We start from the raw sequence: 56747 nt of genomic DNA on the forward strand, positions 1-56747 counted from the left end.
CGACCACCAGAGCAGCAAGCTCGTCATACGACGGACGCCCATCCCCGGTCACACGATGATCATCGCACCACGACAACCACCACACGACCGGGGACCTGACTAGTTACAAACCGTGTTCTAACCCTGTGCCGCAGCTCAGGACATCGCCGACAGTTGATGTCTCAGGACATCGCGGACACTGATCGGCCTGTCGGCGAGGTGACCAGGGCTTTCGTGGTGATCATGCGGCGATGGGCAGAACAGGGTTTTCGATGGATCCTGAGTTCGTCGCCGCGGTCGCCCGGGCCGCTCACGGCGAGAAGATCAACGTGGCGCGGTTCTGCCACGAGCACGGCGTGTCCCGGGACACCTTCTACAAGTACGTAACCCGGTTCCGCGCGGAAGGAGCCAGCGGGTTCACCCGCCGCAGCACCGCCCCAGCACCACCGCCCCAGCACCCTCGGCGCGGCGGTGGCCGAGGCGGTGCTGCGGGCCCGCAAGGAACTGGCCGACGAGGGCCTCGACAACGGCCCGATCTCCATCCGCTGGCGGCTCGAGGACACCGGGGTCACCCCGGTCCCGTCGCGGGCCTCGATCCACCGGATCCTGCGCGCCCACGGCCAGATCGTCCCGCAGCCGCGCAAGAAACCCCGGACCCGCCGCCGGTTCACCTACGCCGACCCCAACGGCTGCTGGCAGATCGACGGTATGGAGCACCGCCTCGCCGACGGCACCACGGTCTGCATCCTCCAGATCCACGGGTGGCCACTCCCGCCTCGACGTCGGCTCCTACGCCGCGGCCGGCGAAACCACCGCCGACACCTGGGCCGCGCTGCAACAGGCCTTCGCCGGCTACGGCGTCCCGGTGAAACTGCTCTCGGACAACGGGCTGGCCTTCACCGGCCGCCACCGCGGCTGGATGGTCCAGCTGGAACGCCACCTCGCCGAACTCGGGGTCACCAGCATCGCCTCCACCCCGCACCACCCACAGACCTGCGGCAAAAACGAACGCCTCCACCAGACCCTGCAGAAATGGCTCGCCGCCCGACCACCCGCCGAGAACCTTGCTGCCCTGCAACAGCTTCTCGACGAATACCGACAGGACTACAACAACCGCCGCCACCAAAGCCTCGACGGCCAGACACCCCAGCAACGCTACGACGCCCGCCCGAAAGCCACCCCCGCGACCGGGCCCCGCCGACCCAGCGGCGTCACCACCCGCCCCGTCTCGGCCACCGGGGTGATCGCCTTCTCCGGCTGCTCCATCGTCCTGGGACGCGCCTGGGCCCACCGCACCGCCACCATCTACTGGCAAGGCGACCGCGTCACCGCCATGATCGACGACACGGTCGCCCGCCAGCTCACGCTAGACCGCTCGGTACGCTACCAACGCCTCACCAACCAGAAACTGTCCGGGAAGTCCTGAGACATATCTGTCCGATATGTCCTGAGACAGCGCACAGGGTTCTAACCCTGTTTCCCACTCACGACCTCGCCGAGGATGAACTTCGCGGCCTGCTCCCCCACCAGCACCGCCGGGGCGTTCGTGTTGCCCGTCGTCACGCGCGGGAGGACCGAGGCGTCCGCGACGACCAGCCCGTCGAAACCGTGCACCGCCAGCTCCGGGTCCACCACCGACGAGGCGTCCGTGCCCATCCGGCACGTGCCGACCTGATGGTGGTAGGTGATCGCCGTCCGGCGCACGTACTCCCGGACGTCGTCCTCGGGCGCCGGGTACAGCTGACGCGCGCCCCACTCCGCGGCCAGCGCCGGGGCCAGGCCGACCGCGTGGCACTGCTCCACCGACGCCACCAGGCTCTCGAAGTCCGCCGGCGAAGACAACGCGCCCAAGTCGATCAACGGAGAGCCGTCCGGGGCCAGCCGGAGGCTTCCCCGGCTCTCCGGCGTCACCATGCCCGCCATCAGCGAGAACCCCGTCGGCGGGCCGGACATCCACGGCTCGTACATCGGGACGCTGAAACAGATCGGCTGCGTGTCCGGCACCGCCAGCCCCGGCCGGCTGCGCCAGAACCAGTGGACCTGCGTCACCGACCGGCCCGGCCAGGGCGTCACCTCCCGATCCGTCGCGAAGATCACCGGCGACAGGAGGTGGTCGTGGAGGTTGCGCCCCACCCCGGGCAGGTCCGCGACGACGTCGATGCCCGACGCGGCCAGTTCGTCCGCCGGGCCGACACCGCTGCGCAGCAGGATCGCCGGCGATCCCAGCGCACCCGCCGCGAGCACCACCAGGTCCGCCGACAGTTCCCGCACCGAGCCCTCGATGGACGCCACGACGCCGGTCACGCGCGAACCGGAGAACCGCAACCGGTGCACCGAAGCTCCCGTGTGGACAGTCATCCGCGAAGCCACCGGAGACCCGTAAGCGTGCCAGGTATTGAAACGCCGGCCGTTCCGCAAGGTGATCTGCTGGACCGACACCCCGTCCAGCGCACCACTGTTGTAGTCCGGGTTCACCGGCAAGCCCACGGAAACGCAAGCATCCATGATGGACTGCTGAACCGGGTGCAGCGGCGCGTTCGGGACGACCTCGAGGAGGTCCTTCTCGATCCGCTCGAACACCGGCACGACGTCGGCCCACGTCCAGCCGGGCAGGCCCCAGCCGTCGTAGTCGGCGGGAGCGCCGCGGACCCAGATCATCGCGTTGAGCGCGTGCGACCCGCCGAGCACCTTGCCCCGCGGCAGGTGCAGCCGCCGGCCCGCCGCGTGCGGCTGCGGGACCGTGTGGAAGTCCCAGTCCTCCGGCCCGTGCCAGAGCTCCCCCGCCCGGGCCGGGTCGTGGATGGCGGGGTTCCCGTCCGGGCCGCCCGCTTCCAGGAGCGTCACCGCCGCGCCCGCGTCCACCAGCCGTCGCGCCACCACCGAGCCGGCCGAGCCGGCGCCCACCACGATCACGTCCATGCGCTTCAGCCTGACGTGCGTCCCGGCCGGCGGAGCGCGTTCCTTCGCCGTCGGTCAACGGGCATGCGTGAGCGGACAAGACCCGCGGCGCCCCGGCGCCCGATACTCGGCTCACCCAAGGCCGAGGAGGAACCCGGGATGGCGACACGCCTGTGCATCGACGGACAGTGGACCGAGGCCGGTGGCGGGACGATCCCGACGCTCGACCCGGCCACCGGCCGCGTGCTCGAAGAGGTCGGCACGGCGTCGAAGGCCGATGTCGACGCCGCCGTCGCGGCCGCCCGGCAGGCCCTGAGCACGCCTGAGTGGGCCGGGCTCCTGCCCGTCCGCCGCGCCGCGCTGCTGTTCCGCCTGGCCGACCTCGTCGAGCAGCACCACGAAGAGCTGGCCCGGCTGGAAACGCTCGACCAGGGGCAGCCGATCGGCGTGTCCCGGCAGGTGAGCGTCACCGGCGCGGCCGAGCACTTCCGCTACTTCGCGGGCTGGGTGACGAAGCTGCAGGGCACGACGAACCCGGTGTCGTTCCCGGACACCCTGCACTACACCCGCCGCGAGCCGGTCGGGGTGAACGCGCTGATCACGCCGTGGAACTTCCCGCTGATGATCCTCGCCTGGAAGCTCGCGCCGGCACTCGCCACCGGCAACACCGTGGTGATCAAGCCCAGCGAGGTCACGCCGCTGACCAGCATCCGGCTGGTCGAGCTGGTCCACGAAGCCGGGATCCCGGCGGGCGTGGTCAACCTCGTCACCGGCGACGGCGCGGTCGGCGCCCTGCTGACCGGGCACGCGGACGTCGACCACGTCTCCTACACCGGCTCGACGGCCGTCGGGAAGCTGATCACCGCGGCGAGTGCGGCGTCCAACCTCAAGCGGCTCACCCTCGAACTCGGCGGGAAGGCCCCGAGCATCATCGCCGCCGACGCCGACCTCGACGCCGCCGTGGCCGGCAACCTCGCCGGAGCGACGCTCAACACCGGCCAGGTCTGCGCCGCCTACACGCGGTTCTACGTCGATCGCAAGCGCGAGCAGGAGTTCGTCGAGAAGCTGGCCCGCGGTCTCGATGGCCTGCGGATCGGTCCCGGCACCGACGAGACCACGCAGCTCGGCCCGCTGGTGTCCGAGAAGCACCGCGAACACGTCGACTTCCTCGTCGGCACCGGCCGCGAGCAGGGCGCCGAACTGGTCACCGGCGGGAACCCGGTCGAGCGCGACGGCTACTTCTACGCCCCGACGCTCTTCGCGGGCGTCCGCGACGACATGGCGATCATGCGCGAAGAGATCTTCGGCCCGGTCCTGGCCGTGACCGCCTACGACGACGGCGACGAGCTCCTCGCCCGCGCCAACGACACCGAGTACGGCCTCGCCGCGACGGTGTGGACGCGCGACCTGCGCACCGCCCAGCGCTACGCCGACGGCATCCGGGCCGGCGCGGTGTTCGTCAACATGCCGCCGGTCCCGGACATGGCCGCGCCGTGGGGCGGCTACAAGGCGTCCGGCTGGGGCCGCGAGATGGGCCCGTGGGCCCTCGACGCCTACACCGAGACGAAGTCCGTGTGGCTGCACTACGGCGGGTGAAAGGGGGTTTCCCCGGGCCATCGATCGTATATTATTTGAAATATCTTCCCGCACCGGCAGGCAGGAACCACGGATGACCAGCATCGCGCGGCCCGGCAAGATCATCGCGCTGCACCTCAACTACCGCTCCCGCGCCGCCCAGCGCGGCCGCGTCCCGGAGCAGCCGTCGTACTTCCTCAAGCCGCCGACGTCCGTGGCGGCGAGCGGCACGGCGCTCGAACGCCCGGCCGGCACCGAGCTGCTGGGCTTCGAAGGCGAGATCGCGCTGGTCATCGGCCGCACCGCCCGCCGCGTCACCCCCGAAGACGGCTGGTCGTACGTCGGCGGCGTCACCGCGGCCAACGACTTCGGCGTGTACGACCTGCGCTACGCCGACAAGGGCAGCAACCTGCGGTCGAAGGGCGGCGACGGCTTCACCCCGCTCGGCCCGGCGGTCCTGCCCGCCGAAGACGTCGATCCGGCCGCACTGCGGCTGCGCACCTGGCTCAACGGCGAGCTGGTCCAGGAGGACACCACCGGCGACCTGCTGTTCGGCTTCGGCCGCCTGGTCGCCGACCTCTCCCAGCTGATCACCCTCGACCCCGGCGACGTCGTCCTGACCAGCACCCCCGCGGGCGCCTCGGTCGCCATCCCCGGCGACGTCGTCGAGGTCGAGGTCGACACGGCCGGGCACACCACCGGCCGGCTGGTCACGCCGATCACCGAGGGCACCATCCCGTTCGCGCCGTACGGCGCCATCCCCCGCGCCGACGACCGGCAACGAGCGGACGCTTACGGCACCGCCGAGCCCGGCTTCGAGCTGACGCCGGAACTGCGCGATAAGCTCGAGTCCGTAGGCACCGCAACCCTTTCCGCGCAACTGCGCAAGCGCGGCTACGACGCGGTGTCGATCGACGGGCTCACCTCCACGCGGCCGGGCACCCGGCTGACCGGCCGCGCCCGCACCCTGCGCTACCTGCCCTACCGCGAAGACCTGTTCAAGAAGCACGGCGGCGGCTACAACGCGCAGAAACGCGCGATCGACGGCCTCGGCCCCGGCGACGTCCTCGTCATGGAGGCCCGCGGGGAACGCGGCACCGGGACCGTCGGCGACATCCTCGCGCTGCGGGCCCAGGTGCGCGGCGCCGCCGGGATCGTCACCGACGGCGGGGTCCGCGACCTCGCCGCGGTGTCCGCTTTGGACATTCCCACCTACCACGCCGGGCCGCACCCGGCGGTGCTCGGCCGCCGGCACGTGCCGTGGGACGTCGACGTCGCGATCGCGTGCGGCGGCGCGGCCGTCTGTCCCGGCGACGTGATCGCGGGCGACGCCGACGGGGTCCTCGTCATCCCGCCGGACCTCGTCGAGGAGATCGTCGACGCGGCGATCGAACAGGAGCTGCAGGAGACGTTCATCGCCGAGCAGGTCGCCGCGGGCGAGCGCGTCGAAGGCCTCTACCCGATGGACGAGTACTGGCGCGGGAGGTATGCCGCATGGCTCGCGAAGCGGTGAACGGCGCCGCGCTGAGCAAGTCGCGGATCGCCTACGAGTGGATCAAGGCCCGGATCGCCGACGGCACCTTCTCCCCCGGCTACCGCCTCGTCCTCGGCCAGCTCGCCCAGGAACAGGGGGTCAGCGTGGTCCCCATCCGCGAGGCGATCCGGCTCCTGGAGGCCGAGGGGCTGGTGACGTTCGAACGCCACGTCGGCGCGCAGGTCGCGATGGTCGACGAAAGCGAGTACCAGCACACGATGCAGACCCTCGCGCTGGTCGAGGGCTACGCCGCGGCACTCGCCGCGCCCCATCTGCCGCCGGGTTCGCTCGAGCAGGCGCGGGCTCTCAACGCCGACCTGGCGGACTGCCTCGGGCACTTCGAGCCGGCCCGGTTCACCGCGCTGAACCGGGACTTCCACGCCGTGCTGTTCGGCGCCTGCCCCAACCCGCAGGTCCTGGACCTGGTCCGACGCGGGTGGGACCGGCTCAGCGGGCTGCGCACCTCGACGTTCAGCTTCGTGCCCGGCCGGGCACGGCAGTCCGTGGCCGAGCACGAGCAGATCCTCGGCCTGCTCGGCGACGGCGCTCCCGCGGCCGATGTCGAACAGGCCGTCCGCGCCCACCGGCTGGCGACGCTCGACGCATTCCTCGCCCACCGCCATCCCTGACGCAGAAAGGCACCCCATGCGATTCCGCTCCGACCCCCAGGCCATCCGCGGGTCGATCGCGCCGCTGATGACGCCGTTCACGGCCGACGGCGCGGTGGACCACGACGGCCTGCGCAACCTCGTGCGCTGGCAGCTCGCTTGGGGCACGCACGGCATCTCGATCGGCGGCTCGACCGGCGAGCCGGGCTCGCAGACCGTCGCCGAACGCGCCGAGGCGATCCGCACGGTCGCCGCCGAAGTCGGTGACCAGGTGCCGTTCGTCCCGGGGACCGGCTCGGCGAAGCTCGACGAGACCCTCGAGCTGACCGCCGCCGCGCGCGACGCCGGGATCGACGCGGCACTCGTCATCACGCCGTACTACGCCCGGCCCACCCAGGACGCGCTGTTCGTCTGGTACCGCACGGTCTGCCGGGAGTTCCCCGACCTGCCGATCGTCGCCTACAACGTGCCGAGCCGGACCGCCGTCGACCTCGCGCCGGAGACGGTCGCGAAGCTCTACCGCTCCTGCGGCAACTTCGTCGGGATCAAGGAGACGACGAAGGACTTCGAGCACTTCTCCCGCGTGCTGCACCTGTGCGGACGCGAGCTGCTCGTGTGGTCCGGGATCGAGCTGCTTTGCCTGCCGCTGCTGGCCCTCGGCGGCGCGGGATTCGTGAGCGCGACGGCCAACATCGCCCCCGCCGCCTGCGCCGAGATGTACACCGCGTGGCAGTCCGGCGACCACGAACGGGCGCGCGAGATCCACTACGGCCTGCACCCGCTGGTGGACCTGCTGTTCGTCGAGACCAACCCGGCGCCCGGGAAGTGGGTCCTCGAACAGCGCGGGCTGATCGCGTCCGGGCACGTGCGGCTGCCGCTGATCACGCCGACCGAACGCGGCGTCGCCCGGATCAAGGAGCTCATGGCGGAAGGCTCCCGATACCTCAGCTCGGCCGAAGGCTTCACCGTGGAGGGAAAGGCATGACCCACTATGTCCCGGAAGGACTGCCGGGCGAGCTGAAGCACTACATCGGTGGTGAGCTCGTCAACAGCGTGTCCGGCAAGACGTTCGACGTGCTCGACCCGGTGTCGAACACCCCGTACGTGACCGCCGCCGCCGGCCAGGCCGAGGACGTCGACCGGGCCGTCGCCGCGGCGCGCCGGGCCTTCACCGACGGGCCGTGGCCGCGGATGCTGCCGCGGGCCCGCGCGCGGGTGCTGAACAAGATCGCCGACGCCGTCGAAGCGCAGGACGCCCGGCTGGCCGAGCTGGAGACGTTCGACACCGGCCTGCCGATCACCCAGGCGCTCGGGCAGGCCCAGCGGGCCGCCGAGAACTTCCGGTTCTTCGCCGACCTCGTCGTCGCGCAGGCCGACGACACCTACCAGGTGCCCGGGCGGCAGGTGAACTACGTGCACCGCAAGCCGGTCGGCGTCGCCGGGCTGATCACGCCGTGGAACACGCCGTTCATGCTGGAGAGCTGGAAGCTCGCGCCCGCGCTGGCCTCGGGGTGCACGGTCGTGCTGAAGCCGGCCGAGTTCACGCCGCTGTCGGCGAGCCTGTGGGCGGGGATCTTCGCCGGCGCCGGGCTGCCCGACGGCGTGTTCAACCTGGTCAACGGCTTCGGCGAGGAAGCGGGTGACGCGCTGGTCAAGCACCCGGACGTCCCGCTGATCTCGTTCACCGGCGAGTCCACGACCGGCCAGACGATCTTCCGCAACTGCGCGACCGGCCTCAAGGGCATGTCGATGGAGCTGGGCGGCAAGTCCCCGGCGATCGTGTTCGCCGACGCCGACCTCGACGCCGCGCTCGACTCGACGCTGTTCGGCGTGTTCTCCCTCAACGGCGAACGCTGCACGGCCGGCAGCCGGATCCTCGTCGAGCGCCCGATCTACGACGAGTTCTGCGCGCGGTACGCGGCGCGCGCTCGCGACATCGTGGTCGGTGACCCGCACGACCCGGCCACCGAGGTCGGCGCGCTGGTGCACCCGGAGCACTACGAGAAGGTGATGAGCTACGTCGAGCTCGGCAAGTCCGAAGGCCGGCTGCTCGCGGGCGGTGGCCGTCCGTCCGGTTCGGACAGTGGCAACTACGTGGCGCCGACGGTGTTCGCCGACGTGCCTTCGTCCGCAAGGATCTTCCAGGAGGAGATCTTCGGGCCGGTCGTCGCGCTGACGCCGTTCGACACCGAGGCCGAAGCTTTGGCACTGGCCAACGACGTCAAGTACGGGCTCGCCGCCTACCTCTGGACGTCGAACCTCGAGCGCGCACACACCTTCGCGCAGTCGGTCGAGGCCGGGATGGTCTGGCTGAACTCGCACAACGTCCGTGACCTGCGGACGCCGTTCGGTGGGGTCAAGGCGTCCGGCCTCGGCCACGAAGGCGGCTACCGCTCGCTCGACTTCTACACCCACCAGCAAGCGATCCACGTCTCGCTCGGGCCGGTGCACACCACCCGGTTCGGCAGCGTCCGGAAGGGACAGTCATGACCGCCACCCCGCCGGACGTCCTCCGCTGCGCGTACGCCGAGCTCGTCGTCACCGACCTGGCGGCGTCACGGGCGTTCTACGTCGACGTGCTCGGGCTCGTCGTGACCCACGAGGATTCCGAAGCGCTGTACCTGCGGGCGTTCGAGGAATACCTGCACCATTCGCTGGTTCTGCGGAAGGGAGCCACGCCGGCGCTCGGCGTGCTGGCGTACCGCGTTCGAAGCGCTGCCGACCTCGACCTGGCCGAGGCGTACTACCGCGAGCTCGGCTGCCGGGTCGAGCGGCGGGCGGCCGGCGCGACCCGCGGCATCGGCGAGGCGGTGCGGGTCGTCGACCCGCTCGGGTTCCCGGTGGAGTTCTTCCACGCGGCCGAGCACGTCGAGCGGTTCACGCAGCGCTACGACGTCCACGGCGCCGGCGCACTGTCGCGATTGGACCACTTCAACCTGGACACCCCGGACGTCCCGGCGGCCCGGAAGTACTACGAGGGCCTGGGTTTCCGCGTGTCCGAAGACATCCAGGACGAGGACGGCACGGTGTACGCGGCGTGGATGTTCCGCAAGCCGACGGTGCACGACGTCGCCCTGACCGGCGGCGACGGCCCGCGGCTGCACCACATCGCGTTCGCGTCGCACGAACGGCACCAGATCCTGCACATCTGCGACCACCTGGGCGCGCTGCGCAAACCGGGGATGATCGAACGCGGGCCGGGCCGGCACGGCGTGTCGAACGCGTTCTACCTCTACGTCCGCGACCCCGACGGGCACCGCATCGAGATCTACACGCACGACTACTACACCGGCGACCCGGACAACCCGGTGATCACCTGGGACGTGCACGACAACCAGCGCCGTGACTGGTGGGGCAACCCGGTGGTGCCGAGCTGGTACACCGACGCGTCGGTGGTGCTGGACCTGTCCGGTGAGGTTCAGCCGGTCGTCGCCCGGGCCGAGCCGCGCGAAGCCGACGTCACCATCGGCGCGGACGGGTTCTCCTTCAGCACCGGGGAGGCGGAGTTCAAGCTAGGCGAGCAGGTGTGAGAACCACGCGCGCGAGCGGTTCAGGACGTCGACCTGGTGGCCGCGTTCGCGGATCGAATGGTTCTCGCGGGGATAGACGACGAACTCGTGGTGCTTCTCGCCGAGGGCGCAGTGGAGGAGTTCGGCCTGAGAGAGCGGCACGTTGGTGTCGTCCTCGCCGTGCAGGATGAGGACGGGCGTGCGGATCTTCCCGGCGTGGGTGATCGGGCTGTTCTCCGCACCGCCGAGCGCCGCTTCGAACCGGCTGTGCTCGCCGGTGGCGGCCAGCAGCGGCCAGTCGATGACCCCCGCGCCCACGACGGCCGCGGCGAAGCGGTCGGTCTGGGTGACGGCCCAGGCGGCGAAGAACCCGCCGTGGCTCCAGCCGCCGATCCCGAGCCGGGTTTCGTCGGCGACGCCGTCGTGCACGAGGAGGTCGATGCCGGCGAGGACGTCGGTGTACTCCGCGCCGCCGACGTCCCCGGCGACGCTGACGGCGAAGGCGTGGCCGTGGCCGAGGCCGCCGCGCGCGTTCGGGAGGAAGACCGCGAAACCGGCGGCGGCGAGCCACTGGCCCGAGGGGTACCAGCCGAGGTTGAAGCGGTCGGCGTACCGGTCGTGGGGCCCGCCGTGGACCAGGGTGACCAGCGGGAAGGGGCCGTCGGCTTTCGTCTTTCCCGGCGGGAGGATCAGGAGGCCGTCGAGGTCGAGGCCGTCCGGGGCCCGGTAGTGCAGCCGGTGCTGGGTACCCCAGGTTCCGTCCGGGACGGTTCGGCTGAGGCGAGTGAGGTCGTGCGGCGGGCCGGCGTGGATCTCGTCGGGTTCGGCTCCGGTGCTCGCGACCAGGGCGATCACCCGGCCGTCGCGGCTCGCGGTCAGGGAGGCGCCGTGAACCTGGGCGACCTTCGTGAAGCCGGCGTCGACGCGGCGGACGGTCGTGTCCAGTCCTTCGGCGAACAGGGCGAGCGGCGGGCCTTCGCCGACCTGGACGAGTTCGGTCGGGCAGATCTCGAGGCCTTCGGTGAGGTTCTCGGTGACGTTGAAGATCGCGGTGCCGCCGATCAGGCCGGGCGGGGTCAGGCCGAGGTAGGCGAGGTGCCATTCGGTGCCGTCGTGCCACCAGGCCGGGTCGGTTGCTTCGAGGGCCGGGGTGCCGAGGTCACGGGTCTCGCCGGTGGCGGGGTCGACGAGGTGGAGCCCGGGTTCGAAGACGCCGGGAGCGTGGTCGGCGCAGGACCACGTGAAGACGGCGAGCGCCGTCCCGTCCGGGCGGGCGGCGACCTCGCGGACGTGCCGGTCACCGAGAGTGCCGAGGGGACGGATCGTGGCGGTGGCGAGGTCGAGCAGCCAGAGCCGGTCGGGGCGGTCCAGGGTGTCCCAGGCGCCGGACGGGCTGGAGTGGTCCCGCCGAGTGCCGGTCGGCCCGGGCGGCTGGTCCTCGCTTGGCCGGTCGGAGCGGTCCCGGCTGCCCCAGACCCGAGACGCGCTGGGGTCGTCCCGGTGGGTTCCGGCCTGCCCGGCCGGCTGGTCCTCGCTTGGCCGGACGCTCCGGACCCGTGGGTCACCCGCGCGGTCCGCCGCATCCGGCCCGATCACCACGACCGACTTTGAGCCCGGCAGCGGCACATGACCGCTCACTCCCGCGGCCTGCTCCGTCAGCCGCTCGGGATCACCGCCGTCCAGGCCGATCCGGTAAAGCTGCGCCGTGCCCCGCTCGACCCGATCCGACAGGAAGAACACCGTGCCGGAGTCCGCGGCCCACCGCGGCGAATGATTCTCGGCGACGCCGGCCGCAAGTTCCCGGGCGGGCGCGCTCCCGTCGGCCGGGGCGAGCCACAACCCGCTCACCGGGAACCGGTCCACCCGGCCCACCGGCGCCGTCACGTACACGACCCACCGGCCGTCCGGGGAGATTCGCGGGTCGCGCGGCACAATCCGGTCGACGACCTGCTCCGCCGTCAGTTCCCCCACGTCCATGGGGCCAGTCTGCCCGAAACTAACGGACCAGCGCCGCCAGGAGATCCTCGTGGTTCCCCGGCGAACGCAGCGCCGGCGCTTCGAGCGTTCCGGCCTCCGGGTCACCGGCGCGGATCGCCGCCAGGAACCGGACCACCGCCCGGGGCTCGGGCAGCACCGAACCGCCGAGATACGACAAAACCGTCGCGCCGTCGCGGTCCTCGACCGCCGCCGCCCAGCCGTGTGTCTCGTCCCAGACCAGCGCCAGGTCGCGTCCGGGGAACCGGGTCAAGCGCCAGTCGAGCGCGATGTACGCCGCCGCGGGAGTTCCCGAGTCCAGGGTGCAGGACTCCAGCCCGACCCCCACCGCGCGGGCCACCGCGGCGACGTACCCGCGCAGCCCCCGCTCGAACGAGAACTCCGTGTCGCGCCCGAAATCGATCAGAATGCTCAACGCCGCCTCGCTTTCCCCAGGTCGCCGCGGGATCCCCGCGGTCCGTGCCCGGATACCCGCCTTCGCCGTGATCAACCACGAAGATCCGATGTTCATGCCCGGCAGCACAGTGCGCCCGCCCTCGCCGTGAGGCAGGATCGGGACGTGACCATCGATCAGGCCGGGGTGCCGGAAGCCCGTCCGGGCCCGGCGTTCCCCGAGCACGAAGCCCGCGTCGACGACCTGCGCGGGCAGCTCACCGCGATCAGCGGCGAAGCCACCGTCCGGCTCGCGAAGCGGACATCCAACCTCTTCCGCTCCCGGGCCGCCGCGAAACACCCCGGACTGGACGTATCCGGCTTCACGCACGTACTGCGCGTCGACCCCGAAAGCCGCACCGCCGACGTCGAAGGGATGGTCACCTACGAACAGCTTGTCGACGCCACGCTGCCGCACGGCCTGATGCCCCTGGTCGTCCCGCAGCTCAAGACCATCACCCTCGGCGGCGCCGTCACCGGGCTCGGCATCGAGTCCTCGTCCTTCCGCAACGGCATGCCGCACGAGTCGGTGCTCGAGCTGGAGATCCTCACCGGGGACGGCCGGATCGTCGTCGCCACCCCCGGCAACGAGCACGCCGCCCTCTTCCGCGGCTTCCCCAACTCCTACGGCACCCTCGGCTACGCGCTACGCCTGAAGATCGTGCTCGAGCCCGTGAAGCCGTTCGTCGAGCTTCACCACGTCCGCTACGACGACCGGGACAGCTACTTCCGCGCCCTCACCGAGGCCTGCGACAGCGGCGAGCACGACTTCGTCGACGGCACGGTGTTCGGCCCCGACGAGCTGTACCTCACCCTGGCCAGGTTCACCGACACCGCGCCCGCGACCAGCGACTACACCTGGCTCGACATCTACTACCGCTCGATCCGGGCCCGCGAGACCGACCACCTCACCGTCCGCGACTACCTCTGGCGCTGGGACACCGACTGGTTCTGGTGCTCCCGCGCGTTCGGCGTCCAGCACCGGCTGCCCCGGCTGCTGCTCGGCCGCCGGTTCCTGCGGTCCTCCGTCTACTGGAAGGCCGTGGCGCTCGAGCGCCGGTTCAAGATCGCGCAGCGGCTGCTCAAGCTCCGCCGCCTGCCGCCGGAAGAGACGATCGTCCAAGATATCGAGGTGCCGGTCGGCCGCGCCGCCGAGTTCCTCGAGTTCTTCGAGCGGGAGATCCCGATCAGCCCGGTCTGGGTCTGCCCCCTGCGGCAGCGTCCCGGCGGCGTGCGCTGGCCCCTCTACGAGCTGGACCCCGAAGCGCTCTACGTCAACTTCGGGTTCTGGTCGGCCGTGCCGCTCGACCCCGGTGAGCGCGACGGCGTGCACAACCGGATGATCGAGAGCGAAGTCACCCGGCTGGGCGGCCACAAGTCGCTCTATTCGGACAGCTTCTACGCCGAAGACGAGTTCTGGCGGCTCTACAACGGCGACACCTACCGGGAACTCAAGCGGACCTACGACCCGGACGAGCGGCTGCTCGGCCTCTACGAGAAATGTGTCCGCCGCCGGTGAAAGGAACGAACGTGACCCAGGCAAGCACCCCGGTCGGCGAGGTCTTCGAGCGCCTCCTCGGCCCCCGCGCGACCGTGTCGATCACCGCCTACGACGGCAGCAGCAGCGGCCCGGCCGACGCGCCGGTCTCGATCCACGTGCGCTCGCCGCTGGCGCTGGACTACCTGATGTCCTCCCCCGGCGACCTCGGCCTCGCCCGCGCGTACGTCGCGGGCGCGCTCGACGTCATCGGCGACCTCTACACCGCGCTGCACGCGCTGGCGGCCCAGGTCGACCAGCTCACCCCGGCCGACCGGCTGTGGCTGCTGCGCAAGCTCGGCGCCCGCCACCTGCGGGTCGTCAAGCCGCCCGCCGAGGAGCACCCGAGCCGGATCCGGCGCGGGATGACCGCGCTGCGGCACTCGAAGGGCCGCGACAGCGAGGCCATCGCCAGCCACTACGACGTGTCCAACCGGTTCTACGAGTTCGTCCTCGGCCCGTCGATGGCCTACACGTGCGCGGTGTACCCGGAGGCCGGGGCCTCGCTGGAGGAGGCGCAGGAGCACAAGTTCGACCTGGTCTGCCGCAAGCTCGGCCTCGAACCGGGGATGAAGCTGCTCGACGTCGGCTGTGGCTGGGGCGGCATGGTCGCGCACGCCGTCCGGCACTACGGCGTCGAGGCGCTCGGCGTCACGCTCTCGCGCGAGCAGGCCCAGTGGGCGCAGAAGAACATCGTCTCCCTCGGCCTGGCCGACCGCGCCGAGATCCGTCATCTCGACTACCGGGACGTCACCGAGACCGGCTTCGACGCGATCTCGTCGATCGGCCTGACCGAGCACATCGGGGCCCGCAACGTGCCCGGCTACTTCCGGTTCCTCGCGGCCAAGCTCAAGCCGCACGGGCGCCTGCTCAACCACTGCATCACGAACCCGGACACCAGCGTCGCCCACCGCTCGCGCGGGTTCATCGACCGCTACGTCTTCCCGGACGGCGAGCTCGAGGCGCCCGGCGAGCTCGTCACGGCCATGCACGACGCCGGCCTGGAGGTCAGGCACTCGGAGAACCTCCGCGAGCACTACGCGCTGACGCTGGCCGGCTGGTGCGCCAACCTCGACGAACACTGGGACGAGGCGGTCGCCGAAGCGGGCGCCGGCCGCAGCCGGGTGTGGGCGCTCTACCTGGCCGCCTGCCGGCTGGCCTTCGAACGCCGCGAGATCGAACTGCACCAGATCCTCGGCGTCCGGACCGACAGCGAGGGCGGCATGGGGATGCCGCTGCGCCCCGATTGGGGAGTTTGACCACCGGGGCTGGCCAGTCTCGGCCGGTGATGCGAGGATAGTGCCGAGACCGGGCGTCCGAACGGGACGTCCAGGCTCACCAAAAAAGAGTAGGTATGGGTATGGCTCAGGGCAGTGTCAAGTGGTTCAACGGTGAAAAGGGCTTCGGCTTCATCGCGCAGGACGGCGGGGGTCCGGACGTGTTCGTCCACTACTCCGAGATCCAGGGCAGCGGCTTCAAGTCGCTCGACGAGGGTCAGCGCGTGGAGTTCGAGATCGGCCAGGGTCAGAAGGGCCCCCAGGCCCAGCGCGTGAGCGTCATCTGAGCCACGAGGCACCGAAGGCCCTCGCCCCCACGGGGCGGGGGCCTTTCTCGTTGGCGGCCACACGGCAGGTTCACAACATTCCTGTAACGTGGGTGGTGTCGAGAGCCCCTCGGATACCGGCGTCCAGCCGGTCCCGCTCCCGGCTGGTGGCCCGTCCGGGCGATCGCCCACAGGAGTGGCGACGCGTCCGGCCCACCGCAGACCGCTGACCGCCGGGTGTTCCCGCTCCCCGGCCGCCGCACGTGAGCCCGGACCTCCGCTCCGCGCGCGATGACCCCCGAAACGAGTAGTGCATGACAGCCTCCCTGAAGGCTCCCCGTCCCGTCGCCAAACCCGTGCTCTCGGGCCGCCAGACCGTGGCCGAGCTGATCACCATCCGCACGTTCCTGCTGGTCCCGTTCCTCGCGCTCGCCGCGGCCGTCCCGGTGTTCTGGGGCTGGGGTGTCAGCTGGCTCGACCTCACCATCGGCGGCGGGTTCTTCCTGGTGTCGACGCTCGGCATCACCGTCGGCTACCACCGCTACTTCACCCACGGCGCGTTCCGCGCGAAGCGGGCCCTGCGGATCGCCCTGGCCATCGCCGGCGGGCTCGCCGCGCAGGGTCCGGTGATCGGCTGGGTCGCCGACCACCGCCGCCACCACGCGTTCTCCGACCGCGAGGGCGACCCGCACTCCCCCTGGCTGTTCGGCACGTCCCCGGTGGCCCTGGCCCGCGGCTTCTGGCACGCCCACATGGGCTGGCTCTTCGGGCGCGACAAGACCAACGTCGACCGGTTCGCCCCGGACCTCGAGGCCGACCGCGACATCCGCGTCGTCGACCGGCTCTTCCCGCTGTGGGTGGTGGTGAGCCTGCTGCTCCCGACGCTGCTCGGCGGCCTCCTCACGCTGTCGTGGTGGGGCGCGCTGACCGCGTTCCTCTGGGCCGGCCTGGCACGGATCTCGTTCCAGCACCACGTGACGTGGTCGGTGAACTCGATCTGCCACATGATCGGCGAGCGCCCGTTCGCCAGCCGCGACCGGTCGGCGAACTTCTGGCCGCTGGCGATCCTGTCGATGGGCGAGTCCTGGCACAACACCCACCACGCGGACCCGACGTCGGCCCGCCACGGCGCGCAGCGCGGGCAGATCGACATCTCCGCCCGGGTGATCTGGGTGTTCGAGAAGCTCGGCTGGGCGTGGAACGTCCGCTGGCCGACCGCCAAGCGGCTGGCCGCGCTGGCCCGATGACCACCGTCGCCCTGACCTTCGACGACGGCCCGTACCCCGAGACGACGCCGGCGCTGCTGGCCGCGCTCGGCGGGGTGCGGGCGACGTTCTTCCTGTGGGGCGAGCACGCCGCGGCGCACCCCGCGCTGGTCCGGGCGATCGCGGCGGCCGGGCACACGATCGGCAACCACACGTGGACGCACCCGCGGCTCACCGGTCTCGACGCCGGTACCCGAGACGAGGAGGTCCGGCGCACGCAGGACCTCCTCGCCGAGCTCACCGGGACCCGCCCGGCGTTGTTCCGGCCGCCCTACGGCGACACCGGCCCCACGGTGGCGGAGACCATCGCCGGGCACGGGCTCACCGAGGTCCTGTGGACCGTCGACACCCGCGACTGGGACGGCGCCTCGGCGGACGAGGTCGAGGCCGCGGCATCGCTCGTCGAACCGGGCGGGGTCGTCCTCATGCACGAAGGCCGCCCGGCGACGGTCGAAGCCGTACCCCGGATCCTCACGGCCCTCGCCGCCCGCGGCCTGCGGCCGGTCCCGCTCAAGGGTTGATGCGCAGGTAGGCGGGCTTCGGCTGCAGGTTCTCGTCGAACAGGCAGGCCGCACCCTCGCCCGGGAAGACGTCCGGGACCCACGAATGCCGGTCCGTGAAGCCCCACGTCGTGAACTCCACGCACCGGCGGACCGCCTGGCAGCCGTCCCACAGCCGGTCGAAGTAGCTCGCCTGCGTGTCGAGCTTCGCCGCGTCCGGCGGGGTCGGGATCCGGACGTCGGCCTCGGTGATCGCCACGTCCACGCCGAGCTTCGTCAGGCGGGCCAGGTTCTCGCGGTACTCCCCCGGGAAGCCGTACTGGATCGACAGGTGCGCCTGGACGCCGACGCCGCCGATCGGGACGCCCTGCCGCCGGAGCGTCTTCACGAGGTCGTACACCGCGTCGCTCTTCGGGTTGCGGCCCTCGATGTTGTAGTCGTTGATGTACAGCGTCGCCGACGGGTCGGCCGCGTGCGCCCAGCGGAACACGTCCGCCACGAAGCCGTCGCCGAGCTTCTGCCGGAACACCGTGTCGCGGCGCGTTCCGTCCTCGTTGAACAGCTCGTTGACGACGTCCCAGGCGCGGATCTTTCCCTTGTACCGCTTGACTTCCGTGGTGATGTGGTCCCGCAGGACGCGGCGCAGCTCGCCGGCGGGCAGCGCGGCCACCCAGTCCGGCAGCTGCGAGTGCCAGACCAGCGTGTGGCCGCGGACGGTCTTGTGGTGCGTTTGCGCGTACCGGACGATCGCGTCGGCACCCGACCAGTCGTACTGGCCACGAACGGCCTCGACCGTCCCCCATTTCATCTCGTTCTCGGGCGTCACGTTGTCGAATTCACGGGTCAGCACGGCGCGGTAATCGGCTTCGTTCGCCAGGTACGACGCCGCCACCGCGCTCCCGACGTAGCGGTGGGTGATGTCTTTCAGCGGAACGGCCGCCGAAGCCGCGGGCGCCTGCCACACGGCAATGCCCGCGACGACCGCGACCGTCAGCAGGGCACGTTTAATAGGAATACTTCTCAGCATCTCTTTCCTCCGATTTCCGAAACTTTCGAGGTGTGTCAAACCGGGTTTCGATGACCTAGAATCTCCTTCATGACAACGAAGTCTGACGATTCCGAGCCGATCGCCTCCCGGGTCACCATCGCCCGGATCGCCGCCGAGACGGGGGTTTCCGTCCCGACTGTTTCGAAAGTGCTGAACGGCCGCCCCGACGTCGCCGAAAGCACCCGCGCGCGGGTCGAAGCGGTCATCGGGAAATACGGTTACCGCCGCCGTGCCGACGAACGGTCCCGCCGTTCGCGATTGCTGGAACTGATGTTCCACGAACTCGAAAGCACGTGGGCACTCGAAATCATCCGCGGCGTCGAATGCGTAGCCCGCGAAAACGGGATGGCGGTCGTGCTCGCGGAATCGTCGGGCCGGCACACGCCCGGGCAGAGCTGGCTGGAGAGCGTGCTGGCGCGGCGGCCGGTCGGCATCGTTTCGGTGTGCTCCGACTTCACCGGCGGGCAGCTGGCGAAGCTGCGGGCCCGTGACATCCCGCTCGTCGTGGTCGACCCGGCCGGCGCGCCGGGGCCGGAGACGCCCTCGATCGGGGCCACGAACTGGCAGGGCGGGCTGACCGCCACCCGGCACCTGGTGGAGCTGGGGCACCGCCGGATCGCGATGATCGGCGGGCCGGACGGGGTGCTGTGCAGCCGGGCCCGGATCGACGGGTACCGCACGGCGCTGGAGACGGCCGGACTGGCGTTCGACCCGGCGCTGGTGCGCCGCGGCGACTTCCACGTCCGGTCCGGCTACCGCGAGCTGGCGTCATTGCTGACCCTCCCCGACCGCCCGACGGCGGTGTTCGCGGGCAGCGACCTGCAGGCCCTGGGCGTGTACGAGGCCGCGCGCGACGCGGGGCTCCGGATCCCGGACGACCTGAGCGTGATCGGCTTCGACGACCTGCCGGTGGCCCGCTGGCTGACCCCGGAGCTGACGACGATCCGCCAGCCGTTGCAGGAGATGGCGGCCGCGGGGGCGAGACTGGCGATCTCGCTGGCCCGTGGGACGCATCCGGAAAGCCACCGGCTGGAGCTGGCGACGAGTCTGGTGGTCCGCCACAGCACGGCCGCCCCGGCACACGAGGTGGTCGCGGCCGGCCGGGGATAACCGGCCGCCGACGGACTTCCGGGCACCGGAACTGTCGGTGCCCGCCGGTAGAGTGGAAGACGGGGGGCGCCCCTGCGGGCGGGCGTCCAGCGGGATTCCGGGCCTGCCCCGCCCTCTCGCCGCGCGGGATTCCAAACCTGCCCCGCCCCCTCGCCGCGAGGCCTCCGGCACCCCTTTGGCAGCCCGCTCATCCCGGCCACCGCTTGCTCTCCGGCGGCCCCAGGTAGCTCGGCCGCAGCCCACCCGTGTCGACCACCAGCTTCTGGACCACCACCGCCGGGTCGACCATCCACACCTTCAGCACGTGCGGCCCCGGCGCCGCGACCTCGTGCCGCGTCGAAGTCAGGTTCACGTTGTCCGATGTCGTCCGCTCCCACTGGCGGTTCATCGTCATGTCATCCGCGCCAGTCGCCCGGGTGATGTTCACGACCTGCGGTGCCGCGTCGTCGAACGACACCGCGTACCGCAGTCCGTCCCCCGGCAGCACGTTGCTGCGCGGCGAAAGGTACGCCCACACCGTCACCGGCCCGGCCGTGAACAACGTCATCCGGTACTCCAGCCGCGGCCCGGCCCCCGCCGCCCGGCTCGCCGCCGTCACCGGGAACGGCGTCATCCCCACGCCGGTCCGTCCCAGATCCGGGATCGCACGCCAGGACGCTCCCGAAGTTCCGACGTTCGCCGAAAAGTGCGCAGCCTCCATCGAGACGTACCCGCCGGCTTCGACGAACCCGCGCCGCCACGACGACGGCAGAGCCGGGTGCGCCACGACCGCGTCCACCACCACCGACTCCCCCGCGCCCGACACCGTGATCGGCACCGTCGTCGTGCCCGCGGGCGCGCGGCTCCAGTCGATCCGGACCGTCATCCGCAGTTCCTCCCCCACCCGGCCGCCCCGCGGCTCGACCAGCACCCACGGCGCACCGGTGGAAACGGTGCACCGGAACGGCGTCCGGCCCCGGTTGAACACGTCGACGTACTGCGCCGGCGCGCTCTGGAACGGGCTGAACTCCGGCAGCACCGGACGTCCCGCCGCACCCGGCCACGCCTGCGGCGACCCGTCGACGGCGACCCCCAGCGCGGCGGCCGAGGGCAGCGAAAGCCGCCGCACCGCCGGGAAGATGACGTCCGGCAGCGCGACGTTGTTCAGCTCCGGCTGCTGCCAGGGCGCGTTCGGGCCGTAGCGGGCGACGTCGCCGTAGTCGATGTGCGGCTGCGTCTGGAACCCTTTCCACTTGCCGCCCGCGATACCGGTGTTGTACTTCTCCGCCAGCGCGAGGTCGTCGGCGAACCGGGCCTCGGTGACGGCGGCGAGCCCGTTGGCCGAAGCCCGGCCCTGGGCCGCGTACAGCAGGTTCGTGAACTCGGCGCGCCGCAGCGCGTAGAGGTTCGCCGACGCCGTGACCTCGTACCCGACCAGTTCGTAGTAGGCGTCCCGGTAGTCCGCGGGCAGCCGCGCCGAGATCCGGGACGCCCGCGCCGCCAGGTCCTGCCACTCGTCGGTGACCCGGTCCAGCTCGCGGTAGTTCACCAGGCTGAACGGCGTCGCCTGGTCGTCGTAGGTGATCACTCCGGCGGCGTCCACCGTGATCAGCCGGTTCAGCAGCTCCGGCTTCCGGCGGGACTGCAGCCGCCCGTAGTCGTGCAGCACGCCGGCGATGTCCGACGCCAGAGCCGGACCGAAGTTCGCCGCGGCGAACCCGCGCTCCCAAATGGACAGTCGCTCGACCGGGAGGGCCGAAGGGTCCCACGCGTAGTCGAGGAAGAACTGCAGCGGCAGCTCGTTGCCCTTCATGTCGCCGACGTTGGCCACCCACAGCCGGTCGTTGCCGTAGGAAACCGCCTGGTTCAGCTGCTCCCACGTGTTCGCGAGCAGCGCAGTGTCGACCCACTTGTAGTTGCGCCCGCCGCCGACGTAGTCGAAGTGGTAGTACAGCCCGTACCCGCCCGGATGCGGTGGCAGCGAGAGGTCCGGGTGCTTGCGGATGTTGCCCCAGTTGTCGTCGGTGAAGACCACGATGACGTCGTCGGGCGGCCGCAGTCCCTGCGCCCAGTACCGCAGGACCTCCTTGTAGAGCGTCCACACCTGCGGGACGTCCGTGCTCAGCTCGCGGGCGAGGATCTCCCGTTCGGCGGCCAGGATTTCGCGCATCAGCTCGATGCCGTCGCCGTCGGGCAGGCTGACGTCGCCGTTGCCGCGCATGCCGAGCGTGACGACGCCCTCGAAGTCCTCGCGGACCATCCGGCGGATGCCGTCGGTCCAGTAGGCCTTGATCGCCTCGCCGTTGCGGCGGAAGCTCCACTCCCCCGTGCCGCCGTACGGGTCGTGGCCCGGTGTCGTGATCGTCCCCGCCGGGTCGCGGACCGCGGGCACGGCGTGCCGGTTCCACTCCTCGATCCCGCGCATCATCGGCGCCTCGTGCGAGGTGCCCATCACGACGCCGTACTCCTTGGCCGTGGCGTGGTTGAGCGGGTCGTCCTCGGCGAACGCGCGGCCCCACACCGCCGGCCACAGGTAGTTGGCCCGCAGCCGCAGCATCGTCTCGAAGACCTTGGCGAAGAAGAGGTGGTTGAAGCCGCCCGGGAATCCCTGCGCGAGACCGGGCCCGAAGTACGCCGGAGCCCAGGTGCCGAGCGCCGGGTTCTCGTCGTTGATGAAGAACCCGCGGTACTTCACGTGCGGCGTCCCGAGACTGAACCGCTCCCCCGGGAGATGCAGTTCCGACATCCGGGCCGGCGGCACGTCGGCCCACCAGTACCACGGCGAGACGCCGATGCGCCGCGAGATCTCGTAGACGCCGTAGATCACGCCCCGTTGGTCGCTCCCGGTCAGAACCAGCCGCCCGTCGACCACCTGGCTGAGCGACGTCTCCCACTTCCCGGCGACCCCGCGCACATCCAGGCGGCCGCCGGCGACGAGCGAGTCGACCAGCGGGCTGTGGCCGAGCGTGCCGACCAGCACGACCGGCCCGTGGTCGGGCACGGCGTCGAAGGACACCGCCGGCCGGACGCCGGTGACGCGTTCGACGTCGGCGGCCAGGTCGCCCACGACCCGCCGGACCCCCGGCAGATCGCCGGAGCTCACGACGATCGTCGCGGCCTTTCCCCGCGACACCAACGGAAACCCGGTCCCGGCTTCGGCGAGGCCCGGCAGGGCCACCGACCCCGCTCCGGCCAGGGCCAGCAACTGCAAGAAGGCACGACGGTGGACCTCCGACTGCACGGCAGACCTCCTGAGTCAGCCCTTCACGGATCCGGTCAACCCGCCGACGATGCGCCGTTCGGCGAGCACGAAGAACGCGAGCGCCGGGATCATCGACAGCGCGGTGAACGCGAGCACCCGGGCGGTGTCCTGGGAGTACTGGGACTGGAAGCTCGCGACACCGAGCGGGAGCGTGAAGTGCGCGGAGTCGTTGAACACCAGCAGCGGCAGCAGGTAGGCGTTCCAGCTGGTGACGAAGGCGAGCACGCCGACCGTGGTGAGCGCGGGCGCCGACAGCGGCAGCAGGATGCGCCAGAAGAACCCGAGCCTGCTCGCGCCGTCGAGCACGGCGGCGTCCTCGAGCTCAGCCGGGATCGCGTGCATGAACGGGCGCAGGATCACGATCGTCACCGGCAGGGAAAACGCCGCCTCCGGGATCGCCACACCCCAGAAGCTCTCGAGCATGCCCAGCTGGCGCAGCCACAGGTACAGCGGCAGCGTCGCCACGGTGAGCGGGAACAGCAAGCCGAGCGTGAACAGCGTGTACAGCGCTTCACGGCCCTTGAACTGGTACCGCGAAAGCGCGAACCCGGCCATCGACCCCAGGCCGACGGCGACGGCGGTCGCGATCACCGCGATCAGCGCGCTGTTGCCGAGGAACCCCCAGAACGCGCTCGAGCCGAGGACCGAAGCGTAGTTGTCCATGACCCACGGGCCGGGCAGCCCGGCCGGGTCGTCGTTGATCTGCGCGTTGGTGCGGAACCCGCCGAGCACGACGAACAGCAGCGGCACGACGGTCACGCCGAGCACGACGATCGCCGCGAGGTACCCGGCCGACAGGCCGAACCTGCGTGAGCGCATCAGCCCACCATCCTCGTCAGGGCGCCCTGGGTGTCGCGGCGGAGCGCGAACCGCTGGTACAGCAGGGCGAACAGGAAGCAGATGACGAAGAGGATCACCGCGACGGCGGAGCCGAACCCGAACTCGTAGCGCTTGAAGCCGTGGTCGACCAGGTAGGTCGCCATCGTCGTCGACGCGTTCGCCGGCCCGCCCAGCGTCATGATCCACACGACGTCGAACAGCTGCAGCGAGCCGATCACAGACAGGAAGATCCAGATCCGGATGGTCGGCCCGAGCAGCGGCAGCACGACGTGCCGGGTGGTCTGCCACGCCGACGCGCCGTCGAGCGCGGCGGCCTCACGCAGCTCGGCGGGCACGCCCTGGAGACCGGCGAGCAGCAGGATGATGCCGAAGCCGATGTACTTCCAGGTGATCACCGCGAACATCGTGTAGAGCACGATGCCCGGGTCGGCCAGCCACTGGTGGATCAGGCCGCCGAGCCCGGCGCCCTTCAGCACCTGGTCGGCGAACCCGTTCGGCTGGAGCATGAGCACCCAGATCACCGCGGTGATCGCCTCGGACAGGACGTACGGCGCGAACACCAGGGCGCGCAGCACGGCGCGTCCCCGCAGCTTGCGGTTGAGGAGCATCGCCAGCCCGATCGACAGCGGCAGCTGCACCACGATCGACAGGCCGGCGATGATCAGGTTGTGCACGATCGCGCCCTGGAACACCGTGCCGCTGAACGCGTCCACGTAGTTGTCGAGACCGATGAAGTCGTCGAGCGGGCCGAAGCCGTTCCACTGGAACAGGCTGTAGAACCCGGCGATCCCGATCGGCACCAGGACGAAGCCGACGAACACGAGCAAAGCCGGCCCGAGCAGGAGCGTCAGCTCGAGCCGCTTGCCCAGGCCGGAACGCTTCGTCCGGCGGCTCGCCGCCGGTGCGGACGGCGGGGCAGCCGTCCGCACCGGCGTCGTCGCCGTGGTCACTTGTTGCCCGCCGCGGCCTGGTTGACGGCGGCCACGATGCCTTCGGGGGTGCCCTGACCGGCGAACATGTTCGCCACCGCGTCGTTGAGCGCGGCGCCGACCGCGGTCGGGAACGCCTTGTCGAAGTACATCTGCAGGTAGGGCGCCTTCACGCCGTAGTCGTAAACCTGCTTGAGCGTGTCGGTCTTCAGCGACTTCGCCGCCGCGCTGTTGACGGGCAGGCCGGCCCCCTGCGCGGCGAGCTGCGTCTGGATCGGCTCGGTGTTCAGGTACTGCAGGAAGTCCGCGCACGCCTTCGACGCGCGGGAGGTGCACGCGAAGCCGTCACCGCCGCCGAGCACGGCCGCCGGGTCGCCCTGGCCACCCGCCACCGACGGGAACGGGAACCAGCCGACCTTGGAGTCCAGCTGCTTGTCGTCGGTCAGCGACGACATGGTGCCGGGCTCCCAGTCGCCCTGCAGTTCCATCGCGGCCTTGCCGTTGGCGACCAGGCCCGCCGAGCTGCCCGCGCCCTGCTGGGCCGGTGTGCCGGCGAACCCGGTCTGGAACGGCTGCGTCGCCAGGAAGTTCTTCAGGTCCTGTCCGGCCTTCGTCCAGCACGGGTCTTCCAGCTTGACCGCCTTCACCGACTGCTTGAGCACGTCGGCGGAGCACTCGCGGACGGCGAAGTAGTTGAAGTAGAAGGCATCCGGCCAGCGGTCCTTGCCGCCGACGGCGATCGGCGCGATGCTCTTGGCCTTCAGCTGGGTGACGGCGGTGTTGAGCTCGTCGATGGTCTTCGGCGGCGAGGTGATCCCGGCCTGCTGGAAGAGGTCCTTGCGGTACCAGAAGCCGACGAAGTGCTGCTCGAACGGCACGCCGTACTGCTTGCCGTCGACCTGCCAGCTTTCCGCGAATTTGCCCGTGCCGGAGATCCACGACTTGGTCGCGTCGGTGATGTCGGCGAGCTTGCCCGAAGTGACCTGCGAGGCGAGTTCGCCGGCGCCCCAGGACTGGTAGACGTCCGGCGGCGTGGCCCCCTGCAGGGCGAGCGGGACCTTGGTGGGGAAGTCCTCGTTCTGCAGCGGCTGGGCCTTGATCGTCACGTCGGGGTGCGCCTGGTGGTAGTCGGTGACGACCTTCTCCCAGATCGACTTGATCGGGTCGGTGGTGCCGTTGTGCCACCAGGTGAGGGTGACCGGCCCGCTCGGCTGTGCGGGCGCCTCGCTCCCCCCGCTGCACGCCGAGAGGGCGAGCGGAACGATCGCCACCAGCGCGGCGAGAACGGGGATTCTGCGTTTCACAAACATCGTGGGTCCACTCCTGACGACTTCGGCCGAGTTGGACGGGGCGCGACTGCACCCGGGTTGGCGAAGAGTTTGCTCCGGGGCAAATCGGATGTCAATCGTTGTCGATAACGTTTTACATGGCTAGTCTGAGCCGATGCAGCCCAGTTCGAGGGTGACCATCCGTGACGTCGCGGCTCACGCCGGCGTCTCGGTGGCCACGGTTTCCAAAGTGATCAACGATCGCTACGGCGTCTCCGCCGCGACGCTCGCGAAGGTCCGGGCGGTGATCGAAGAACTCGGCTACGAAGCGAGCCTCGTCGCGCAGAGCCTGCGCAACCACCGGACCAACGTGATCGGGATCCTGGTCGCCGACCTCGAACCGTTCTCCACCGAGCTGCTCAAGGGGGCCGCGGACGCCATCCGCGGCAGTGGCTTCGAACTCGTCGTCTACTCCGCGGGCGGGCGCACCGGCGACCCGAAGGGCTGGGAGAAGCGCTACCTCTCCCGGCTGAGCGGCACCCTCGTCGACGGCGCCGTGCTCGTCACGCCCGCCGTCTCGCTCGAAGCCGTGCCCGGCACGCCGGTCGTCGCGGTCGACCCGCACACCGGGCCGTCGCACCTGCCCACCATCGACTCCGACAACCTGCGTGGCGCGCAGCTGGCCACCGAGCACCTGCTCGACCTGGGGCACCGGCGGATCGCGTTCCTCGCCGGCCGCCCCGACCTCGAATCGGCGTCGCTGCGCAAGGCCGGGTACCTGCGGGCGCTGGAAGCCGCGGGCGTGCCGGCCGACGAAAACCTGATCCGGATCGGCGCCTACGACCCGGAGGTCTCCGCGGCCTCGGCGCACGACCTGCTGACCGGCCCGGACCGGCCGACCGCGGTGTTCGCCGCGAACGACATCTCGGCCATCGCGACCGTCGGCGCGGCCCGCGAACTGGGGCTTTCGGTACCCCACGACCTTTCCGTGGTCGGCTTCGACAACGTCCCCGAGTCCGCGCTCTGCACCCCGCCACTGACCACAGTGGACCAGCCGATCCGCGAGATGGGCCACCGGGCGATCAGCATGCTCATCGCGCTGATCAACGGCGACGAGGTCGAGCGCACGCACGTCACCCTCGACACCGGCCTGGTGGTCCGCAGCTCGACCCGGGCCCTCTCCTGATCTCCTGCGACATCCTGACGAAGGGCGGAAAGCCTTGACCACGCAGCCTGCCGCGGCCCCCGAGCCGTGGCGAGACCCCGCGGCGGACCCGGGCGAACGCGTCCGCGCCCTGATGGCGCGCATGACGACGCGGGAGAAGCTCGCGCAGCTCTACGGCGTCTGGGTCGGCATCGACGCCGGCGGGGAGATGGCGCCGCACCAGCACGACTTCGTCGACGCCGAGATCGACCTCGACGACCTGGCGCGGCACGGTATCGGGCAGCTGACCCGCGTCTTCGGCACCCGGCCGGTCGACCCGCTGGTCGGGGTGCACAGCCTCGCCCGCACGCAGCGCCAGATCGTCTCCAGCAGCCGCTTCGGCATCCCCGCCGTCGTCCACGAGGAATGCCTGACCGGGCTGGCCGCGTGGCAGGCGACGATCTACCCGGCGCCGCTGTCCTGGGGTGCGACGTTCGACCCGGATCTGGTGCGCCGGATGGCGTCGCGGATCGGGCAGACCATGCGCGGACTGGGCGTGCACCAGGGACTCGCGCCGGTCCTCGACGTCGCGCGGGACCTGCGCTGGGGCCGCGTCGAGGAGACGATCGGCGAGGACCCGTACCTGGTCGGGACGATCGGCGCGGCGTACGTCGCCGGGCTCGAGTCGGCCGGCGTGATCGCGACGCTGAAGCACTTCGTCGGGTACTCCGCCTCGCGCGCCGGGCGCAACCTGGCGCCGGTTTCGGCCGGGCCGCGGGAGATCGCGGATGTCCTGCTCCCGCCCTTCGAACTGGCTCTGCGCGCGGGCGCCCGGTCGGTGATGAACGCCTACACCGACACCGACGGCGTCCCGTCGGCCGCCGACCCGTCGTTGCTGACCGAGCTGCTGCGCGACACCTACGGGTTCACCGGCACGGTCGTCGCCGACTACTTCTCCATCGCGTTCCTGCACCGGCTGCACGGTGTCGCGGCCGACCGCGGCGACGCGGCCGGGCAGGCGCTGACCGCGGGCATCGACGTGGAACTGCCCACCATGGACTGCTACGGCGAGCCGCTGCTCGCCGCGGTGGAAGGGGGCGCGGTCGACGCCGCCGCTGTCGACCGCGCCCTCGAACGGGTGCTGCGGCAGAAGTGCGAGCTGGGGCTGCTCGACGCGGACTGGGCGCCGGAGGTGCCCGAAGAGGTCGACCTCGACGACGCTCCTTCCCGGGCGCTGGCGCGCGAGGTGGCGGAGAAGTCGATCGTGTTGCTGCACAACGACGGGACGCTGCCGCTGTCCCCCGGCGCGCAGGTCGCCGTCGTCGGGCCGCGCGCGGACGCGGCGGGCGCGATGCTCGGCTGCTACTCGTTCCCGCTGCACGTCGGCGTCCACCACCCCGAAGTCCCGTTCGGGGTCTCGGTGCCGACGGTGGTGGAGGCGCTGCGGTCGTCCTTCGACGTCACGTACGCGCTGGGCTGCCCGGTGGTCGGCGGGGACGACGCCGGGATCGAGGAGGCCGTGGCGGCATGTGCTTCCTCGTCCGTCTGCGTGGCCGTCCTCGGTGACCGGGCGGGTCTCTTCGGCGGCGGGACGTCCGGGGAAGGCTGCGACGCGCCGGACCTGCGCCTGCCGGGAAGGCAGGAGGAACTGCTGGAGGCCCTGCTCGCCACGGGCAAGCCGGTCGTGCTGGTGCTGCTTTCGGGCCGGCCCTACGAACTTTCCCGGCAGATCGACCGGCTGGCCGCGGTGGTCTGCGGGTTCTACCCCGGTGAGGAGGGCGCTCCGGCGCTTGAAGGTGTCCTCAGTGGACGGATCGACCCGTCCGGCCGGCTGCCGGTCGGCTTCCCGGCGGCCGGGGCGAGCCAGCCTTCGACGTACCTCGCGGCGCCGCTCGGGCGCCGCAGCGAGGTGAGCACGGTCGACCCGTCGGCGCTGTTCCCGTTCGGGCACGGGCTGTCCTACGCACCGGTGACCTGGGTCGATGTGAGCGCGACGGGTTCGCTGTGGCCGACCGACGGCGTGTGCCGGGTCCGGGTGACCCTGCGCAACGACCACGCCCGACCGGCGTCGGAAGTGGTCCAGGTGTACCTGCACGACCCGGTGGCGGAGGTCGCGCGCCCCGAGCGCCAGCTGATCGCGGCCCGCCGGGTTTCGCTGGAGCCGGGCGCGACGGTCGTCGTGGACGTCGGCCTGCACGCGGACCTGACGTCCTACACCGGCCGGGCGGGCCGGCGCCTGGTCGAGCCCGGCGACGTCGAACTGCGGGTCGGGACGTCGAGTGAGCAGTTCGTCGCGACGTTGCACTGCACGCTGACCGGGCCGCGCCGCGACGTCGGCTTCGACCGCGTCCTGGCTCCGGAGTTCGGGCCATGAGACGGACTGCGGTGATCGTCGTCCTGGCCGTCTTGACCGCGCTGTTCGTGGGTGCGTCCGGGCACCCGCCCGCGTCGCGCTGGGTGGCGACCTGGACGTCGATGCCGCAGCTGACCGAGCCTGCCAACATGCCGCCAGCACCGTACACCGGTGCCGACCGGGTGCTGGACAACGCTTCCCTGCGCCAGACCGCGCACGTGTCCGTCGGCGGGCCCCGGATCCGCCTGCGGTTCTCCAACGCCTTCGGCGGCGCGCCGCTGCCGCTTTCGGCCGTCTCGGTGGCACGCCCGCTCGACGGACGCGCGGGCGTTTCGGCGATCGCGGCGGGCAGTGCGCTGCCGGTGACGTTCCACGGCAAGCCGTCGACGACGATCCCGATGGGCGCGCAGGTGGTGTCGGACCCGCTGCCGTTCCCGGTGCGCCCGTTCGAGAACATCACGGTGACGGCGTACCTGGCGCACGGCCAGGGATCGCTGTCGATCACGTCGCACCCGGGCTCCCGCACGACGTCCTACCTGGTGCCCGGCAATCAGGTGACCGCCCCGGACCTGGCCGGCGCGACACCGGTGGACCACTGGTACTTCCTGAGCGGCATCGAGGTCCTCTCCCCCGCGTCGGCGGTGGCGGTCATCGGCGATTCGCTGTCCGACGGCCGCGGTTCGACGACCAACGGCAACGACCGCTGGCCGGACGTGCTGGCGTCCCGGCTGCCGTCGGCGGTGCTCAACCAGGCCGCGGGTGGCAACCGGGTGCTGCAGGACGGCCTGGGTCCCAACGTCCTGGCGCGCCTGGACCGCGATCTGCTGGCCCAGAGCGGGGTGTCGTGGGCGATCGTGTTCGAGGGGATCAACGACCTCGGCTCGGCTGCCCCGTCCGCCGCCGCGGCCACGGCCGCGGACCTGATCGACGCCTACGACCAGATCCTGACCCGCTCCCACGCGGCCGACATCCGGGTGTACGGCGCGACCTTGACGCCGTTCGGCGGCAACGCGGGCTACGACGACCCGCAGCGCGAGGCGGCCCGGACTTCGGTGAACACCTGGATCCGCGGGCATTTCGACGCGGTCCTGGACTTCGACCGGGTGGCCCGCGACCCGGCGGCACCCACCCGGTTGCTGCCCGCCTACGACGTCGGTGACCACCTGCACCTCAACCCCGCCGGGTATCGCGCGTTGGCCACGAGCGTCCCCGCCGGGCTATTCCGGAATGACTGACGGAATTTCCACCGGCCGGAAAGTGGACAATTCCTGGACGCTATTTTCCCCGCGGCATCACTGATCGCTCACCCTTGCCTGACGGACCGTGATCACAGGTCCAGTCAACCGGGAGAGCGTTGTCCGGCGCCGGATATCTGTTGGGACACAAGCGAGTCTCGAACCCGGGGGTCTGTGGCGGAGGTCACGGCCCGTACCCCTATAGTGTCGCCGTCTCCGCTCGTCCCCATCCGTGTTCGTCGCTCCCGAAAAGGGGAAAACATGTCCGACGTCATCAACAGCATCTTCGGTCGCGCCCAGAACGAAACGCCCAGTTCAGAAGGTTACGGCTACGGCAGTGCCGCCACCGAGACCGTCGACGCCGACGCCGACGCGACCGAGACCGTCGAGCCGGCCGAGGACACGACCGAGACCGAAGACGCCGTCGAGGAGACCACCGACGTAGCGGACACCGACGAAGCCGACTCCGCCGACGACGCCGAAGAGGACGCCACCGACGAGGAGTCCGACGAAGCGGTCACGGACGCGGCCGAAGAGTCCGACGAGGACACCGACACCGCCGACACCGACACCGCCGCCGACGAGGCCGTCGCGGAGGAGACCGAAGCCGCCGAAGAGGTGCCAGTGGCCGTCGAGACCACCGAAACCGAAGCGGCCGAAGCTGCCGACGAAGCCGGATCCCGGCCCGCCGCCGGCTCTCGCGGCAGCACCACGGTCGCCGACGGCGTCGTCTCCAAGATCGTCATCCGGGTCGCCCGCAAGGCCGAAGGCGTGTACGAGCTCGACGAGGCGGGCACGTCGGTCGAGGTCGACGGCGAGGTCGCCACGATCGCCGTCACGCTGGTCGTCGAATTCGGGCGCGCGGTGAAGACGCTGGCCGAGCAGATCCGCATCCAGGTCGTCGAAGCGGTCGAACAGTACCTGGGGCTCGAGGTCGCGTCCGTGGACGTCCACGTCGCCGACATCCACTTCCCGGACGCCGACTGACGTTCCTCGCTCGGTCTCGGGTGCGTCGCGCCCGGGACCGAGCGTCCGGTCACCGGCGCACGGCGTACCGCAAGTGGAGTACGTCGCGATCCGCCAGCTGCCGCACCAGGTCCAGCTCGACCGGTTCGCCTTCCCCGAACAACCGGCGCCCGGCGCCGAGCAGCACCGGCACGACGTGGAGTTCCAGCTCGTCGAGCAGTCCCGCTTTCAGCAACGCCTGCGCGGCAGCCGCGCCGTGGACCATGACCGCGCGGTCGCCCGCCGCGGCGCGTGCCTCTTCCGCGCACGCCACCACATCCGTGAAGAACCGCGCGCTCCCGGGCGGGGTGTCGGACGGGTCGACGTGGTGGGTCAGCACGTGGATCGGGACGCCGTCGTGGTGGTCACCGCCCCAGCGGCCGGCCAGCTCGAACGTCCGCCGGCCGGAGATCAGCGCGCCCGTGGCCATCGCCTCCGCGAACACCTGCCCGCTCGGCCCGTCGCCGTGGCGGTCGTCCAGCCAGTTGAACAGACGGAAGCCGCCGCGCCCCAGTTCTTGTCCCGCGCGGTCGTCCGGCCCCGTCACGAAGCCGTCGAGCGATGTCGTCATGTACAGCCTGATCGGTCCGGTCATCGCCGTCCCGCCTCCTCCGCGTCGTCGTCAGCAGTGCGTCGAACGGGAAGCGCCCGGATCGACAGCGGCGAGATGATCTCTCCCCCGCCGGGGTGAAGCCTCGCTGTGAGCCGCCCCACGCCTGTCCGGGACGGTCCTCGCGCCCATCGCCGTCCGGAGTGGCCGGCCACCCCTTTCGAGTGGAAAACCCGTTGTCGATCTTCATCATTGGCGGCACGGACATCACCGGGCGTCAAATTCCGTTCGGGTAAAGGATTTCCCGCTCCGAACGAGCCGTGATCACGCCGGTGCGCCGGGCCCGTCACCCGCTGCTAGCGTTCCGCCCGCCCTGGTCCGGACCACGCCGGCCGGGCCTTCTTCCCGGGCGCCTCCGCCCGCACCTCCTGGAGAAAAGGCGCGACTTGACCCACCTGAACCACCCCGCCCCGCGGCCGGCCACGCCGGACTGGCACGTCACCGCGTTCCGCGGGCCGCGGCCGGGCTCCGGCGACCCTTCGCCGCTCGACGCCGTCCGCGAACTCCGCGCGCGGATCCTGTTCGACCACGGCCGCCGCCCGGACTTCCGCCGCGCCGACGGCACCCACGTCGACGACCAGGCCCTCGACTTCGGCGCGTGGCACTTCATCGCCCGGCAGAGCCCCGGCGGCCCGCCGCTGGGCTACATCCGGCTGTCCACACCGGACGCCGGCGTGCCGTACCAGTCGCGCGAGTTCCTCGGGAGCGAGCGCTACGAGGAACTGCTGGCCGCCGAAGGCTTTCCGGCGGACGGCGTGTTCGAGCACAGCAGGCTCGTCGTCGAACACCGCGCCCGGAAACTGGGACTGGGCCAGTACCTCAACGCGCTGGCCGTCGGCGCCGCCCACCACCTCGGGGCGCGGGCGATGATCGGCACGTCCGGCACGAAGGACGGCCAGGACCGGTTCCACGAGCGGTTCGGCTTCCGGCCCGTGCCCGGCACCCGCCGGTACGTCCCGCAGTACACCGAAGACGTCGTGATCATGCTGCACCGCGTGACCGACGGGGCCGGGCGCCACCACGACCTCGTCACGCGGCTCCGGGACGAGTTCCCGGTCATCACCGCCGGCCCGGCGACCCCGGACCCCGCGCCGCAGGCCCGTGGCACCGCTCCGGTCACATTGACCGGCGCGCCCTCGCCGGAGCGCGACGTCTGGCAGCCCGTGCTCCACACCGCGGGCCGCGCGCTGGACGCGTTGCTGGCTTCCGGCGACGTCCGCGAAGTCCACGACACGATCGACGACCAGCTCACCGAACTGGTCCGCAGCCGCGAACCCAGGTGCCGCGACGCGGCCGAAATCGAGCGTCTCAAGGACGATCAGGTCGCCGGGGTCCCGCGGTGGGCTTACGGAACCTGGGCCTGGTACCCGTGGTCCGGGCGGCTCGTGCACGTGCTGCCCCGGGAGGAGTTCCGCCTGGTGCGCACCGACCGCAACCGCGGCCGGATCGAGCGGCCCGAGCAGCGCCGGCTGTTCGGCAAGCGGATCGGGATCATCGGGCTGTCGGTCGGCAACAGCGCGGCGCTGACGTTCGCCTTGGAAGGCATCGGTGGCGCGTACAAGCTGGCCGACTTCGACGACTTCGGCCTGTCGAACCTGAACCGGCTGCGCGGCGGGGTGCACGACCTCGGCGTCAACAAGGCGGTGCTGTCGGCGCGCCAGATGTTCGAGATCGACCCGTACCTCGACATCGAGATCCAGCGCGACGGCCTGAACCCGGACACCATCGAGGAGTTCTTCCGCGGCGGGATCGACCTGCTCGTCGAGGAGTGCGACACGCCGTGGGTGAAGATCGCGGCCCGCGAGTACGCGCGCGACCTCGGCATCCCGGTCGTGATGGACTGCAACGACCGCGGCATGCTCGACGTCGAGCGGTTCGACGCCGAGCCCGACCGGCCGCTGCTGCACGGGCTGCTCGGCGACGTGAAGTCCGTCGACCTGCTCGAGCTCGGCCACCAGGAGAAGGTCGAGCTGATCCTCGCGATGGTCGACGCCGGGCGGATCAGCCCGGAGCTGGCCGCGTCGTTCGGGGAGCTGGGCCGCACGCTCAGCAGCTGGCCGCAGCTGGCGTCCGGCGTCGCGCTCGGCGGTGCCCTGTGCGGTGAGGCGGCGCGCCGGATCCTGCTCGGCCGGCCGTGCGAGTCGGGCCGGTTCTACACCGACCTCGGCGAGCAGCTGCACCCGTCGCGCAACGTCTACGCGGGTGCCCGGTGAACGGCCTCGCGGTTCCCGTGACGATCGCGGGCACCGGAGTCCACCTGCCGCCGGAAGTCGTCACCAACGCCGAACTCGCGGCGACGCTGGACACTTCGGACGAATGGATCGTCAGCCGCACCGGCATCCGCGTCCGGCGCCGTCTCGCCCCGGACCGGGCGACGTCGGACATGTGCGTGGCGGCGGCCCTCCCGGCGCTGGCCGCCGCCGGCGTCACCGCCCGGGACGTCGACGCGATCATCGTCGGGACCTACACCTACGACCAGCCGTTGCCGTCGACGGCCCTGATCGTCAAGGAGCTGCTGGGCGCGGACCGCGCGCTGACACTGGACATCACGCAGGCGGCGTGCGCCAACGGCGTCCAGGCGCTGTTCCTGGCGGCGCACCTGCTGCAGACGTCGGCGGCGCGGACGGTCCTGGTGCTGGCGGCGGACTGCGCGTCGCGGGTGACGAACCCGGAGGACCGCACGACGAGGGTGTTCTTCGGCGACGCGGCCGGGGCGGCGGTGCTGACGCGCGCATCATCGCCGCAGGGCGGTCTCCTGGGCTGGGACTTCGGCTCGGAGCTGTCCTACGACGTCGAGATCCCGGCGGCCGGCGAGTACCTGAAGATGAACGGCAGGGCGGTCTGGGACACGGCGACCCGCTGCCTGCCGGACAGCATCCTGCGCGCGACGGACAACGCGGGGGTGCCGGTGGAGGACGTCACGCACGTCTTCCTGCACCAGGCGAACCTGAACATCATCACGGCGGCCCTGGACAAGCTCGGCGTCCCCCATTCCCGCGCCCCGATCACGGTGGAGAGCCTGGGCAACACGGGATCGGCGGGCGTGTTCACGGCGATGCACGAGCGGTTCGGCACGGGTGCCGTTTCGGCCGGGGACACGTACGTGGTGTCGTCGATCGGCGCCGGTTTCCAGTGGGGCACCTTGTGTTTCCGCCACGCGTGAAGTGAGAGTGGCCGGCGCCGCGGCGCCGGCTACTCCTCCTCACCGCGGGCCCGGGTGATCACCTCCTCCAGGCGCAAAGGGCTCGCCGGGTGGTGCGACAGGCACAGCGGCGTCGCCACCTGGCGGAACCCGAACGCCTCCCCCGCCACGTAGAACTGCGCCCGCTCCAGCCGCGAGATGTCCGCGACCGGGCTTCCCTTCGCCCGGGCCAGCTCGTTGGCCGCCGCGATCTGGGCCGGGCTGTTCAGGCGGCCGAAGAACTGCGTCATCGCGTTGCCGACCACCTGGTTGTGCAGCCCCTTGGGCGCCTGCGTGGCGAACAGCAGGCCCAGGCCGTACTTGCGGGCCTGCGACGCGAGGACGATCGTGCTGCGCGTACTCGCCGTCAGGGTGCCCGACGCCGCCATCGTCTGGGCTTCGTCCATCACGAACAGCGCGCCCAGCGGCCGGTCGCCCGCCGGGTTGCGCTTGACCCACGCGAACAGCTCCATCTGCAGCTGGTTGACGAAGTTCTGCCGCTGTTCGTCCGCCTGCAGGCCGACGAAGCTGATCACCGACACCCGGGCCCGCTTGCCGGCCGCCGGGGTCAGCAGCACGCCCGGGTCGACCGGTTCGCCGCCGCCCGCGAACAGCGGGTCGTTGACCATCGCGGCCTTCAGCACCTCGGCCAGGCCGGCCGCGATGCGCGGGGCGTCGTTGAGGTTGCTGACGTCCTCGGGCAGCTCGGTCAGCAGCTCGATGAGCTCGGCCAGGCTGCGCGACCCGGTCCGCGCGTGCCGGACGACCGCCTGCCGCAGCACCGCGAGGCCGATGTTCGTCTTCGCCGTGCTCCCGGTGAGCCGGGCCTGCGGTGCCAGGGTCGCGACGGCCACCTCGACCGCCGCCGCGAACTCGTCGGAGTCGTCGAGGACGCCGGCGAAGTCGGGCAGCGGCTGGAACGCGAGCGGCCGCCCGGTGGCCCGCCCCGGCGTCCAGACGACGACGTCGGTTTCGGCCAGGTACCGCTTCGCGAGCTGGGCGTCATCGGGCCCCCACCCGTCGGGCGGCGTGGGCCAGGCGTCACCCAGCCGGGCGAGGTCGTTGTTCGGGTCCAGGACGATCGCGGAGACGCCCAGCAGAGCGCACTCCTCCACGATCCGCCGCAGCAGCACGGTCTTCCCCGAACCGGACCCGGCGAAGACGGCTGCGTGCTTGCGCAGCGCGGAGAGCCCGACCCGCACGGGCTCCCCCGAGCCGACGACGGTCCCGAGCGTGATCTCCCCGTCCGCGGGCGGCGCCACCTCCGCGGGCGGCGGATGGGTCCCTTCGGCGGGCTGCCCCGACGGCTTCTCCGGCAGGACGGCGGACAACAGGTCCGACCGGCTCGCGGGGCGGCGGTCGATCAGCCACTCGTGCAGCTCACGGCCGCCGGTGCCGAGCATCTTCTGCAGCGCGGAGAACGTCCGCACATCGGGCTCGGTGAGCCGGATCGTCTTCCCGCCCGCGGCCGTGAACCGCTCGACTTCCAGTTTCGTCTTGGCCCCGCGTCCCCAGGCCTCCCGGAGGATGATGAGGTGGCGGTTGTCCGCCCCCTGCAGCTGCCCCGCGGCGGACCGGGCCTTGCGGAACCGGCTCAACGCGGCCCGCGGATCCCGCGCCGCGATCGCCCGGAACGCCCAGTGCTCCTGCAGGTCCGCGGCCTCGTCGAGGGTCCGGGAGAGCCAGGCGTGCACCTCGCTGCGCCCGTTCTGGCGCTCACACGACCATTCCAGGTCGTCGTCCCCGACTTCCGTGACCCAGCAGCGCAGGGCCGCGGAAAGGAGATCGGGCATCACCGTGTCCACCGTCTTCTCGGCGAGCAGCTTCCCGGGTTCCGCATCCGCCTGCAGTTTCTCGAACTCCGTGTCCAGGTCGGCGAACCGGTCGGTCTCGACCACGGTGCGCACCGGAGCGGGTGGCACGGCGACCTTCTCGTCGAAGGAGGTGAGCTCTTGGACCTGCCCGGCGCGCAGGCAGAGTTCGATGTGGGCACCGATGCGCTTCAGCAGCTGCCGCGGAGTCCACTGTTCCCAGGGTTCCGCGAACGCCCCGGGCGCGACGGGCCACGTCGGGTGTGGCGGAGTGAATTCCATGGCCTGATAGGCCACGCCGAGCCGCTTCGCCACCAAGGCCCGGCCGACTTCAGCATCGATGATCCGGCCGAGGGTGACCGACTCGCGGAAGCGGTCGGGTACGGTGTTCGCGGCCTTCCGCCTGAGCTGATCCCACGTCGCGGGCAGGCAGGCCACTACGGTCAAGGTCTTCTGCGTGATTTCCCGCAGTCCCATGAGGCCGTCGGCGATCTGCGCCACGAGCAGATCGTCCTCGTCGTCGTCCCCCGCCTCCCGGGTGAGTTTCGTCGACCGCGCGACGAGCGTGTCGAGCTGATCGACAGCGATCACGACCGGTCCGGTCAGCGCCAGCAGGCGGGTGATTTCCTCCACGAGGACGCGCGCCGGCTTCGGCCGCGAGTAGATGTTCCACTGCCGGGCCTCGGGCGTGAGCTGCTCATCCCCGTCGAGGAAGTCGTCCCCGATGTACTTGGCACCGCGGTCGCGGCTGGCGATGAGGACGAGGGCCCGCGCGGTGTCCCCGCATTCGTCGGCGACCATCTCGTCGAGGGACGCCAGCCCGTCCACGAACGCCTCGACGTGCTCCACGGTCAGTCCGCGGCCACGCCGGATCGTCGCCGTGACTTCGGCGTTGACGTGGGTGCGCAGGCAGACGCGCAGCAGGAAGCTCTTCAGCTGCGACTCGCCCGAATCGTCCGGGCGGGCCAGCCCGCGTCGCAGCGCCTCGGCGGTGTTTTCCCAGAACGCGTCGGCCGCAGTGACGTCATCGAGGAAGAAGTACCCCCGCGCGCGGTGCACCTGACGCCGGACGAGGCCCAGCAGATGGGTCTTGCCCACTCCCTTGAGCCCGCGCAGGACGAGTCCGATCGGGCTGGGTCCGTCGCTGGTCACGGCGTCGCGGATGCCGGTGTCGATCGCGGCGAGCGCATCAGCGTGCAAGCCGTCGACGTGGTAGGGCGAGTCCAGCCAGACGTGGTTGGGAGTGTCCGCCCAGTCGAAACTCAGCGTCGCGAGTGCCTTGAGCTCGTCCATCACAGGGCCTCGATCGAGAGCAGGTGGCTGTCCTCACCGCCGATGCGGATCGCCGCCTCGTGGTCGGCCGCGGTGAGCGCCTTGCGGTTGTCCTCCGGGACGAGGTGCACCTTCCCGGCGCGGCTCAGCTCCTTCAGCACGGCGTCGACCTCGTTCGCTGGCGCGCCGAGCTTCGGGCGCAGGTCCACCAGCCCGACCCAGCCACGCGGTTCTTTCACGAGTTCGCGGTACGCGACACGGATGCGTTCCTCGAGGGTGCCAGCCGGAGCGTCTTCGACGACCGGTTCGGCGTCGGGCGTTCCCGTTCCCGTTCCGAAGACGTGGAAAAGCCGCTTGTTCTCGCGCTGGAGGTACCCGTTCAGACCGCCGAGCAGCACATACAGCGCCGACGCCAGCGGGCTCTGCCCCCGCTGCGGAGGCGGGCCGCCCGCCGCCATCTCCTTCTCGCACCAGGCCCACCCGCTGTCGGTCAACAGGTGCACGAAACTCCGCCTCGGCCCGGTCCGATCGCTCTCGACGTACCCGAGCTTGTTCAGGCTGATGCGTTCCGGACCCGTGAGTGTGAACCCCACGACCTCCTCGAGCTCCTTGTTGGGCACCTCGCGGCCCAGCACCATCAGCGTGAACAGCGCAGCGGTTTCCTTGTGCTTCAAGCGATCGGTCATCCGAGATCCTTCCGGTGGTTCGGCTTCGTCGTGGTCCGGGCGCGGGATTCGAGGACACGCAGGAGCCAGTCGACGGTGTTCCGGGTTTCCTCCGGCACCGCCTGGTACCCGTTGCCGTTCGGGGGGCGGGGTTTGATCGCCACCGCCAGGTCGACCGCGAGCTCGTTCGTCCGCACGTCGTCGCCGGCGCCCACCGTCACGGTCAGGCCGTTGACCAGCTCGTCGACGAGGTCCCACCGGGCGGGGCGCAGCCGGGCCACGAGTGCTTCTCGCAGCAGCGCGGGCAGCTTGATCTCTTCCTCCGGCTCGACCAGTGGCGTGAAGCCCTTCAGCTGGTCGACCAGGTCACGGGCCACCTCGGCCGGACCGTGGGACGAACTCAGTCGGAGGTAGCGCAGTGTCCCGACGTGGGCGGGAAACGTGTTCGGGTGCGTGCCCGGCGTCAGCACCGGGATGACGCGCCGGTCCTGGCCGAGGGTTTGGTGGAAGAACAGCTCGACTTCGGCCGACTGCCAGCGGCTCACCTTGCCGTCGACGATGAGGCACAGGTGTTTCGCCTCGTCCTCCGGCCGCTCGAGGAGCGAACGATCGCCCGAGAGCGACTTCACCACCTTGACGCCGCGCCGCTCCAGTTGCACGACCAGTTCGTTCGCCACGGACTGCGCGCTCCGCGGAATGCTGACCCGCAGCTCCCGGCCGAATTCCCGGCGACTGTCGCGGACCGCGGCGACGTAGGCGTCGCGGTTGCGCGCCAGCAGGTCCGTGCGGTCCAGCCGGTGCGCGACCACCGCCGCGACCGTCTCCAGCGCGAACCCGATCTGGTCGGCACTCGGCGTCTCCTCCGCCAGGACCGGCAGCTGCTCCCCGAAAGTCCAGTACGAGACATACGGCATCGTCAGGTGCCGGGACATCGCGTCGACCGTGACCGCCTGGTCGAGCCAGTTCCGGTACAGGTGCGCCGTCTCGTCGACGCACATCTTCCGCCAGGTCTCCGACCGGTCGTACTCTTCGCGGTTGTCGAACCGCGAAAGCACCGGCACCACGCTCAGCCTCGGCCGGTCGAACGGGAGCCGGTTGCGGGCGACGTCCGCCCGCCGGGCGACGTCGACCGCACCCCGGACGCTCTGGAGGTTCGCCGTGTAGACCGCCACCAGGTGGTCGGGCAGGTGGGCGGTGCAGATCCCGCCGATGTCGGAGATCCCGGTCCGGCTGTCTATGAGCACGAAGTCGTAGTGGGCCGTCCAATGCTCACGGCACCGCTCGAGGTAGTCCCCGAACCCGTCGACGTACAGCTCTTCCCAGTCGATCTTCTGGAGCTGCCCGACGTAGTCCGGGTCTTCACGTCCCGCGGCGACGAAGTCGAGCGCGCCGAGACCGGTCAGCCGGACGGCGTGTGCCGAGGGCTCGAAGCGGCCCTCGCGGAAGTCGTCGACGAGGTCCACGACGCCGCTGGTGGGCGCGGCGGCCAGCCGCGGCCGGAAGTAGTCGCCGAGCCCGGGTGCCTCCAGGTCCCAGTCGAGGCACAACACGCGGTTCCCCCAGCGCGCCAGCAGCACCGCGATGTTCGCCAGGGTGAAGCTGCGCCCGACGCCGCCCTTGAACGAGTAGAAGGTGAAGACCGAACCGGGCATCTCGTCAGAACCTCGGTATCCGCACGGGAGAAGGCGCGTCCGGGACCGGCGTGCGCACCGGCCAGTCGTCCCGCCACTCCGGCGCGCGCTCGATGAGCTCTTCCAGCTCCTTCGCGACCTGGCCGATCTCCTGGTGGAACTCGAGGTACGCCTGGGCGGCCTGGAAGTGCTCGTAGGGGAAGTTCCACTCTTGGAGGTCCTTCATACGCCGCTCGTGGGCCCAGTCGGGGAAGTTCCACGAGTCGCAGAAGATCACCGGGTAGATCAACGTCGGGCGTTCGGAGTCCGTCCGGCCGGCAAGGTCCTCGCGTGCCGCCATCGAATGCCACTCGGCCAGGCACCATTCGTCCTTGAAGTACTTCGGGGAACAAACCGGGACCAGGACCCGGGCGCGCTGCAGTGCCGCCCGCGCCGTGGCCGGCCAGTTCCCACCGGTCCGGACGTGGTCGTCGAAGAAAATCTTCACATCGCGGTAGAGAGTGTTGTCGAGCGCCTCGGACAACCGCCGGTGAAAATGGTTCTTGACCCACGCCGACAGGTCTCCCGCGGTGCGCCGATAGCTGATGAACACGTCGTACTCGTACACGCGTGTCTTCGCTCCTTCGCCGCTCCCCACCAGGCGGGTCCGATCCTAGATCCGCTGCACTCCATCGAAGAAGGCGGGAAACCTGACAGATCCAGGACAATAACTGGCCACACCGGTCACATCGACGAAAAAGGCGCCTTGACAAATCTTCCCGACACGGATAGATGACAGTCGGAAGCCGACTTCTTGGACGCGAAGCGTTTCCGGAATACCGATCTCCCGGATCGGTGAATCACCGACCGATCTCGAGGGGAACCCGATGTCCGACCGAAAAGTACCCAGGGTGTTCATCACCTACGCGCACGACACCCCGGAGCACAAAGCCCTCGTGGAAAGGTTCGCGACGTTCCTGCGCGGCGTCATCGGTTTGGACGTGCACCTCGACTCGTGGTACGACAACGTCCGCCGCGACTGGTCCCTCTGGGCCACCCAGCACCTGAGCGAGGCCGACTTCATCCTGGTCATCGCTTCCGCCGAGTACAAGCGCCGCGCCGACGGCACGGCGATGCCCCACGAGGGGCGGGGCTCCCAGTTCGAGGCCGCGATCATCCGGGACAACCTGACCCGTGACCTGCGCCGGGAGACCGAGCGGGTACTGCCCGTCGTCCTGCCGGGCCGCTCGGTAGACGAGATCCCGACCTTCCTCAACGGTCATTCGACGACGAGGTACCACGTCGGCTCGTTCACCGAAGCCGGCGTCGCCGAGCTCCTCGCGGCGATCACCGGGCAGGGGCAGTACCCGATGCCCCGCCGCGGGGCCTGGCTCGGCGGGGAACGGGAACCGGTGCTCGCCGGCGAACTGCCGTGGACCTGCACCAGCCACGGCGTGCGACGGGGTGCGGCATCGATCGACGGGGTGGAGTACGAGAACAGCATCGTCCTGCGGCCGACCACGCCGGCCGCCACCGGATCGGGCTTCGTCGAACTCGATCTGGACGGCCACTACCAGCGGTTCACCACAGTCGCCGGAGTACTCGATGACGCCCGTGATCCCTTCCAGGTCGGGCGCATCCTGGTGATGCTCGACGGAAAGCGCCGCTCCGAACACGACGTCGCAGCCGGGAAGCCGGCGACGATCGACCTCGACGTCACCGGCGCCCGCCTGCTCCGGCTCGAGATGTCGCGGCCGGGCGTACCGGCTTCGCAGCTCCGCTCCAACGCCGTCTTCATGACCCGCAGGGGTGGACGGCCGCCCGAGCTGGCCCTCGGGGATCCGACCGTCACCTAAGGCGTGATGACCACCTTCAGCGCCGAGTTCGCGGCCGCGTTGGCGAACACCTCATAAGCCTCTTCCATCTGCGCGAACGTGAACCGGTGGGTCCCCATCCGCTCGGCCGGGATGCGGCCCGATGCCACCATCTTCAGCAACGTCGGGATCGAGGCCGTGTCCACCAGGCCCATCGTCAGCGTCAGGTTCTGGATCCACATGTCCTGCATCGGCAGCTCGACCGGGACGCCGTGCACGCCGATGTTCGCGATGCGGCCGCCCGGGCGGACCAGCGACGCCGCCGTCAGCAGCGTCTCCGGGTAGCCCACCGCTTCGATCGCCACGTCCACACCCAGGCCGTCGGTCAGCGCCTGGACGTCCGACAAAACACCCGGGCCTGCTTCGAACGCGTCCGTCGCGCCGAACTCCAGGGCCTTCTCCAAGCGGAACTTGTTGGAGTCCACCGCGATCACCTTCGACGCGCCCCACAGGCCCGTGGTCAGGATCGCCGCCAGCCCGACCGCGCCGGCGCCGACCACTGCCACCGTGTCGCCCGGGCGGACGCGGCCGGCCAGGACGCCCACCTCGTACCCGGTGGGCAGCGAGTCGGCCAGGAAGATCGCCTGGTCGTTCGTGACGTCGTCGGGGACCGCGTACAGCGACGTGTCCGCGAAGGGCACGCGCACCAACTCGGCCTGCGTGCCGTCGATGAGGTGCCCGAAGATCCAGCCGATCCCACCGACCGTCTGGCAGTGCGACGGCATCCCGCGCCCGCAGTATTCGCAGCGCCCGCACTGGGTGATGGCCGGGACCAGCACGCGGTCGCCGACCGCGAACGCCCGGACCGCGTCGCCGACCGCGGTCACCGTGCCGACCGCTTCGTGGCCGAGGATCCGGCCGTCGGTGACCGCGGCGACGTCGCCCTGCAGGATGTGCAGGTCGGTGCCGCAGATCGTGGTGGTGTCGACGCGCACGACCACGTCGGTCGGTTCCCGGACGGCGGCGTCCGGGACGTCTTCCCAAGCCTTCGCCCCCGGACCGTGGTAGACCAGCGCCTTCATCGTCGCCTCCGTCGGCCGCCCGGCGCCCGTGGCCGAGCACGGCCGAACCTGACGCTAGGACCGGGGAAGGCGCCCGGCTGTCGCAATTTGAGATTCAGGCGTTGCGGGCCATGAACGTCCGGGCGTCGCCTTCGGCAGGGTCGACGAAGACGATGTCGTCCGGCCGTCGCCGCGGGACGTCGATCGCCAGCACCACCAGGGGTTCGGCGGTGATCCGGGGGAAGCCGTGCACCTTCCGCCGCTCGAAGCAGAGGAACATCCCCGGCCGCGCCTCGAACTCCTCGCCGTCGAGGTGGAACGTGCCACCGCCGCTGAGGAGGTACAGGTGCTCGTCGCACTCCTCGTGGTAGTGCAGCGGAACCTCCCGGTAGATCCGGAAGATCCGGGCGCTGGCCGACGGCTTGTCGACGAAGTACTTGTCCACCAGCATGGTTTCCGCGGATTCCGGCAGGGCCGCGGCCTCCGCGTGGACGTCGAAGACGCTCTGGCTGTTGTCGCTCTCCATGCCGTCAAGCTAACGCCCGGCACGCGGCCAGGTCGACCGCGCGCAACGCCGCGCCCACGCCCGCGAGCGCCACCGCGTTCATCGACAACGACGTGACTCCCAGCCCCGCCAGCACCGGCGCCAACGCCGGATCCGCCGCGGCCTCGCCGCACACCCCCACCGGTTTCCCCGCCGCCGCACCGGCTTGTGCGACCAGTCCGACGAGCCGCAGCAACGCCGGCTGGTGCGGGTCGTTCAACTCGGCCACGGCGCCGAGCTGGCGGTCCGCGGCGAAGACGTACTGCGCGAGGTCGTTCGTACCCAGCGAGACGAAATCGACCTCGGCGAGGATTTCCGCCGCGCACAGCGCCGCCGCCGGGATCTCGATCATCACTCCCACGCGGGCGATTCCGGCCGCGCGCGCCCGCGACGCGAACCAGGCCGCTTCCGCCGCCGTCGCGACCATCGGGGCCATCACGGACAGCTCGGCCCCGGTGTCGGCCGCCGCCGCGGCGATCGCGCTCAGCTGACGGTCCAGCACGTCCGGCCGGTCGAACGCGACCCGCAGGCCGCGGACGCCGAGCGCGGGGTTCGGTTCCGGACCCATCTCCAGGAACGCGAGCGGTTTGTCTGAACCGGCGTCCAGGGTCCGGACGACGACCGGTTTCCCGCCGAACGGCGCCAGCACCGCCGCGTAGGCCGCACGCTGCGCGGACTCCGTCGGTTCCGAAGTCGCCGACAGGTAGCAGAACTCCGTGCGGAACAGCCCGATGCCTTCGGCGCCGGCCGCCGCGGCGGCGCGGGCGTCCGAGGCCGAGCCGACGTTGGCGAGCAGCTTCACGCGGTGGCCGTCGGCGAGCCGGCCGACGCCGTCCCACTCCGGGCGGGACGTCCGCGCCGGCGCCACCACCCGGCCGTCGGACGGCGATACCGTGCCCGCGGAACCGTCGACCACGAGCCCGGGGCCGGCCAGCCCCAGAACGCCGGAGCACGCGACGACGGCGGGAATGCCCAGCGCCCGGGCCAGGATCGCGGTGTGGCTCGTCGGCCCGCCCTCTTCCGTCACCAGCGCGAGCACGAGATCCGGGTCGAGCCCGGCGGTGTCGGCCGGCGCGAGGTCGCGCGCCACCAGGACGCTCGGCGACGTCAGTTCCGGGACACCGGGCGGGGCCAGCCCGGACAGGGAGGCGACGATCCGGTCGCGGACGTCGGCGACATCCGCGACGCGTTCGGCCATGTACCCGCCTGCTGCCCGCAACGCCGTCATGAACTCCCCCGCCGCCTCCCACACCGCGCGCGGCGCCGGCAGCGAGCGTTCCCGCACCAGCCGTTCCGCCGAGGCGACCAGTGCCGGGTCCGCCGCCATCGCCGCCGTGGTCTCCAGGACCGATCGGGCATCGCCGGACACGGAACGGGCACGATCGGACAGCGCCGCGGCGACCGATTCCGCCGCCGGCCCGATCTTGCCCGCCTCCACCACGAGATCTCCCGAGACCGCCGAAGCGTCGGGTTCCCGCAGGTCAGCGACCACGACGACGCGCGGACCGGCGACCCGGCCGGGGCTGACTCCGACTCCGGACAACTGCATGGCGGGGACCTCCGAGCGCAAAGGATCTCGTAACTGGGGATTGACAGTACGGTAACAACGGGCACAATCAAACTGCAACGGGCAAACATCGGAGAGGAACGGGCATGTACGCCGCCGAACGGCATCAGCTCCTGGCACAACGCGCACGGCGCGACGGCCGGGTCGACGTCAACGACGTCGCGACCGAACTCGGTGTCGCCCCCGAGACCATCCGCCGCGACCTCGGCGTCCTCGAACGCCAGGGCGTCGTCCGCCGCGTCTACGGCGGCGCCGTCGCGGTCGAGCGGCTCGACTTCGAACCCGAGGTCGCGCAGCGGGACCGGACCAACGCCGCCGAGAAGGACGCGATCGCCCGGGCCGCGCTGGACCTGGTGCCCGACCGCGGGTCGATCCTGCTCGACGCGGGCACGACCACCAGCAGGCTCGCGACGCTCCTGCCCGCCGACCGCGAGCTGACGGTGATCACCAACTCGATCCCGGTCGCCTCGATCCTGGCCACCCGCCCGGGCATCACGCTGCACATCCTCGGCGGCCGCGTCCGCGGGACGACGCTCGCCGCCGTCGAAGCGTGGACGCTGCACGCGCTCGACGGCCTGCTCGTCGACGTCGCTTTCCTCGGCGCCAACGGCTTCTCCGCCGAGCACGGCTGCACGACACCGGACATGGCCGAGTCCGCGGTGAAGGCCGCCGTGGTCGCCGCCGCCCGCAAGCGGGTGCTGCTGGCCGACCACAGCAAGTACGGCACCGACCAGCTCAGCCGGTTCGCGCGGCTGGCCGAGATCGACGTCCTGGTCACCGACAGCGGTCTCGACGCGGGCGCCGTGGCCGAGCTCGAAGAGGCGGGCCCGGAGGTGGTGCTGGCGTGATCGTCACCGTGACCCCGAACCCGAGCCTCGACCGGACCGCCCGGCTGGCCGAGCTGCGCCGCGGCGAAGTCATCCGCGCTGAGGCCGTGCGGCTCGACCCCGGCGGCAAGGGCGTCAACGTCGCCCGCGCGCTGGCCGCCGCCGGCACCCCGACCGTCGCGCTCCTGCCCGCCGGCGGCCTGGTCGGCGAACGGCTGGCCGATCTGCTCGCCCCCGAAGGCGTCCCGGTCGTCGCGGTGCCGATCGCCGGGACGACCCGCAGCAACATCACGCTCGTCGAAGCCGACGGGACCACGACGAAGATCAACGAACCGGGCCCGGAGATCTCCCCCGCCGAGCTCGCCACCCTCGAACGCCGCGCCGTCGAGCTGGCCGCACGGGCGGAATGGCTGGTCTGCTGCGGAAGCCTGCCCGCCGGTGTGCCCGACGACTTCTACGCGCGGCTCACGAAACTGGCCCACGACGCCGGGACGAAGGTCGCCGTCGACACCTCCGGCGCACCGCTCGCCGCCGCCATCGCGGGCGGCCCGGACCTCATCAAGCCGAACCTCGACGAGCTGACCGAGCTCGCCGGGCACCCGCTGCCGCTGCTCGGCGACGTCGTCGCCTTCTGCCGCGAGCTGATCGCCGGTGGCGTCGGCCGCGTGCTGGTCAGCCTCGGCGCGCGCGGCGCCGTGCTCGTCGAGGAGACCGAAACCTGCCACGCGCTCGGCCCGCTGGTCGCCGTGCGCAGCACCGTCGGCGCCGGAGACGCCGCACTCGCCGGGTTCCTCCACGCGGGAGGAGCCGGCCCCGGAGCCCTGCGGACCGCGGTCGCCTACGGCACCGCCGCGGTCACGCAGGAGGGCAGCCGCATGCCCACCCCGCACGACGTGCACCCCGACCAGGTGCGCGTGCTCGACACCGATCCCACCCTCACCCTCAGCGGAGCCGCCGCATGACCACCCCAGACCTGATCACCGCCGACCTGGTCGACCTCGGGCTCGACGCCGCCGACAAACGGGCCGTCGTCCGCTCGCTGGCCGAGCGGCTCGTCTCCGCCGGCCGGGTGACCGACCTCGACCTCTTCCTCAAGGACGTCGCCGCCCGCGAAGAGCAGATGGCCACCGGGCTCGAAGGCGGCATCGGCATCCCGCACTGCCGTTCGGCCGCGGTCACCGTGCCGACGCTGGCGTTCGGTCGCAGCGCCGCGGGCGTCGACTTCGGCGCCCCGGACGGCCCAGCGACGCTGATCTTCCTCATCGCCGCGCCCGAAGGCGGCGGCAGCGAGCACCTCAAGGTCCTGGCCGCGCTCGCCCGCCGGCTCGTCCGGGCGGAGTTCAAGCAGAACCTGCTCGACGCCACCGACGCGGTGGCCGTCGCCGAGTACATCCGCCAGGAGGTGTCCTGACCATGAAGTTCGTCGCCATCACCGCCTGTCCCACCGGGATCGCGCACACGTACATGGCCGCCGAGTCGCTGGAGCAGACCGCGAAGGCCAACGGCGACACGATCGTCGTCGAGACCCAGGGTTCGGCCGGGTCCGATCCACTGTCCGCCGAAGACATCGCGAGCGCGGACGCCGTCATCTTCGCCGCGGACCTCGCGGTGCAGGGCCGTGAACGCTTCGCCGGCAAGCCGATCGTCGAGGCGCCGGTCAAGGCCGCGATCAACGACGCCGCCGGGCTGTTCGAACGCGCGAAGGCCGCGGCCCGGGAGCCCGTCGCCGCGGGGGCGCCCGCCACCCCGGAGCTCACCTCGAAGGTCGGCGCGAACGACAAGACCGGCACCCGGATCCGCCAGTGGCTGATGACCGGCGTCAGCTACCTCATCCCGTTCGTCGCCGCGGGCGGGCTGCTGATCGCATTGAGTTTCGCTTTGGGTGGCTACAAGATCGTCGACGCGCCGAAGGTCACTGAACATTTCGACGCGGGTTCGGTCGCCGGCTGGGCCGCGCTGATGTTCCAGATCGGCAGTGCCGCGTTCGACTTCCTGGTGCCGGTGCTGGCCGGGTTCATCGCGTTCGCGATGGCCGACCGCCCGGCGATCGCCCCCGGTTTCGTGGGCGGCGCGATCGCCGTCACCGTCGGCGCCGGGTTCCTCGGCGGTCTCGTCGCGGGCCTCCTGGCCGGTGGCGTCGTGCTGGCGCTGAAGCGGATCCAGGTGCCCAAGGCGATGCGCGGCATCATGCCGGTGGTCGTCTACCCGCTGCTCGGGTCCATTGTGGTCGGTGTCCTGATGTACGTTGTGGTCGGCAAGCCGATCGCGGCGGCGACGTCGGGCCTGACGAACTGGTTGAACAGCCTCAGCGGCGTCAGCGCGCTGCTGCTGGGCGCGCTGCTCGGCCTGATGATGGCGTTCGACATGGGCGGCCCGGTCAACAAGGCGGCGTACGCGTTCGCGGTCGGCGGCCTGACCACCGGCGCGACGGCGTCGCTGCAGATCATGGCCGCGGTGATGGCGGCGGGCATGGTGCCGCCACTGGCGCTGGCGTTGGCGTCCACTGTGCGGAAGAAGCTGTTCACGGAGGCCGAACGCGAGAACGGCCGCGCGGCGTGGCTGCTGGGAGCGTCGTTCATCACCGAGGGCGCGATCCCCTTCGCCGCGGCGGACCCGTTCCGCGTGATCCCGTCGATCATGCTCGGTTCGGCGGTGACGGGCTCGCTGTCGATGGCCTTCGGCGCGACCCTGCGCGCCCCGCACGGCGGGATCTTCGTGCTCCCGTTGATCGGCAGCCCGCTGCTGTTCGTGCTGGCGCTGGTCGCGGGCACCGCGGTCGCCGCCGGTTCGGTGATCCTGCTGAAGCAGGCGCGTTTCCGCGCATCCGAACGTTCCGCCGCCGTTTCCGGCCAGCCCGTCAGCGCGTGAAGGAGTCCACTGTGTACCAACGCCGAACGCTCGTCGCCAGCACGGTCGGGTTGCACGCCCGGCCGGCGGGCCTGGTCGCTCGCGCGGCTGCCAGTCAGCCCGCGAAGGTGAAGATCGCCAAGATCACGGGTGGTGTGGTGGGCGACCCGGTCGACGCGGCCAGCGTCCTCGGGTTGATGACGCTGGGCGCGGGACATGGGGACGAGGTCGAATTGACCGCCGATGGTGACGCTGCTCAGGAGTCCGTCGACGCCTTGGCCGAGTTGATCGCCCGGGACCTGGACGCGTAACCCGTCAGGCCGGGCCGAGCAAAGCCAGCGACGCCCGTACCGCGACCTCCGTGACGTCCCCCGCTCGCCCGCCGTCCTCCACAGTTGTCGCGATCAGCTCCCGCAGCCCACCCAGGAGCATGATCGCCAGCTGGCGGGACGGCGGGCTGATCCCCGCCGCGCGCAACTCAGGCGTGTCCGTCAACCGCTGCGTCATCGCGATGAACCCCTCCATCGCCTCGCGCTGCAAGTCGCGGGCCTGGGCTCCCAGGGCCGGGACGTCGCGGATCCAGCTCAGCGTGATCGCCGGCTCGGACTCCGCGGACGCGATCCACGCCTCGATCGCCTGGCGCACCTGGAGAGCCCAGGGTGCGCGCGGGTCGACCGCGTCGGAGATCTGCTGGATCATCGACCGGTTCGCCTCCGCCAGCAGCGCGATCAGGCACTCCTCGCGACTGGAAAAGTGCTCGTAGAACGTCCGGCGGGACGTGCGCGCCCGGCGGACGACGTCGGCGACCGTCGTCTCGCGGAAGCCGCCCGCGGTGATCGACGCGGCCAGGCCGTCCAGCAGCCGCTGGCGGCGGGTGTCGACGTCCACGAAAGTCACGCTATCGCCCTCCATCTTGAAACGTGATGGTACACCGGCGTACCGTACCGACGGTACGTTCGCGTACCACCACCTTCGGGAGGGTCGATGACGACCATGACCAGCGCGGTGACGCTGCCACCGGGACCGACGGCGCCGCGTGCCGTCCAAGGCGCCTACGCACTGACACAACCGCTGCGCGGCATGCGGCGGCTCAAAGAACGCCACGGCGACGCCTTCACCGTGAACGTACCGATCTTCGGCCACGCCGTCGTGATCAGCGACCCGGCCGAGATCAAGCAGCTCTTCACCTCCGGGCCCGACCTCGTCGACAACCTCGAGGTCAACCTCGGCCGGGTGCTCGGCCCGCACTCGATGTTCGCCCTGTCCGGCGGCGAGCACAAAAGGCAGCGCAAGCTCCTCGTCCCGCCCTTCCACGGCCGCCGGCTCGCCGCCTACGAGCAGATCGTCGAAGAAGAGACCTTGCGTGAGCTGGCCAGCTGGCCGGACGGAAAAGCGTTCGCCACCCTGCCGTCGATGATGCGGATCACGCTCAACGCCATCCTCCGCGCGGTGTTCGGCGCCGAGGGAGCCGAGTTCGCGGAGCTGCGCGAACTGCTCCCGCCGTTCGTCACCCTCGGCTCGCGGCTGGCCGTCGCGCCGATTTCCAAGAAAGGCCGCTTCAATCCCTGGCGCCGCTTCGAACGGATGCGCCGCGAGTACGACGCGATCGTCGACCGGCTGATCGCGAAGGCGCGCCCGGACGGCGACGACGTCCTCTCGATGATGCTGCAGACCCGCTACGACGACGGATCCGGCCTCAGCCGCGACGAGATTTCCGACCAGCTCCTCACCCTCCTGACAGCCGGACATGAGACCACGGCGACGACGCTCGCCTGGGCTGTCGAACGTCTCCGCCGCCACCCCACGCTGCTGGCGGAACTCCACGACGACGACGGGAAGCTCCTCGACGCCACGATCCTCGAGGTCCAGCGCACCCGCCCGGTCATCGACCTCACCGCCCGGCAGGTCAAGCAGGACGGCTTCCGGCTCGGCCGCTGGACACTGCCGAAGGGGTACGCGGTGCTCGTGAGCATCGCCCTGATCCACGACGACGACGCGGTGTTCCCGCACGCGGCCACCTTCGACCCGCACCGCTTCGAAGGCGCGCGCCCGGACCTCTACCAGTGGATCCCGTTCGGCGGCGGCACGCGACGCTGCCTAGGCGCCGCGTTCGCCACCATGGAGATGACCGTCGTCCTGCGGACCTTGCTGCGGGAGTTCGACCTCGTGCCGACCGCCGAGCGCGGCGAACGCTGGCATTCTCGGGGTGTGGCCTACGCCCCGGCCAAGGGCGGGCGCGCGATCGTGCGCCGCCGGAGCACCGGAGGAGATTCGTGACCGAAGAGATCGCCGACGCCGGCCGGGGCATTTCCCTGGCCTACGATCGGATCGGGGACCGCGGCGCCGATCCGCTGGTCCTCGTCGCCGGGCTCGGCCAGCAGCTGCACAGCTGGCCGGACGCGTTCTGCGCGCAGCTCGCCGAGCGCGGGTTCGAGGTCATCCGGTTCGACAACCGCGACGCCGGGCGCTCGACGCACCCGCGCTTCCGCCCGGCGAGCCTGCCCGCGATGTTCGCCGGGCGCTTCCCACCGGAGCAGTACGACCTGAAGGACATGGCCGCCGACACCGTCGGTCTGCTCGACGCTCTCGACCTCGAGACCACCCACCTCGCCGGTGTGTCCATGGGCGGGATGATCTCGCAGACGGTGGCGGCGCTGCACCCGGCGCGCGTCCGCACCCTGACGTCGATCATGTCGACGACCGGGTCCCGCCTGATCGGCCGCCCGGCGTTCTCGACGTTGCGGCTGATGGGCGCGAAGCCGCCGAAGTCCCGCGAAGAGGCCGTCGAAAGCGCCGTGACGATGTTCCGGCACATCAGTTCGCACGGCTTCCCCTTCGACGAGGCCTGGGTGCGCGAAAAGGCCGGGATCGGCTGGGACCGCGACCCGACGGCGGGCGGCGTGGGCCGCCAGCTCGGCGCGATCCTCAAGTCCGGCAACCGGACGGCGTGGCTGCGGAAGATCACCGCGCCGACACTGGTGATCCACGGCGACCGCGACCGGATGGTCCACCCCACCGGCGGCGCCGCCACGGCCCGCGCCATCCCCGGCGCCCGCCTCGAAACCGTCCCCGGCATGGGCCACGACCTGCCCGAAGGCGCGTGGCCGGTCCTGCTCGACCTCGTCGACAAGCACGTGAGGAGCAGCGATGTCACGGCCCCGTAGCATCACCGGCCGCCCGGTGGTGATCACCGGCGCGGCGTCCGGCATCGGCCGGGCACTGGCCACCCGGCTGTCCCGGCTCGGCGCGCCGGTCGCCCTCGCCGACGTCGACGCAGACGGGCTCAAGGCCACCGCGGCGGCGTTGCACGGCCGAGTGCTCACGCGGGTGCTCGACGTCCGCGACGCGGAAGACCAGCTCCGGTTCGCCGGCGAGGTGCGAGAGTGGCTCCCCGCGCCGCTGGCCGCGGTCTTCAACAATGCCGGTGTCGCGGTCACCTCGTCCGTGCTCGACGCGGTGCCCGAGGACGACGACTGGCTGCACGACATCAACTTCCGCGGGGTGGTGCACGGGACGCGGGCGTTCCTGCCGATCCTCGCCGAGCAGGGCGAAGGCGCGATCGTCAACACCTCCAGCGTGTACGGCCTGCTCGGGATTCCCTACCAGAGCGCCTACTGCGCGGCGAAGTTCGCCGTCCGCGGCTTCACCGAGTCGCTGCGGCAGGAGCTGGCCGGCAGCGCGGTCCGCGCGATCACCGTCCACCCGGGCGGCATCACGACGAACATCGCGCGCAACGCCCGGGTGCGCCGGGACCCCACCGGACGGGGCCGAAGCCGCGAAGAGATGGCCGCGCAGTTCGAGGCCATGACGATGACGTCGCCGGACAAGGCCGCGGCGATCATCCACACCGGCGTCGACCGCGGCAAGGCCCGCATCCTCGTCGGCCCCGACGCCTACCTGTTCGACGCGCTCGCCCGCGTCACCCCCACCCACTACAACGCCGTCCTGACGCGCCTGATGAGGCGCCCGCGGCGGACGGAGGCCGTGCGATGACCGAGCACGTCGAGGTCCTGATCGTCGGCGCCGGGCTGTCCGGCGTCGGCGCGGCCCACCACCTGCGGACGGCGTTCCCGCGCAAGACGTACGCGATCCTCGAAGCCCGCGAGGCCATCGGCGGCACGTGGGACCTGTTCCGCTACCCGGGAGTCCGGTCCGATTCGGACATGCAGACCCTCGGCTACCGGTTCCGGCCGTGGACCAGCGAGAAGGCCATCGCCGACGGGCCGTCGATCCTCAAGTACGTCCGCGACACCGCGGCCGACGCCGGGATCGACCGGCACATCCGGTTCGGGCACAAGGTCGTCCGCGCCGCATGGTCCACCGAGAACGCACAGTGGACGGTGGAGGCGACCCACGAGGGCGAGCCCGTCCGGTTCACGGCGAAGTTCCTCTACCTGTGCAGCGGCTACTACGACTACGCGGGCGGCCACACGCCGGAGTTCCCGGGCATCGAGGACTTCGGCGGCACCGTCGTGCACCCGCAGCACTGGCCCGAGGACCTCGACTACGCCGGCAAGAAGGTCGTCGTGATCGGCAGCGGCGCGACGGCCGTGACGCTGGTGCCGGCCATGACCGACCGCGCGGAGCACGTGACGATGCTGCAGCGCTCCCCCACCTACATCCTGTCGCTGCCGTCGGAGGACGCGCTGGCCAACCGGCTGCGCGGGCTGCTCGGCGCGAAGCTCGCGTACCCGATCGCGCGGTGGAAGAACGTCGCCGTGAGCACGCTGATCTACCAGCTCAGCCGGCGCCGTCCGGGCGTGGTCAAGGCGATGATCCGCAAGGCCGCGATGAAGCAGCTGCCGGCCGGGTACGCCGTCGACACCCACTTCAAGCCGCGCTACCAGCCCTGGGACCAGCGGCTGTGCCTGGTGCCGGACGGCGATCTGTTCCGCTCGATCAAGCGCGGCGACGCCTCGGTGGTCACCGACCGGATCGCGTCGTTCACGAAGGACGGGATCCGACTGGAGTCCGGGGACGAGCTGCCCGCGGACGTCGTCGTGACGGCCACCGGGCTACGGTTGCTGGCCTTCGGCGGCATCGACCTGGTGGTCGACGGCGAACCGGTGAAACTGCCGGAAACCATGGCGTACAAGGGGATGATGCTCAGCGGCGTGCCGAACTTCATCTTCACGATCGGGTACACGAACGCGTCGTGGACGCTGAAGGCCGACCTGGTCGGCGAGTACTTCGTCCGGCTGCTGCGCCACCTCGACCGCGGCGGCCACGACCAGTGCGTGCCGGTCAACGACGACCCGGCGGTCACCGAGCGGCCGCTGCTCGACTTCGACGCCGGGTACGTGCTGCGGTCGATCGACGCGTTCCCGAAGGCCGGGTCGCGGGCGCCGTGGACGCTGGGCATGAGCTACGCGCACGACGTCGTCAAGCTGCGGCACGGCCGGATCGACGACGGCGCGCTCCGGTTCTCGCGGCGGAAGGCGGGAGCGGGCAGACTGAGCGCATGACGCTCTCTTCGCCCCGGTGCCGCTGACATGCACTCCGCGGGACTCGTGCTGCACCCCCGCCGCGACTCGGCGGCCGCCGTCGAAGCCGTGCTCGGCTGGGCCGGCAACCGGAACATCGAGATCCTCGGCATCGCCGACGAGATCGTCCGCCTGAACTGCGCGGCGATCGGGGTGACGCCCGAGGAGCTCGGCCGGCGGTCCGACCTGGTCGTCAGCCTGGGCGGGGACGGCACGATGCTGCGGGCCATGCGGCTGGCCGACGGGCAGCGCGCGCCGGTGCTCGGGGTGAACCTCGGCAAGCTGGGCTTCCTGGCCGAGGTCGACGTCCCCGACCTGCCCGGCGCGCTCTCGGCCATCGACGACCACCAGTTCACGGTGGAGCCACGGCTGGCCGTGGACGCCGTGCTGGCGGGGCGCCGGATCACGGCGTTCAACGACATCGCGGTGGTGCGCGTGCCGGGCGACGGCAGCGCGGTGGTGGCGGTGCACGTGGGCGGCCAGCAGTTCGTCAGCTATTCGGCGGACGCGGTGGTCGTCGCCACCCCGACCGGCTCGACGGCGTACAGCTTCTCGGCCGGCGGCCCGATCACCAGCCCGTCGGTCGAGGCGCTGCTGGTCACGCCCGCGGCACCGCACTCCGCGTACAGCCGGGGCATCGTGCTGTCGGTGCACGACGAGGTGACGCTGGAGCTGCTGCCGACCAGCGGCCGGCTGGCAGTGGAGGTCGACGGCCAGGTCGAGGGGTACGTCTCCCCCGGCGACCGGCTCGACCTGCACGCCCGGCCCAGTGCGGCGCGGGTGGTCCGGCTCGGGATGACGACCTTCTACCAGCGGGCGCGCCGCAAGCTCCGGCTGACGGATTCGGCCGAGATCCCGCAGGACGGTTACCACTGACCCAGGCGGAGCTTTCACGTGAAAGCTCCGCCTGGGTCGGGTACTGGTGGCCCGCATCACATCTCGGGCGTGTCCCGCTATGATCACGGAATGGTCACGGGTAGCGTCCCCGGCTTGCGCCTGAACCAGCCGAGCCGTCCGGGAGTGTCCCCTTACATGCTGTTGCCTTCCCCCGCCCGCCCGTCACTCCCCGCCCGGCTGCTCGTGCCGGGAGCGCTGAGCGCCTTCGCCGGCGCCGTCGTCCTGCTGGCGGTGCTGCACCTCGACCGGCGGCTGGCCCCGCTCGACCCGGTCAGCACGATGCTCAGCGACTACGCGCTGAGCCCGGGCCGCTGGATGTGGGACGGCGCGCTGCTGCTCACCAGCACCGGCTCGGCGCTGCTGCTGGTCGCGCTCTACCGCCGCGGCCTGCTGGCCAACCCGGTACTGGTGGCGGCGAAGGCGCTGTGGTGCCTCAGCCTGCTCGCGGTGGCGGTCTTCGCGAAGGATCCCCAGGGCGGCGCCATCACCGCCACCGGCAAGATCCACCTGTACGCCTCGGCGGTGACCTGTCTCAGCTTGCCGATCGTCGGCTGGGCGCTGGGCCGCCGGCACCGCGACGACCCGCGCTGGCGGCGGTTCGCCCGCTGGTCGCGCCGGCTGGCGCTGGCGGCGATCCCGTTCTACCTGCCGTTCATCGTGCCGTTCGCGGTGAACGTCATCCTGGGCGGCCACTTGCCGACCGTGGCGACCGGGCTGGTCGAGCGGCTGATGATGGTGCTGGAGATCGCGCTGCTCGCGGTGCTCGGCCATTGGGCCCACCGGGCGATGCGCGCGGGAGTCCACTTCCGGACGGCCTGATCGGAGTCAGTCCCCGATCAGCCGCGAGATCCGCTCGACTGCCGGCTCGGGAGCCGGCATCCGCATCAGCCCGGTGCCGATGCCCCGCTGCCGCAAGGCTTCCTTGATCCCTTCGACGGTGCCGCCTAGCGCGGCGAGGACCGCGTCGGCACGGGCCTGGGCCGCCCGCTCGGCCGCGGTGTCTCCCGCCT

50 protein-coding genes (1 of these 50 running past the window's edge) are annotated in these 56747 nt (G+C 71.2%); 32 read left to right on the top strand and 18 right to left on the bottom strand.

All coding sequences use genetic code 11. From position 1 onward, the window contains the following. Positions 1 to 251 precede the first annotated feature (251 nt). Both QQ657_RS48550 and QQ657_RS48555 read left to right on the top strand, forming a co-directional pair. Positions 252 to 848 (top strand): helix-turn-helix domain-containing protein, encoded by a 597-nt coding sequence (locus QQ657_RS48550; RefSeq protein WP_284749226.1) that lies wholly within the window; start codon positions 252 to 254, stop codon positions 846 to 848. Continuing rightward, entirely contained in the window at positions 845 to 1405 is a 561-nt protein-coding gene (locus tag QQ657_RS48555; RefSeq protein ID WP_284749227.1) for an integrase core domain-containing protein, read from the top strand. The genes QQ657_RS48550 and QQ657_RS48555 overlap by 4 nt, the downstream gene beginning before the upstream one ends. 41 nt (positions 1406 to 1446) lie before the next feature. Here the strand turns inward: QQ657_RS48555 and QQ657_RS48560 are convergent, their stop codons facing one another. Beyond that, entirely contained in the window at positions 1447 to 2898 is a 1452-nt protein-coding gene (locus tag QQ657_RS48560) for a GMC family oxidoreductase (RefSeq protein ID WP_284749228.1), read from the bottom strand. Between the two features lie 138 nt (positions 2899 to 3036). On the opposite strand from QQ657_RS48560, the gene QQ657_RS48565 reads away from it, so the two are divergent. The 6 genes from QQ657_RS48565 to hpaD all read left to right on the top strand — a co-directional run bounded on the left by QQ657_RS48565 (position 3037) and on the right by hpaD (position 10124). Next, positions 3037 to 4473 carry an aldehyde dehydrogenase family protein gene (locus QQ657_RS48565; RefSeq protein WP_284749229.1) on the top strand — a complete coding sequence of 479 codons (1437 nt, stop codon included), beginning with the start codon at positions 3037 to 3039 and terminating at the stop codon, positions 4471 to 4473. Between the two features lie 73 nt (positions 4474 to 4546). After that, positions 4547 to 5965, top strand: coding sequence for a fumarylacetoacetate hydrolase family protein (locus tag QQ657_RS48570; RefSeq protein ID WP_284749230.1), 1419 nt, complete (start codon positions 4547 to 4549; stop codon positions 5963 to 5965). After that, complete coding sequence (locus tag QQ657_RS48575) at positions 5947 to 6615, top strand: GntR family transcriptional regulator (protein WP_284749231.1); 669 nt, start codon at positions 5947 to 5949, stop codon at positions 6613 to 6615. Before QQ657_RS48570 ends, QQ657_RS48575 begins: the two co-directional genes overlap by 19 nt. Before the next feature lie 16 nt (positions 6616 to 6631). Continuing rightward, the gene (dapA, locus tag QQ657_RS48580; protein WP_284749232.1) at positions 6632 to 7579 is read left to right on the top strand and encodes a 4-hydroxy-tetrahydrodipicolinate synthase; all 948 of its coding nucleotides are present in this window, start codon (positions 6632 to 6634) and stop codon (positions 7577 to 7579) included. Further along, complete coding sequence (gene hpaE / locus QQ657_RS48585) at positions 7576 to 9084, top strand: 5-carboxymethyl-2-hydroxymuconate semialdehyde dehydrogenase (protein WP_284749233.1); 1509 nt, start codon at positions 7576 to 7578, stop codon at positions 9082 to 9084. The genes dapA and hpaE overlap by 4 nt, the downstream gene beginning before the upstream one ends. Then, a complete protein-coding gene (hpaD, locus tag QQ657_RS48590; RefSeq protein WP_284749234.1) occupies positions 9081 to 10124 on the top strand; it encodes a 3,4-dihydroxyphenylacetate 2,3-dioxygenase in 1044 nt (347 codons plus the stop codon). Before hpaE ends, hpaD begins: the two co-directional genes overlap by 4 nt. On the opposite strand, the gene QQ657_RS48595 is transcribed toward hpaD, so the two are convergent. Both QQ657_RS48595 and QQ657_RS48600 read right to left on the bottom strand, forming a co-directional pair. Further along, positions 10107 to 12080, bottom strand: coding sequence for a S9 family peptidase (locus QQ657_RS48595; RefSeq protein WP_284749235.1), 1974 nt, complete (start codon positions 12078 to 12080; stop codon positions 10107 to 10109). The genes hpaD and QQ657_RS48595 overlap by 18 nt on opposite strands. Before the next feature lie 19 nt (positions 12081 to 12099). Then, positions 12100 to 12513: a DUF6292 family protein gene (locus QQ657_RS48600; RefSeq protein WP_284749236.1), complete on the bottom strand. Its 414-nt coding sequence runs from the start codon at positions 12511 to 12513 to the stop codon at positions 12100 to 12102. 144 nt (positions 12514 to 12657) lie between these two features. On the opposite strand from QQ657_RS48600, the gene QQ657_RS48605 reads away from it, so the two are divergent. The 5 genes from QQ657_RS48605 to QQ657_RS48625 all read left to right on the top strand — a co-directional run bounded on the left by QQ657_RS48605 (position 12658) and on the right by QQ657_RS48625 (position 17396). Continuing rightward, positions 12658 to 14049, top strand: a complete 1392-nt coding sequence (locus QQ657_RS48605) for an FAD-binding oxidoreductase (RefSeq protein WP_284749237.1) — start codon at positions 12658 to 12660, stop codon at positions 14047 to 14049. Beyond that, on the top strand, positions 14031 to 15326 hold the full coding sequence (locus QQ657_RS48610; RefSeq protein WP_284749238.1) for an SAM-dependent methyltransferase: 1296 nt from the start codon (positions 14031 to 14033) through the stop codon (positions 15324 to 15326). The genes QQ657_RS48605 and QQ657_RS48610 overlap by 19 nt, the downstream gene beginning before the upstream one ends. Before the next feature lie 101 nt (positions 15327 to 15427). Next, positions 15428 to 15631, top strand: coding sequence for a cold-shock protein (locus QQ657_RS48615; RefSeq protein WP_004558414.1), 204 nt, complete (start codon positions 15428 to 15430; stop codon positions 15629 to 15631). A gap of 293 nt (positions 15632 to 15924) precedes the next feature. After that, the gene (locus tag QQ657_RS48620) at positions 15925 to 16857 is read left to right on the top strand and encodes an acyl-CoA desaturase (protein WP_284749239.1); all 933 of its coding nucleotides are present in this window, start codon (positions 15925 to 15927) and stop codon (positions 16855 to 16857) included. Beyond that, on the top strand, positions 16854 to 17396 hold the full coding sequence (locus tag QQ657_RS48625) for a polysaccharide deacetylase family protein (protein WP_284749240.1): 543 nt from the start codon (positions 16854 to 16856) through the stop codon (positions 17394 to 17396). The genes QQ657_RS48620 and QQ657_RS48625 overlap by 4 nt, the downstream gene beginning before the upstream one ends. On the opposite strand, the gene QQ657_RS48630 is transcribed toward QQ657_RS48625, so the two are convergent. Continuing rightward, positions 17386 to 18402 (bottom strand): endo-1,4-beta-xylanase, encoded by a 1017-nt coding sequence (locus QQ657_RS48630; protein WP_284749241.1) that lies wholly within the window; start codon positions 18400 to 18402, stop codon positions 17386 to 17388. The genes QQ657_RS48625 and QQ657_RS48630 overlap by 11 nt on opposite strands. Positions 18403 to 18471: 69 nt before the next feature. Here QQ657_RS48630 and QQ657_RS48635 point away from each other — a divergent pair, with 69 nt between their 5' ends. Further along, the gene (locus tag QQ657_RS48635; protein WP_284749242.1) at positions 18472 to 19533 is read left to right on the top strand and encodes a LacI family DNA-binding transcriptional regulator; all 1062 of its coding nucleotides are present in this window, start codon (positions 18472 to 18474) and stop codon (positions 19531 to 19533) included. A 187-nt stretch (positions 19534 to 19720) separates the two neighbouring features. Here the strand turns inward: QQ657_RS48635 and QQ657_RS48640 are convergent, their stop codons facing one another. Genes QQ657_RS48640 through QQ657_RS48655 form a run of 4 tightly spaced genes read right to left on the bottom strand, consistent with a single transcriptional unit; the run spans position 19721 to position 25853 of the window. Then, on the bottom strand, positions 19721 to 22753 hold the full coding sequence (locus QQ657_RS48640) for a glycosyl hydrolase 115 family protein (RefSeq protein WP_284749243.1): 3033 nt from the start codon (positions 22751 to 22753) through the stop codon (positions 19721 to 19723). Positions 22754 to 22768: 15 nt separating this feature from the next. Further along, positions 22769 to 23593, bottom strand: coding sequence for a carbohydrate ABC transporter permease (locus QQ657_RS48645; protein ID WP_284749244.1), 825 nt, complete (start codon positions 23591 to 23593; stop codon positions 22769 to 22771). Further along, positions 23593 to 24564, bottom strand: coding sequence for a carbohydrate ABC transporter permease (locus tag QQ657_RS48650; RefSeq protein ID WP_284749245.1), 972 nt, complete (start codon positions 24562 to 24564; stop codon positions 23593 to 23595). Before QQ657_RS48650 ends, QQ657_RS48645 begins: the two co-directional genes overlap by 1 nt. Continuing rightward, positions 24561 to 25853, bottom strand: coding sequence for an ABC transporter substrate-binding protein (locus tag QQ657_RS48655; protein WP_284749246.1), 1293 nt, complete (start codon positions 25851 to 25853; stop codon positions 24561 to 24563). The genes QQ657_RS48650 and QQ657_RS48655 overlap by 4 nt, the downstream gene beginning before the upstream one ends. A 133-nt stretch (positions 25854 to 25986) precedes the next feature. Between QQ657_RS48655 and QQ657_RS48660 the strand changes: the two genes are divergently transcribed. The 4 genes from QQ657_RS48660 to QQ657_RS48675 all read left to right on the top strand — a co-directional run bounded on the left by QQ657_RS48660 (position 25987) and on the right by QQ657_RS48675 (position 31530). Beyond that, positions 25987 to 26997 carry a LacI family DNA-binding transcriptional regulator gene (locus QQ657_RS48660; RefSeq protein ID WP_284749247.1) on the top strand — a complete coding sequence of 337 codons (1011 nt, stop codon included), beginning with the start codon at positions 25987 to 25989 and terminating at the stop codon, positions 26995 to 26997. Between the two features lie 34 nt (positions 26998 to 27031). After that, the gene (locus QQ657_RS48665; RefSeq protein WP_284749248.1) at positions 27032 to 29329 is read left to right on the top strand and encodes a beta-xylosidase/alpha-l-arabinosidase; all 2298 of its coding nucleotides are present in this window, start codon (positions 27032 to 27034) and stop codon (positions 29327 to 29329) included. After that, entirely contained in the window at positions 29326 to 30543 is a 1218-nt protein-coding gene (locus QQ657_RS48670) for an SGNH/GDSL hydrolase family protein (protein WP_284749249.1), read from the top strand. Before QQ657_RS48665 ends, QQ657_RS48670 begins: the two co-directional genes overlap by 4 nt. Positions 30544 to 30804: 261 nt before the next feature. After that, positions 30805 to 31530, top strand: coding sequence for an Asp23/Gls24 family envelope stress response protein (locus QQ657_RS48675; RefSeq protein ID WP_284749250.1), 726 nt, complete (start codon positions 30805 to 30807; stop codon positions 31528 to 31530). 49 nt (positions 31531 to 31579) lie between these two features. Here the strand turns inward: QQ657_RS48675 and QQ657_RS48680 are convergent, their stop codons facing one another. Further along, entirely contained in the window at positions 31580 to 32143 is a 564-nt protein-coding gene (locus QQ657_RS48680; protein ID WP_284749251.1) for a dihydrofolate reductase family protein, read from the bottom strand. A 401-nt stretch (positions 32144 to 32544) separates the two neighbouring features. On the opposite strand from QQ657_RS48680, the gene QQ657_RS48685 reads away from it, so the two are divergent. Both QQ657_RS48685 and QQ657_RS48690 read left to right on the top strand, forming a co-directional pair. Further along, a complete protein-coding gene (locus QQ657_RS48685) occupies positions 32545 to 34371 on the top strand; it encodes a ThiF family adenylyltransferase (RefSeq protein ID WP_284749252.1) in 1827 nt (608 codons plus the stop codon). Next, positions 34368 to 35321, top strand: coding sequence for a 3-oxoacyl-ACP synthase III family protein (locus QQ657_RS48690; RefSeq protein WP_284749253.1), 954 nt, complete (start codon positions 34368 to 34370; stop codon positions 35319 to 35321). The genes QQ657_RS48685 and QQ657_RS48690 overlap by 4 nt, the downstream gene beginning before the upstream one ends. A 29-nt stretch (positions 35322 to 35350) precedes the next feature. Here the strand turns inward: QQ657_RS48690 and QQ657_RS48695 are convergent, their stop codons facing one another. Genes QQ657_RS48695 through QQ657_RS48710 form a run of 4 tightly spaced genes read right to left on the bottom strand, consistent with a single transcriptional unit; the run spans position 35351 to position 41325 of the window. Then, positions 35351 to 38443 (bottom strand): ATP-binding protein, encoded by a 3093-nt coding sequence (locus QQ657_RS48695; protein WP_284749254.1) that lies wholly within the window; start codon positions 38441 to 38443, stop codon positions 35351 to 35353. After that, positions 38443 to 39108 (bottom strand): hypothetical protein, encoded by a 666-nt coding sequence (locus QQ657_RS48700; protein ID WP_284749255.1) that lies wholly within the window; start codon positions 39106 to 39108, stop codon positions 38443 to 38445. The genes QQ657_RS48695 and QQ657_RS48700 overlap by 1 nt, the downstream gene beginning before the upstream one ends. Further along, on the bottom strand, positions 39105 to 40739 hold the full coding sequence (locus QQ657_RS48705) for a KGGVGR-motif variant AAA ATPase (protein WP_284749256.1): 1635 nt from the start codon (positions 40737 to 40739) through the stop codon (positions 39105 to 39107). Before QQ657_RS48705 ends, QQ657_RS48700 begins: the two co-directional genes overlap by 4 nt. A gap of 4 nt (positions 40740 to 40743) precedes the next feature. Next, entirely contained in the window at positions 40744 to 41325 is a 582-nt protein-coding gene (locus QQ657_RS48710) for a TIR domain-containing protein (protein ID WP_284749257.1), read from the bottom strand. A 259-nt stretch (positions 41326 to 41584) separates the two neighbouring features. On the opposite strand from QQ657_RS48710, the gene QQ657_RS48715 reads away from it, so the two are divergent. Next, a complete protein-coding gene (locus tag QQ657_RS48715; RefSeq protein WP_284749258.1) occupies positions 41585 to 42553 on the top strand; it encodes an SEFIR domain-containing protein in 969 nt (322 codons plus the stop codon). On the opposite strand, the gene QQ657_RS48720 is transcribed toward QQ657_RS48715, so the two are convergent. The 3 genes from QQ657_RS48720 to QQ657_RS48730 all read right to left on the bottom strand — a co-directional run bounded on the left by QQ657_RS48720 (position 42550) and on the right by QQ657_RS48730 (position 45665). After that, entirely contained in the window at positions 42550 to 43593 is a 1044-nt protein-coding gene (locus QQ657_RS48720) for a zinc-binding dehydrogenase (RefSeq protein ID WP_284749259.1), read from the bottom strand. The genes QQ657_RS48715 and QQ657_RS48720 overlap by 4 nt on opposite strands. 94 nt (positions 43594 to 43687) lie before the next feature. Continuing rightward, positions 43688 to 44098 (bottom strand): cupin domain-containing protein, encoded by a 411-nt coding sequence (locus QQ657_RS48725; RefSeq protein ID WP_284749260.1) that lies wholly within the window; start codon positions 44096 to 44098, stop codon positions 43688 to 43690. A 4-nt stretch (positions 44099 to 44102) separates the two neighbouring features. After that, complete coding sequence (locus QQ657_RS48730) at positions 44103 to 45665, bottom strand: phosphoenolpyruvate--protein phosphotransferase (protein ID WP_284749261.1); 1563 nt, start codon at positions 45663 to 45665, stop codon at positions 44103 to 44105. Between the two features lie 104 nt (positions 45666 to 45769). On the opposite strand from QQ657_RS48730, the gene QQ657_RS48735 reads away from it, so the two are divergent. Genes QQ657_RS48735 through QQ657_RS48755 form a run of 5 tightly spaced genes read left to right on the top strand, consistent with a single transcriptional unit; the run spans position 45770 to position 49668 of the window. After that, positions 45770 to 46531 (top strand): DeoR/GlpR family DNA-binding transcription regulator, encoded by a 762-nt coding sequence (locus QQ657_RS48735; RefSeq protein WP_284749262.1) that lies wholly within the window; start codon positions 45770 to 45772, stop codon positions 46529 to 46531. Further along, positions 46528 to 47472, top strand: coding sequence for a 1-phosphofructokinase (gene pfkB, locus QQ657_RS48740; RefSeq protein WP_284749263.1), 945 nt, complete (start codon positions 46528 to 46530; stop codon positions 47470 to 47472). The genes QQ657_RS48735 and pfkB overlap by 4 nt, the downstream gene beginning before the upstream one ends. Beyond that, positions 47469 to 47921, top strand: a complete 453-nt coding sequence (locus QQ657_RS48745; protein ID WP_284749264.1) for a PTS sugar transporter subunit IIA — start codon at positions 47469 to 47471, stop codon at positions 47919 to 47921. The genes pfkB and QQ657_RS48745 overlap by 4 nt, the downstream gene beginning before the upstream one ends. Positions 47922 to 47923: 2 nt before the next feature. Beyond that, on the top strand, positions 47924 to 49378 hold the full coding sequence (locus QQ657_RS48750; protein WP_284749265.1) for a PTS fructose transporter subunit IIC: 1455 nt from the start codon (positions 47924 to 47926) through the stop codon (positions 49376 to 49378). An 11-nt stretch (positions 49379 to 49389) separates the two neighbouring features. Then, positions 49390 to 49668 carry an HPr family phosphocarrier protein gene (locus QQ657_RS48755; protein WP_284749266.1) on the top strand — a complete coding sequence of 93 codons (279 nt, stop codon included), beginning with the start codon at positions 49390 to 49392 and terminating at the stop codon, positions 49666 to 49668. A gap of 4 nt (positions 49669 to 49672) precedes the next feature. Here the strand turns inward: QQ657_RS48755 and QQ657_RS48760 are convergent, their stop codons facing one another. Next, positions 49673 to 50254: a TetR/AcrR family transcriptional regulator gene (locus tag QQ657_RS48760; protein ID WP_284749267.1), complete on the bottom strand. Its 582-nt coding sequence runs from the start codon at positions 50252 to 50254 to the stop codon at positions 49673 to 49675. Positions 50255 to 50341: 87 nt separating this feature from the next. Between QQ657_RS48760 and QQ657_RS48765 the strand changes: the two genes are divergently transcribed. The 6 genes from QQ657_RS48765 to QQ657_RS48790 all read left to right on the top strand — a co-directional run bounded on the left by QQ657_RS48765 (position 50342) and on the right by QQ657_RS48790 (position 56556). After that, a complete protein-coding gene (locus tag QQ657_RS48765; protein WP_284749268.1) occupies positions 50342 to 51634 on the top strand; it encodes a cytochrome P450 in 1293 nt (430 codons plus the stop codon). Then, the gene (locus QQ657_RS48770; protein ID WP_284749269.1) at positions 51631 to 52521 is read left to right on the top strand and encodes an alpha/beta fold hydrolase; all 891 of its coding nucleotides are present in this window, start codon (positions 51631 to 51633) and stop codon (positions 52519 to 52521) included. The genes QQ657_RS48765 and QQ657_RS48770 overlap by 4 nt, the downstream gene beginning before the upstream one ends. Continuing rightward, positions 52505 to 53350: an SDR family NAD(P)-dependent oxidoreductase gene (locus tag QQ657_RS48775; protein ID WP_284749270.1), complete on the top strand. Its 846-nt coding sequence runs from the start codon at positions 52505 to 52507 to the stop codon at positions 53348 to 53350. The genes QQ657_RS48770 and QQ657_RS48775 overlap by 17 nt, the downstream gene beginning before the upstream one ends. After that, positions 53347 to 54822 (top strand): flavin-containing monooxygenase, encoded by a 1476-nt coding sequence (locus tag QQ657_RS48780; protein ID WP_284749271.1) that lies wholly within the window; start codon positions 53347 to 53349, stop codon positions 54820 to 54822. The genes QQ657_RS48775 and QQ657_RS48780 overlap by 4 nt, the downstream gene beginning before the upstream one ends. 27 nt (positions 54823 to 54849) lie before the next feature. Further along, positions 54850 to 55716, top strand: coding sequence for an NAD(+)/NADH kinase (locus QQ657_RS48785; protein WP_284749272.1), 867 nt, complete (start codon positions 54850 to 54852; stop codon positions 55714 to 55716). A 156-nt stretch (positions 55717 to 55872) separates the two neighbouring features. Continuing rightward, complete coding sequence (locus QQ657_RS48790) at positions 55873 to 56556, top strand: DUF998 domain-containing protein (protein WP_284749273.1); 684 nt, start codon at positions 55873 to 55875, stop codon at positions 56554 to 56556. 6 nt (positions 56557 to 56562) lie between these two features. Here the strand turns inward: QQ657_RS48790 and QQ657_RS48795 are convergent, their stop codons facing one another. Further along, positions 56563 to 56747, bottom strand: partial view of a dihydrodipicolinate synthase family protein gene (locus QQ657_RS48795; protein WP_284749274.1) — the final stretch only. The gene runs 649 nt beyond the window's last position; only the last 185 of its 834 coding nucleotides appear in the window; its start codon lies off the right edge, out of view — the gene reads right to left on this strand; its stop codon occupies positions 56563 to 56565.

Origin of the sequence: Amycolatopsis ponsaeliensis, from assembly GCF_030182635.1 — a bacterium.
Lineage (GTDB): Bacteria > Actinomycetota > Actinomycetes > Mycobacteriales > Pseudonocardiaceae > Amycolatopsis > Amycolatopsis ponsaeliensis.

What these genes read in the sequence shown, in the direction of transcription:
- QQ657_RS48695 (WP_284749254.1), bottom strand. Translation starts at nt 38,443, where the DNA reads ATGGACGAGCTCAAGGCACTCGCGACGCTGAGTTTCGACTGGGCGGAC.
- QQ657_RS48725 (WP_284749260.1), bottom strand. Translation starts at nt 44,098, where the DNA reads ATGGAGAGCGACAACAGCCAGAGCGTCTTCGACGTCCACGCGGAGGCC.
- QQ657_RS48610 (WP_284749238.1), top strand. Translation starts at nt 14,031, where the DNA reads ATGTGTCCGCCGCCGGTGAAAGGAACGAACGTGACCCAGGCAAGCACC.
- QQ657_RS48660 (WP_284749247.1), top strand. Translation starts at nt 25,987, where the DNA reads ATGCAGCCCAGTTCGAGGGTGACCATCCGTGACGTCGCGGCTCACGCC.
- QQ657_RS48625 (WP_284749240.1), top strand. Translation starts at nt 16,854, where the DNA reads ATGACCACCGTCGCCCTGACCTTCGACGACGGCCCGTACCCCGAGACG.
- QQ657_RS48715 (WP_284749258.1), top strand. Translation starts at nt 41,585, where the DNA reads ATGTCCGACCGAAAAGTACCCAGGGTGTTCATCACCTACGCGCACGAC.
- QQ657_RS48570 (WP_284749230.1), top strand. Translation starts at nt 4,547, where the DNA reads ATGACCAGCATCGCGCGGCCCGGCAAGATCATCGCGCTGCACCTCAAC.
- QQ657_RS48595 (WP_284749235.1), bottom strand. Translation starts at nt 12,080, where the DNA reads ATGGACGTGGGGGAACTGACGGCGGAGCAGGTCGTCGACCGGATTGTG.
- QQ657_RS48615 (WP_004558414.1), top strand. Translation starts at nt 15,428, where the DNA reads ATGGCTCAGGGCAGTGTCAAGTGGTTCAACGGTGAAAAGGGCTTCGGC.
- QQ657_RS48735 (WP_284749262.1), top strand. Translation starts at nt 45,770, where the DNA reads ATGTACGCCGCCGAACGGCATCAGCTCCTGGCACAACGCGCACGGCGC.
- QQ657_RS48780 (WP_284749271.1), top strand. Translation starts at nt 53,347, where the DNA reads ATGACCGAGCACGTCGAGGTCCTGATCGTCGGCGCCGGGCTGTCCGGC.
- QQ657_RS48635 (WP_284749242.1), top strand. Translation starts at nt 18,472, where the DNA reads ATGACAACGAAGTCTGACGATTCCGAGCCGATCGCCTCCCGGGTCACC.
- QQ657_RS48720 (WP_284749259.1), bottom strand. Translation starts at nt 43,593, where the DNA reads ATGAAGGCGCTGGTCTACCACGGTCCGGGGGCGAAGGCTTGGGAAGAC.
- QQ657_RS48730 (WP_284749261.1), bottom strand. Translation starts at nt 45,665, where the DNA reads ATGCAGTTGTCCGGAGTCGGAGTCAGCCCCGGCCGGGTCGCCGGTCCG.
- QQ657_RS48575 (WP_284749231.1), top strand. Translation starts at nt 5,947, where the DNA reads ATGGCTCGCGAAGCGGTGAACGGCGCCGCGCTGAGCAAGTCGCGGATC.
- QQ657_RS48705 (WP_284749256.1), bottom strand. Translation starts at nt 40,739, where the DNA reads ATGCCCGGTTCGGTCTTCACCTTCTACTCGTTCAAGGGCGGCGTCGGG.
- hpaD (WP_284749234.1), top strand. Translation starts at nt 9,081, where the DNA reads ATGACCGCCACCCCGCCGGACGTCCTCCGCTGCGCGTACGCCGAGCTC.
- QQ657_RS48790 (WP_284749273.1), top strand. Translation starts at nt 55,873, where the DNA reads ATGCTGTTGCCTTCCCCCGCCCGCCCGTCACTCCCCGCCCGGCTGCTC.
- QQ657_RS48565 (WP_284749229.1), top strand. Translation starts at nt 3,037, where the DNA reads ATGGCGACACGCCTGTGCATCGACGGACAGTGGACCGAGGCCGGTGGC.
- QQ657_RS48785 (WP_284749272.1), top strand. Translation starts at nt 54,850, where the DNA reads ATGCACTCCGCGGGACTCGTGCTGCACCCCCGCCGCGACTCGGCGGCC.
- QQ657_RS48775 (WP_284749270.1), top strand. Translation starts at nt 52,505, where the DNA reads ATGTCACGGCCCCGTAGCATCACCGGCCGCCCGGTGGTGATCACCGGC.
- QQ657_RS48645 (WP_284749244.1), bottom strand. Translation starts at nt 23,593, where the DNA reads ATGCGCTCACGCAGGTTCGGCCTGTCGGCCGGGTACCTCGCGGCGATC.
- QQ657_RS48750 (WP_284749265.1), top strand. Translation starts at nt 47,924, where the DNA reads ATGAAGTTCGTCGCCATCACCGCCTGTCCCACCGGGATCGCGCACACG.
- QQ657_RS48620 (WP_284749239.1), top strand. Translation starts at nt 15,925, where the DNA reads ATGACAGCCTCCCTGAAGGCTCCCCGTCCCGTCGCCAAACCCGTGCTC.
- QQ657_RS48670 (WP_284749249.1), top strand. Translation starts at nt 29,326, where the DNA reads ATGAGACGGACTGCGGTGATCGTCGTCCTGGCCGTCTTGACCGCGCTG.
- QQ657_RS48700 (WP_284749255.1), bottom strand. Translation starts at nt 39,108, where the DNA reads ATGACCGATCGCTTGAAGCACAAGGAAACCGCTGCGCTGTTCACGCTG.
- QQ657_RS48745 (WP_284749264.1), top strand. Translation starts at nt 47,469, where the DNA reads ATGACCACCCCAGACCTGATCACCGCCGACCTGGTCGACCTCGGGCTC.
- hpaE (WP_284749233.1), top strand. Translation starts at nt 7,576, where the DNA reads ATGACCCACTATGTCCCGGAAGGACTGCCGGGCGAGCTGAAGCACTAC.
- QQ657_RS48655 (WP_284749246.1), bottom strand. Translation starts at nt 25,853, where the DNA reads ATGTTTGTGAAACGCAGAATCCCCGTTCTCGCCGCGCTGGTGGCGATC.
- QQ657_RS48675 (WP_284749250.1), top strand. Translation starts at nt 30,805, where the DNA reads ATGTCCGACGTCATCAACAGCATCTTCGGTCGCGCCCAGAACGAAACG.
- QQ657_RS48630 (WP_284749241.1), bottom strand. Translation starts at nt 18,402, where the DNA reads ATGCTGAGAAGTATTCCTATTAAACGTGCCCTGCTGACGGTCGCGGTC.
- QQ657_RS48560 (WP_284749228.1), bottom strand. Translation starts at nt 2,898, where the DNA reads ATGGACGTGATCGTGGTGGGCGCCGGCTCGGCCGGCTCGGTGGTGGCG.
- dapA (WP_284749232.1), top strand. Translation starts at nt 6,632, where the DNA reads ATGCGATTCCGCTCCGACCCCCAGGCCATCCGCGGGTCGATCGCGCCG.
- QQ657_RS48680 (WP_284749251.1), bottom strand. Translation starts at nt 32,143, where the DNA reads ATGACCGGACCGATCAGGCTGTACATGACGACATCGCTCGACGGCTTC.
- QQ657_RS48765 (WP_284749268.1), top strand. Translation starts at nt 50,342, where the DNA reads ATGACGACCATGACCAGCGCGGTGACGCTGCCACCGGGACCGACGGCG.
- QQ657_RS48550 (WP_284749226.1), top strand. Translation starts at nt 252, where the DNA reads ATGGATCCTGAGTTCGTCGCCGCGGTCGCCCGGGCCGCTCACGGCGAG.